Consider the following 55,664-nt stretch of genomic DNA (forward strand, 5'->3'; position numbering starts at 1 on the left):
CGCTGCCGATCGACAGCGTGCCGGGCCTGGCCCTGACCGCCGAATACCGCTTCATGGGCACCATCGGCCACGACATCAACGGCCGCGCCAATGGCGTGGTGCAGTATGGCGGCCAGCGCCTGGCGGACCGCACCGCCTACACGCTGGAAGCCGACAACCTGAACCACTCCATCATGTTCGGCGTGCGCTACAACTTCGGCCGCACCGGCACCGCGCCGGTCCCGGCCGCCGTGGCCCCGGCCCCGGCGCGCACCTTCCTGGTGTTCTTCGACTGGAACCGCGCCGACCTGACCGCGCGCGCGCGCCAGATCATCGCGGAAGCCGCGCAGGCCCGTACCCGCCAGGCGGTGACGCGCATCGAAGTGACGGGTCACACCGACACCTCGGGCTCGGCGCAGTACAACCAGGGCCTGTCGGTCCGCCGCGCCAACGCGGTCGCCGCCGAGCTGGTGCGCCTGGGCGTGCCGCGCGGCGAGATCACCGCCCGCGGCGTCGGCGAGAGCCAGCTGCTGGTCCCGACCCCGGACAACACCCGCGAGCCGCAGAACCGCCGCGTGGAGATCGTGCTCCGCTAATCGCGGGACACATCACCGGACATCACGGGAAGGGGCGCCGCAGGGCGCCCCTTTCTGCGTTCAGGGGGACGGCCGGCCCCTGGCTGAGCGGCACAGCTTCCCGCGGCGCATTGCAGCGCGGCGCGCCTGGCCTTGCCTTCCGCATTGCAGCACAAGGCTTCGTCCTGCACACTTTCCCAACGCCCCACCCCATATTCGAATCGCCATGCCCCCCGCCGCTCCGCTCCGCCGCCTGACACTCGCCGCCGCTGCCCTTGGCCTGTTCGCCGCGGCCGGCCCGGCGGCCGCGCAATTCGCCACCGGGCCCTACATCGCCGGCGGCTTCGGCTGGAACCTCGCGCCCGACACCGACCTCAACCTCGACCAGGCGGCCGCGCTGGGGCTCGGGCGCGCCGGCTATGGCAGCGGCGGGTCGGTGGGCTTCACGCCGGGCGTCGCTGGCGTGCTCAGCCTGGGCTGGGGCTTCGGCAACGGGCTGCGACTCGAACTCGAAGGCAATTACCGCAGCAACGAGGTCGACAGCGTCTCCGGCGCCGCCGGCTGGGCCAGCATGGGCGGCCCCTCCGGCCGGCAGGAAAGCTGGGGCGTGATGGGCAATGCCCTGCTCGACCTCGGCGTCTTCGGCCCCGTGGTGCCCTATGTCGGCATCGGCGCCGGCTATGTCGTGACCGACTGGGCCGGCGTGCGCGGCCTCGGGCAGAACGGCGCGCTGCGCATGCGCGTGGACGACAGCGACGGCCGCTTCGCCTACCAGGGCATCGCCGGCCTGGCCTTCCCGGTGGGCTTCGCGCCGGGGCTGTCGGTCACCGCCGAATACCGCTTCCTCGGCACGCTCCAGCCGCGCCTGCAGGCACGCTTCGACAACCCGCTGACCGGCGCCACCGTGGCATCGGGCGCGGCCGAACCCGATGTCTACAACCATTCCCTGATGCTGGGCTTCCGCTACACGCTCGGGCGCGGCGCCACGCCGCCCGCCCCGGCGCCCGCCGCGGTGCCGCAGGCCAGCCGCACCTTCCTGGTCTTCTTCGACTGGAACCGCGCCGACCTGACCGAGCGCGCCCGCCAGATCATCACCGAGGCCGTGCAGCACGCCCGCAGCCAGCGCAGCACGCGGATCGAGGTCGCCGGCCACGCCGACCGGTCGGGCACCGTGCAGTACAACCAGGCGCTGTCGCGCCGCCGCGCCGAGACGGTGGCGGCCGAACTCATCCGCCGCGGCATCGCGCGGGAGGACATTGCCATCACCGCCCTGGGCGAGACGCAGCCGCTGGTGCCGACCGCCGACGACGTGCGCGAACCGCAGAACCGGCGGGTGGAAATCCTGGTGCGCTGATGGCCGGCGGCCGTCGGCCGCCGGCCATCCGCTTGTTTTTTCGCCCTCAGACGGCGGGCGCCGGCCATCCGGCCGGCTGGCCTTCGCGCCACGCACTGGCGCGCCGGCGGCGGCGCGCAGGCCGGGCGCGCTCGCGCGCTGCGCTCCCGGATCGCGCCTCCGCGCAAACCGAGGTGGTGGCGTGAGCCTCGGACGGCGGGCGCAACGCAAAAGGGGCGGCGCCTGCGCGCCGCCCCTTCGAGATCGATCTCCTGCCGGTCAGCGACGGGGCGTGGATGTCGTCCGCGTGGCCGTGCGGGCCGCGGGGCGCGCTGCCGCCGCCGGCGTCGCGCCGCAATCATCGCCATAGGTCTGCGGGATGTTGCGCTCGGCCGCCAGCGCGGCCAGCTGCGGCGCCGGCGTGGCGAGCACGCGCTGGAACAGCGGGTCGGCGTCGCGGCAGAAGAACGACCCGCCGCGGATCGCATCCTCGGAATGCTCGTTCGCCATGGTGGTGTTGTAGCTGTCGAGGCGGGTGCGCCCCGCGCCGCCGAAGGCGCGCGTGAAATGCGCCTGCGCGGCGCGGTCGGCCGTGGTCAGGTCACCGCCGAAGCGGCGGATGAACTGGTTGTAGGGCTCGCTCTTCTGGCACTGCAGCGCGGTCACCATCAGGTAGGACCGCAGGGCGCGCAGCTCGAACACGTTGCGCTCCTCCGGCCGCAGGCAGGTATTCGCGAGCGCGGGTGCGGCGATGGCCACGCCGCAGAGCGCGGCGACGACGGTGCGGATCTTGTTCATGGGCGCCAGGCGCTCCCTTGCGGATGGGTGGGGCGCGCACCGCCCCCCGAATCGCCGGGGCGCGGTACACGACTCCTGGCTTCGCTGATACCCCGCAACCGGATACGGGGGAAACCCCAAAATGTCGTTACAATCGGCAAGCGGTCCAAGGCCTTGCGGGGTGCCGTGAAGACGCCCCCGCAAGGTCAGGCCGCGCGCGCCGTGCTGCAGCGCCGCCGCAGCTTCCCCACGCGCGCCAGCCCCGCCAGCCGGCGGTCCAGGAAGTCCAGCGTCGGGCCGATATCCTCGGATTCGTCACGCAGCCAGAAGGCCAGCGTTGCGCCATAGACCGCGCCCAGGCTGGCCCGCCGCGTGTACCAGGAGAAATCGGCCGAGCTGTCCCCCGCCGCATGCCACATGGCATTCGCCGTGCGCGCCACCGTGCGCAAGGCCGACCCCACATTCCACGGCAGCGACTGCACCGCCAGCGCCTGGCGCACCGCCTCCCGGTGCGGTCCCGCCTGGCGCAGCCGCGTCGCGATCAGCGCGCGGATGCGGTCGGGGGTTCGCAATTCCGACAGATCCCCCGCGGCCTCCGCCATCTCGCGGTCGGCCAGGTCGAGCCACGCCTCGATGGCGCCGACCGGGCCGCGCGGGAACAGGAAGGTTGCCTCCTCCTCGGGCAGCCCGGCATCGCGCAGCGCGGCGGCGATGCCCCGCGCGGTCCAGCCGGCCTGCGGCACCAGCGGCAGCAGCGCGCGGATCACCGCATCGCGGCTGGCGCGGTCGGCCTCGTTCAGCTCGGTCATGTCGCCTCCTTGGCCGCGCGCGCCTGCTCGGCGGCGCGGGCGAGTTCCTCGGTGAAGCCGAATTGCGACAGGTCCTCCATCCGCATCGGATAGAGCACGCCGTCCAGGTGGTCCGTCTCGTGCTGCATGACGCGCGCCACCAGCCCCGCCGCCTCCCCGTCCACCGGCTGCCCGGCGATATCCAGGCCGCGGAAGCGGATGCGCGCCGGCCGGCGCACCGCGCCGCGCAGGCCGGGGATCGACAGGCAGCCCTCGAAGGCGGCCTCGGTCTCCTCGCCGACCGGCTCCAGCACGGGGTTGATCAGCGCCGAGACACCCCCCGCCCCGGTCCGCCACACGAACAGCCGCAGCCCCACATGGACCTGCGGCGCCGCCAGCCCGATTCCCCCGGCATCCTCCATGGTGGCCGCCATGTCGGCGACCAGGCGGCGGATCTCGGGGTCGGTCGGGTCCGCGACCGCGGCGGCGCGCTCCAGCAGGATGGGGTGGCCCATGCGGGCGATCTTCAGGATGGCCATGGCGGTCCCGGCGCTGGTGGAAGGGTGGCGCCGCCTTCAATATAGGGCGTCGCGCCGCTGCGGGAGGGCTTCCGGCGCGGCGCGAATCCATGCTAAGGCTCCGCCCGATCGCGCGGACCGGGTGACCGGCCGTGCCATTTCGCCTTCGCCTATCCCACATCCAACGCGCAGGAGGTTGCGCCGCGTGCAAGTCGTCGTTCGTGACAACAATGTCGATCAGGCCCTGAAGGCCCTCAAGAAGAAGCTCCAGCGTGAGGGCGTCTTCCGCGAGATGAAGCTTCGCCGCCACTACGAGAAGCCCAGCGAGCGCCGCGCGCGCGAGGCCGCCGAGGCCGTCCGCCGCGCCCGCAAGGTCGAGCGCAAGCGCCTGGAGCGCGAAGGCTTCTGATCCGCCCGGCCCCTGCGCCGGAACTCTCCGCGCGCAGGATCGGCGTGGCAGATGCCCGCCAGGCCGGACGCCATTCCCCTTCGCGTCCGCGCGAAGCACGGCGCCAGATCGGCGCAAGACAGATGGCCGTGGCACGGGACACCGTGATCCGCGGCTTTTTGTTGTGCGCGGTCCTGGCCGCGCCTGCCCTCGCGCAATCGCCGCTCGAACCCTGGCTGGTGCAATCCGCCTGCCTCGATGCCGCCGGGCGCATGGTGCCGGGGCGCCTGCCGATTGACGCCGGCTGCGCGCGCCGCGTGGCGCAGCAGCAGGCCGACCCGATGCCCTATCGCCGCCACGACTGGCCGGCGGTCGAACACGCGGCCGCCCAGCCGCAGGGCTACCAGGCCTCGGACGCCGTGCTGGGCACGCTGATGGGCCGCCCCGCCGCCATCCACACCTTCGATTTCGGCGCCGGCGAGGGTCGCCGCTTCGGCGCCTTCGACAGCGGCCGCGGCGATGGCGGCCAGGTCGTGCCCCTCACCCCCGGCCCCGCCTATATCGCCATGACCGAGGATGGCGGCGGCGGCGTGCAGTGGTTCCTGTCGCCTGACTGCCGGCAGGGCGGCCTCGGCTGGCAGGGCTGGCTGGTGGCCGCGCCGCAGCCCGGGGCCGGCTGGAGCGAACGCGTGGTGCGCCTGCGCATCGCCCCCACGGCCGCCGCCTGCCCGACCCGCTTCGACGACAGCCTGACGCGCTGGCGCCGCACGCCGCTCGACCTGCCCTGGCGCGATGCCGCGACCGGCCGGCAGGGCAGCGCGCGCGTCGATGCCATCGTCTCGGAACATTATGGCGGCGGCGCCATCGCCACCGCCGACCACCTGGAACGCTTCGTGCTGGCGCGCGACCTCGGCATGGTGCGCTGGGAGCGGTGGGAGAACACCGCGCGGTCGCGCCGGCCGAACCTGGCGCGCGACGCCGCCACCTTCGCGCGCCAGCAGCGCTGCCCGCCGCTCGCGCTCAGCGAGGCGCCGGATGCCGGCTGGCTGATGACCGATTGCCGCACCTGGACCAATTTCGTGCGCGCCGCGCCCGGCCGCCCGCTGCGCGCCATGGCCTGGCCGCCGCCCGCGCTGCGCTGAACCGCGTCAGGACCCGCTGGCCGCCGGCGGCTGGGGCGGCGCCGCGGCCGGCTCGACCGGCGCGCCGCCCAGCCAATCGGCCTGGTGCGACAGCAGCAGCCGGCGCCCCGCCTCCATGCCCTGCGAGGCCTCCAGCGCGAAGCGTTCGGCATCGCGCCGGCGCTGCGTCGCGATCACCTCCTCCGCCTCGGCATCGGCGGTGCCCATGCGGATCAGCGCCGATCGCCCGATCGCCAGCGCGGATTCGAAGGTCTCGCGCACCACCTCGTCCGCGCCGGCGGCCAGCAGGCGCATCGCGTGCTCGCGGTCGAAGGCGCGCGCCAGCACGGGAATGCCGCGGAACTCCGCCTTCAGCAGGTGGATGATCCGCAGCGCGGCGTCGCGGTCGTCGACGCAGCACAGGATGACCTGGGCCCGCCCCGCCCCCGCCGCATGCAGGATATCGAGCCGCGTGCCGTCCCCGTAATGCACCTTGAAGCCATAGGCGTTGGCTTCGCGCACCATCTCGGGGTCGGTGTCGATGACCGAGATGCTGCACTGGCGCGTCAGCATCGACGACCCCGCGATCTGCCCGAACCGCCCGAAGCCGATGATCAGCACGCTCGCCTCGTTGCCGTCCGGCGCCTCGACGCCATCGAGCGAGGGTGCGGCGGGCGGCATCATCCGGTCGTGCAGGATGACCATCGCCGGCGTCAGCACCATCGACACGATGACGGTCGCGGTCAGCACCGCATTGGTCGGCTGGTCGATGATGCCCACCGCCGCCGCGGCGGCATACAGCACGAAGGCGAATTCGCCGCCCTGCGCCATCAGCACCGCGCGTTCCAGCGCCTCCCGGTGGTGGGCCCGCGCCGCACGCGCGACCGCATAGATCGCGCCCGCCTTCACCACCATGCAGGCCACCACCCCGCCCGCCACCAGCGCCCAGTTCGCCCCGATGATCGCGAGGTCGAGCGACATGCCCACGGCCAGGAAGAACAGCCCCAGCAGCAGCCCGCGGAACGGCTCCACATCGGCTTCGAGCTGGTGGCGGAAGGCGCTCTCGGACAGCAGCACGCCGGCCAGGAAGGCGCCCATCGCCATCGACAGCCCGCCCAGTTGCATGGCCAGTGCCGATCCCAGCACCACCAGCAGCGCGGCGGCCGTCATCACCTCCCGCGCGCGGGCCTCGGCCAGCAGGCGGCACATCGGGTTCAGCAGGTACAGCCCGGCCGCGACCAGGGCGGCGATCGACGCCAGGCCCAGGCCCACCGCCTGCCAGCGATCGAGCGCGCTGGTCTCCCCCGCCCCGGGTGCGAGGAACGCCACCAGCGCCAGCAGCGGCACGATCGCCAGGTCCTCGAGCAGCAGCACCGCGATGATGCGCTGCCCGGCCTTCGTGCCGACCATGCGCCGTTCCTCGAGCATCTGCATCACGATCGCGGTCGAGGTCAGCACGAAGCCCGTGCCCGCCACGAAGGCCACCACCGGCGGATAGCCCGCCAGCCACGCGACCCCGCCCAGCAGCGCCATGCACAGGCCCACCTGCGCGACACCCAGGCCGAAGATCTGCTGGCGCATGGCCCATAGGCGCGAGGGCTCCATCTCCAGCCCGATGATGAACAGGAACATCACCACGCCAAGTTCCGCGACATGCAGGATCGACTGCGCGTCCGTGAACAGCCCGACGCCGAAGGGACCGATGACCAGCCCCGCCACCAGGTAGCCCAGCACGGAGCCGAGCCCGAGCCGCTTGAACAGCGGCACCGCCACCACCGCGGCCCCCAGCAGCGCCACCACGCTGACCAGGTCAGGCCCGTGCGATTCCGCGCTCATGCGATGCGGCCCTTCGGCGACGCTGGCCTGCTCATGGAACTTCCCCGGCGATGATCGCGCTCATGCTGGCGTGCGGCGCCGGCGCAGGCAACGCCGCGCTGCGCGGCGCGTGACACGGCTCTCGTGACACGGCTCTACAGCACGTCCAGCGCCTGGTCGGGCGGCGGCAGATCCAGCGCGTCGAACAGCGCGCGCGGCGTCCGGGCGGCACGCAGCGCGGCCAGGGCGGCGGCCGGGTCGGTCCAGGCTTCGGCGGCGTGCAGGCCGGCGACCAGCCGGTCGCGCAGCGCATCGACATCCCATGCCACCGGCGCCGAGAGATCCACCGCGACGCGCCAGCCATTGGTCAGCCAGCTCAGCAGCCGGCGCGGTGCGGAAGCGCCCCAGGGGCCCAGCACGCGCACCGCGTCGAAGCGCCGCAGCGTGCCGTCGGCATCGAACAGCCAGGCCTCGCGATAGGCCTCGGCGAGCTCCCGGCGCGAGGCCTGCGCCTGGGTCAGGGCCACGGTGCTCATCGGCAGCACCGCGCCAGGCAGGATCAGCAGGACGGTGCGCGGCGCGGTCGTCTCCACCGCGCCGCTGCCGCCGCTACCGCTGCAGCGCCTGCACGATTTCCTGCGTGACCTTCTTCGCATCCCCGAACAGCATCATCGTGTTCGGGCGGAAGAACAGCTCGTTGTCCACGCCGGCGTAGCCCGATGCCATGCCGCGCTTGATGAAGAAGACCGTCTTGGCCTTCTCCACGTCCAGGATCGGCATGCCGTAGATGGCCGACGACTTGTCGGTCTTGGCGGCAGGGTTGGTCACATCGTTCGCCCCGATCACGAAGGCCACGTCGGCATCGGCGAATTCGGGGTTGATCTCCTCGAGCTCGTGCACCTCGTCATAGGGCACGTTCGCCTCGGCCAGCAGCACGTTCATGTGCCCGGGCATGCGGCCGGCCACCGGATGGATGGCGTAGGAAATCTCCACGCCCTCCTTCTTCAGCAGGTCGGCCATTTCGCGCAGCACCTGCTGCGCCTGCGCCACCGCCATGCCGTAGCCCGGCACCACGATGATCTTCTGCGCGTTCTTCATCATGTAGGCGGCGTCTTCCGGCGAACCCGCCTTCACCGGCGGCCGGTCGGCATTGTCGCCGCCCGGCCCCGCCACGCCGCCATCGGACCCGAACCCGCCCAGCAGCACGTTGATGATGCTGCGGTTCATCCCCTTGCACATGATGTAGGACAGGATGGCACCCGAGGCACCGACCAGCGCGCCCGTCACGATCAGCAGCAGGTTGCCGATGGTGAAGCCGATGCCCGCCGCCGCCCAGCCCGAATAGCTGTTCAGCATGGACACAACCACCGGCATGTCCGCCCCGCCGATCGGGATGATCAGCAGGAAGCCCAGCGCGAAGGACAGCAGCGCGATCGCCCAGAACAGGATGCCCCAGCCGGTGATCACGAACAGCAGCACCAGCAGCGCCAGCACGCCGCCCAGGATGGCGTTCAGCTTGTGCTGGTTCTCGAAGGTGATCGGCGCGCCCGACATGCGCCCATCCAGCTTCAGGAACGCGATGACCGAGCCCGAGAAGGTGATGGCGCCGATCGCGAGCCCCAGCGACATCTCGATCAGCGACACCGCCTTGATGTTGCCGCGGATGCCGATGCCGAAGCTCTCCGGCGAATAGAAGGCCGCCGCGGCGACGAACACCGCCGCCATGCCGACCAGGCTGTGGAAGGCCGCCACCAGCTGCGGCAGCGACGTCATCTGGATGCGCTGCGCCAGCACCGTGCCGGCGGTGCCGCCGATGGCCAGGCCGGCCACGATCAGCATGAAGCCGCCGAAGTCGATGCCGCCCTTGAAGATGGTCGCGAAGATCGCGATCCCCATCCCGATCATGCCATACAGGTTGCCCTTCTGGCTGGTCTCGGGGTGGCTCAGGCCGCGCAGGGCCAGGATGAACAGGACCGATGCCGCAAGGTAGGCAATGGTCGAGAGCGTCGTGCCCATGGCGTCAGCTCCCCTTCTTCTTGAACATCGCGAGCATGCGTCGCGTCACCATGAAGCCGCCGAAGATGTTCACCGCGGCCAGCGTCACGCCCAGGAAGCCGAAGGTGCGCGCCACGCCGCTTTCCGCGTGCCCAGCAGCCAGGATGGCACCCACCACGATCACCGAGGAGATCGCATTGGTCACGCCCATCAGCGGCGAATGCAGCGCGGGCGTGACGTTCCACACCACGTGGTAGCCCACGAAGCAGGCCAGCAGGAAAATGGTCAGCAGGTACAGGAAGGGCGAGATCGCCTCGGCCGCCGGCGCCGCGGCTTCCGCCATGCGGCGCGCGGTATCGGCCAGGGCCGCGGCGCGTTCGGCGATGGTCTGCGCCTCGTTCGCGATCTGGGTCGGGTTCATCTGGCTCAGCCCCCCTGCGCCTGCATCAGCGGATGGACCACGGCGCCGCCGCGGGTCAGCGTGACGCCCTTCACGATGTCGTCGTCCTCGGGCAGCTTCGGCGCGCGCGCTTCCTTGTCCCAGAAGGTGGTCAGGAAGGTCAGCAGGTTGCGCGCATACAGCGCGGACGCCGCCGCCGGCAAACGCCCGGGCCAGTTGGTGAAGCCCAGGATCTTCACGCCATTGGCCGTCACGAACAGCTCGCCCGGCTTGGTCAGCGCGCAGTTGCCGCCGGCATCGGCGGCGATGTCCACGATCACGCTGCCCGGCTTCATCGATTCGACCATGGCGGCGGTGACCAGCGTGGGCGCGCGGCGCCCCTGCACCAGCGCGGTGCAGACGACCACGTCCTGCTTGGCGATATGCGCGGCCACGACTTCGGCCTGCTTGGCGTAGAATTCCGCGCTCAACTGCTTCGCGTAGCCGCCGGCCGTCTGCGCCGCCTTGCTCTCCTCGTCCTCGTAGCCGACGAAGGACGCACCCAGCGACTTGATCTCTTCCTTCGCCGCCGGCCGCACGTCGGTGGCGGAGACGCGCCCGCCGAGCCGCCGCGCCGTCGCGATGGCCTGCAGCCCCGCGACACCCGCGCCCATGATGAAGGCATTCGCGGCGGGCACCGTGCCGGCCGCCGTCATCATCATCGGGAAGCCGCGGTCATACGCACCCGCGCCCTCGATCACCGCGCGATAGCCCGCCAGGTTGGCCTGGGAGGACAGCACGTCCATCGACTGCGCGCGAGTGATGCGCGGCAGCAATTCCATGGAGCACGCATCCACGCCCGCCGCCGCATAGGCCGCCGCGGCCGCCGCATCGGCGCCCAGCGTGCCGATCAGCAGCGCGCCGCGCGGCAGCGGCGCCTCGGGCGCGCGCACCACCAGCACGATGCCCGCCCCGTCCAGCGCGGCGGCGGCATCGGCGGCGATGGTCGCGCCCGCCTCGGCATAGGCGCTGTCGATGAAGCCGGATGCCAGGCCCGCGCCCGCCTCCACCGCCACATCCAGCCCGAGACCGATGTATTTCTTCACCGTCTCGGGTGTCGCGGCGACGCGGGTTTCCCCGCCGCGCCATTCCTTCAGGACCGCCACACGCATTCGGAGATACCCCCACGCGCCACTATGATGCAGCGCAACTACAAGCGGGACGGCGGGCTGTCCAGCGTCGATCCCGTGGCCGGCGCGGCGCGCCGGCCACGGCGCCAGCACGGGCCCGGGGCCGGGAATTTCAAGACCGGTGGCGAAGACGCAACCGCTTGTCCGGCGCGCGTGGCGCGCCGGACACGGTCAGCCGGGCGGATGCGGATCCGGCAACCCCGCCTCCGCCAGCGCCACGCGCTGCTTCTCCGCCAGCACCTGCACATCGAAGCCCTGGATCAGCTCCTGGAACAGCTCATGCCAGTTCAGCCTGGCGCCGAGCCGCAGGAACACCGACCCCAGCCCGATCGCCGCGCGGTCCATCAGCGGAAACTCCCGCGGCACCCGCACGCCCCCGGTGCGCTTCAGCCCCGCATGCACCTGCTCCGCGATCCGCCGCCCCACCTGCGGGTCGTCATCCAGCTGGATCGGCCGCACCGCGTCGTCCAGCAGCGGCTCGTACAAAAACTTCGCCCAGATATTCAGCACCTCGATCGTCTCGCGAGAGAGGTTCTTGAACCCCCAGATCCGATACGCCTCGGCCGCCTTGTCGAAGTCCCCGTCGCGGATCGCCTCGAACAGCATGATCACGCCGCCGATGAAGGATGGCGGGAAGATCCGCACCACCCCGAAATCGAGCAGGTTGATCCCCCAGCCGCCATTCTCCGGCATGTCCGACCGCACCTGGTAGTTGCCGAGGTGCGGGTCGCCATGGATCACGCCATAGCCGTACAGCGGCACATACCAGGCGCGGAACAGCGCGCGGGCATAGGCGTTGCGCTCCTCCAGCGGCGGGTCCTCGTCGATGCGCGCCTGGATGGCGCGGCCATCGAGCCAGGTCATGGTCAGCAGCCGCCGCGTCGACAGGTCATCGACCGGCGTGGGCACGCGCACGCCCGGCACGCCGGCCAGCATCTTCGCATAGAGCCGCTGCTGCGCCGCCTCGCGCTTGTAGTCGAGCTCCTCGCGCAACCGGTCGGACAGCTCGATGAAGGCCTCCTCGTTCTCCAGCGTGCTGTCCATGCGGCGGAAGACGGCGAGCGCCATCTTCAACTGGCGCAGGTCGGCTTCGACCACGCTCGCCATGTCCGGGTATTGCAGCTTGCACGCCACGCGCGTGCCGTCATGCAGCACGGCGCGATGCACCTGGCCCAGCGACGCCGCCGCAGCGGCCTCGTGCTCGAAGGACGCGAAGCGGGATTCCCAGGCCGGGCCAAGCTCCGTGCCCATGCGCCGCTTCACGAAGGGCCAGCCCATCGGCGGCGCATTCGCCTGCAGCGTCGCCAGTTCCTTGGCGTATTCCGGCGGCAGCGCGTCCGGCACGGTGGACAGGAACTGCGCCACCTTCATCATCGGGCCCTTGAGCCCGCCCAGGATGGCCTTCAGGTCCTCGGCATGCGCCGCCTTGTCGGACTTCATGCCCAGGAAGCGCTGCCCGGCATAGCGCGCGGCGATGCCGCCGACAGCGCCGGAGGTGCGCAGCATCCGCCGCGCCTCCCCGAAGATGGTGCTGCCCTCGCGGTCAGCCATCCGCGCGCTCCAGCTCGTCGTCGCGCGTCGCGCGCGCCAATTCATCGATAAAGCCCGAGATCACATCCAGCCCCTTCATCCAGAAGGCCGGGTCGGCCGCGTTCAGGCCGAAGGGTGCGAGCAGTTCCTGGTGCCGCTTGGTGCCGCCGGCGCGCAGCATGTCCAGGTACTTCGCCTCGAAATCCTGCACCCCGCCCTCGCCGAACACGCCATAGAGCGCATTCACCAGGCAATCCCCGAAGGCATAGGCGTAGACATAGAAGGGCGAGTGCACGAAGTGCGGGATATAGGCCCAGTAAACGCCGTAATCCGGGGTGAAGTCGAAGGCCGGGCCCAGGCTTTCCACCTGCACCTGCATCCACAATTCGGCGATGCGCTCGCTGCTGAGTTCGCCCTTGCGCCGTTCGTCGTGCAGCAGCGTCTCGAAGCGGTAGAAGGCGACCTGGCGGACCACCGTGTTCAGCATGTCCTCGACCTTGCCGGCCAGCATGGCGCGGCGGCGGCGGGGATCAGCCTCGGCATCCAGCACGGCGCGGAAGGTCAGCATCTCGCCGAACACGGACGCGGTTTCCGCCAGGGTCAGCGGCGTCGAGGACATCAGGTAGCCCTGCCCGGCCGCCAGCACCTGGTGCACGCCATGGCCCAGCTCATGCGCCAGCGTCATCACGTCGCGCGGCTTGCCGTGATAGTTCAGCAGCAGGTACGGGTGCGCGCTGGGCACGGTCGGGTGGGCGAAGGCGCCGGACGCCTTGCCCGGCCGAAGTGCGGCGTCGATCCACGGCTTGTCGAAGAAGCGCCGGCCGATCTGCGCCAGTTCCGGGCTGAAGGCGGCGTAGGAATTCAGCACGCGCTCCACCGCCTCGGGCCAGGGCACCAGGCGGTCATCCTCGTCCGGCAGCGGGGCGTTGCGGTCCCAGTGCTGCAGCTTCTCCAGCCCCAGCCACTTCGCCTTCATGCCGTAGTAGCGGTGCGACAGCCGCGGGAAGGACTGGCGGACGGCGCTGACCAGCGCATCCACCACCTCGTCCTCGACCATGTTCGACCGGTTCCGGTAGGACCCCGGGCGCGGGTAGTGGCGCCAGGTATCCTCGATCTCCTTGTCCTTCAGCAGCGTGTTCGTGATCAGCGTGAACAGCCGCGCGCGTTCGCCGAAGGCGGCCGAGACACCTTCGGCCGCCGCCGCCCGCACCGCGCGGTCGCGGTCCGACAGGCGGTTCAGCGCGGCGGAGACGGTCAGTTCCTCGCCCCCCACCGGCACCTTCATGGTGGCGATGGTCTCATCGAACAGCCGCACCCAGGCGGACCGCCCGGCCACTTCCTTCTCATGCAGCAGCTTCTCGGATTCGTCACTCAGCTGGTGCGGGCGGAACACCCGCAGGTCGCGCAGCCAGGGCCGCCAATGCGCCAGCGCCGCCGACCCGCCGACCTTCTTCTCCAGCGCGTGGTCCTCCAGCCGGTTCAACTCCAGCGTGAAGAACAGCAGGTGGGTGGAGATGGTCGTCACCCGCTCCTGGATGGTCTGGTAGAAGCGGCCATTCGCCGCGTCCTGCGCGTCGCCGGAAAACACCAGCCCGGCATAGGACGACACGCGCCCGAGGCCTTCCCACATCGCCTCGTATTCGCCGATCGCCTGCGCCAGCGCGTCGCCGCTCAGTGCCCCCAGCTTGCCCGCCAGCCGCGCCTCATAGGCGCGCGCCTCGCGCTCGATCCGGTCGAGGTCGGCGGCCAGGCGCGGGTCGTCCGGCGCGGCATAGAGGTCGGACAGGTCCCATACCGGCAGCGCGCCAGGCGCGGCTGCGGCATCGAGGGGGGCGCGGAGCGGGGTCGGCAGATGGGTTCTGGTCACGTTGCCCATATAGGCCAATCGAGGGCTTGGCCAAGCGTCGCCGCCACACCACCATGCGACCGGGACGCCGAACTGGGGAGAATCCATGCCGTACACGCCGGGCCGCTGGCCGACCTTGCCGGCCATGATGCTGTCCCGCGCGGCGGAATGGGCCGACCGGCCGCTGTTCCGCCATTGGCATGGCGGCGCCTGGCAGTCGCTGAAATGGGGCGACTTCGCGGTGCAAGTGGCGTCCGTCGCCGCCTTCCTGCGCGCCCGCGGCATCGCAGCGGGCGACCGCGTGCTGCTGGTCAGCGAAAACCGCCCCGAATTCCCGATCGCCGACACCGCCATCATGGCGATCGGCGCGGTGACGGTACCGACCTACACCACCAACCTGGCGGGCGACCACGCGCATATCCTGCGCGATTCCGGCGCGCGCGCGGCCATCGTCTCGACCCGCAGGCTGGCCGAGAAGGTGCTGGAGGGCGCCGCGCTCGCCAATGGCCTGGACCTGCTGGTGTGCTGCGAGGATCCGCCCAGCGCCGCGGGCCTGGCCGGCCACGCCTGGGCCGAGGCCATCGCCACCGCCGGCGACCCCGCCGCGCTGGCCGCCGAGGCCGAGCAGATCAGCCCCGAGGCGATCGCCTGCCTGATCTACACCTCCGGCACCGGCGGCCTGCCCAAGGGGGTCATGCTGCCGCACCGCGCGCTGCTGGCGAACCGCGACGGCGTCGCACCCCTGGCCGAACGGCTCGGCCTGTCGGGCAAGTGCTATTTGTCCTTCCTGCCGCTGTCGCATTCCTACGAGCACACGGTGGGCGGCTTCCTGCTCCCGTCGCTGGGCCTGGAAGTTGTCTACTCGCGCGGCGCCGACCGCCTCTCCCACGAGCTGGCCGAGATCCAGCCCGCCGTCATCACCGCCGTGCCCCGCCTGTTCGAGGTGCTGCGCGGGCGCATCCTGGCGGGGCTGGAGAAGGAAACACCGTTCAAGCGCCGGCTGTTCGACCGCGCGGTGGAACTCGGCTTGCGGCGGATGGACGGCCCGCCGCTCGGGATGCTGGAGCGCATCCAGGATGCCGTGCTCGACAGGCTGGTGCGCGAGAAGACCCGTGCGCGCTTCGGCGGGACGTTGCAGGCGATGGTCTCGGGCGGCGCGCGGCTCGATCCCGACCTGTCGGGCTTCTTCATCGCATTGGGCCTGCCGGTCATCCAGGGCTATGGGCAGACCGAGGCCGGCCCCGTGGTCAGCGTGAACCTGCCCTGGGACAACCACCGCACCACCGTCGGCCCGCCGCTCAAGGGCGTGGCGCTTCGCATCGCCGAGGATGGCGAGGTGCTGGTCCAGGGCGACCTGGTGATGACCGGCTATTGGGCCAATCCCGACGCCACCGCCGCGGCGCTGAAGCCCATCGCGGGCGCGCCCGGGGACTGGCTGCACACCGGCGATGTCGGCGTGCTGGAGGACGGCCGCCTGCGCATCACCGACCGCAAGCGGGACTTCATCAAGACGCTGGGCGGCGACATGGTCAGCCCCGCCAAGATCGAATCCCTACTGATGGCCGAACCCGAAATCCACCAGGCGCTGGTCGCCGGCGAGGGCAAGCCCGCGCTGGTCGCGCTGATCGTCCCCGCCGACGGCATGGCGGAGAAGATCGGCGACGCCGTGCGCCGCGTGAACGGCAAGCTGCCGACCATCGAGCGCGTGCGGCACTTCGCGGCGACCGAGCCCTTCACCATCGAGAACGGGCTGCTGACGCCGACGATGAAGGTGAAGCGAAGGGTTGTGATCGAGGAGCGGCGGGCGGCGATCGAGGCGCTGTCGGGCTGACCCGCGCCGACCACGCGCCCCGGATGGCCGGCAGCCCGCGCGGACTCTTCGCGCCGCCGAAAACGATGGCCCGGCCCGTCAACCCTTCGGAAGCCCGGACGCCTCCAGGATGGCGCCATCGGCCATCACGCCTGGCCGGCGCCACGACGCCGCGCAGGCGCGCCGGGAGACCGCCATGGGGCATCTGGAAACGCTCGCGCTGGCGATCGCCGGCGTCGCGGGCCTCTGGGCCGTCGCCCGCAGGCTGGGCGATGCGCTGGAGCGCCTGGCCGATGCGCTGGATCGCCTCGAAGACGGCGCCGCTTCGGAATCCTCCCGCACCGGACGGCGATAGACCGGCTGCGCCCGTCGGGGCCGGCACCCTGGACGGCGCGCCCCGTCAGCGCGACGCTGCCCACATGCGCCCCCATCCCGACACTGCCTTGCGCGACCTCTGGACCCTTGCCGGCTTGCGGGACATGCCGCCGGTCGGGCTGCACGGCACCGACCCCTGCCAGCCCTCGACCTACGCCATCGGCACAGCGGCACTGGCCTCCATCGGCGCGACCGGCGCCGCAGCGGCGGCCATCCATGCCGCGCGCGGCGGCCCCGCGCAACGCGTCACAATCGACATCGCCCACGCACTCACAGAGTTCCACTCCGAACGCCACATGCACGTCCCCGGCGTCGAGGCGCATGACTGGGACGCCATCGCTGGCCTCTACCGCGCGGGAGACGGGCGCTGGATCCGCCTGCACACCAACCACGAACACCACCGCGACGCGGTGCTGCGCGTGCTGGGCTGCGGCTACGACCGCGCCGAGGTCGCCGCCGCGCTGTCCACCTGGCACGCCGAAGCCGCCGAGACCGCGATCTACGACGCGGGCGGCGTCGCCACCATGACGCGCAGCCTGGCCGAATGGGCCGCCCACCCCGCCGGCATCGCCGCGGCGTCCCTGCCGCCGGTGCTGATCGAACGCATCGGCGACGCCCCGCCCACACCCCTGCCCCCGCTCGGCGCCCGGCCGCTCGAAGGCCTCCGCGTGCTCGACCTCACCAAGGTCATCGCCGGCCCGGTCGCCGGGCGGACGCTCGCGGCGCATGGCGCCGAGGTGCTGCACATCAGCGCCGCCCACCTGCCCGCGCTGCCGGTGCTGGCGATGGACACCGGCCGCGGCAAGCGCACCGCCTTCATCGACCTGCGCGGGCAGGACGGGCGCGCCACGCTGCGCGGCCTGGCCGCCGGTGCCGACGTGTTCCTGCAAGGCTACCGCCCCGGCGCGATCGCGTCGCGCGGCTTCGCGCCGGCCGACCTCGCGGCGCTGAAGCCCGGGATCGTCTGCGTCTCGCTCTCCGCCTGGGGGCATTTTGGTCCTTGGGCAGGAAGGCGTGGCTTCGATTCCCTGGTGCAGAACGCCAACGGCATCAATGACGAGGAACGCATCGCCGCCGGCGAGGACAAGCCCCGGCCGCTGCCCTGCCAGGCGCTGGACCATGCCTCGGGCTACCTGCTGGCGTTGGGCGCGATGGCGGCGTTGCTGCGGCGGGCGGAGGAAGGCGGGTCGTGGCTGGTGCGCGTCTCGCTGGCGGGCACGGGGGAATGGATCAAGCGGCTGGGGCGGGTCGAGGGCGGGTTGGCGGCGCCGGGCATCGGCGACGCGGCGAGGTTCCTGGAAGACAGCGACAGCGGCTTCGGGCGCATGACGGCGGTGCGGCACAGCGCGGGGATGTCGGGGACGCCGGCGCGGTGGGTGCTGCCGGCGGTGGGGTTGGGGAGCGATGCGGCCGAATGGTCGCGCTGAGCCGCCACGCGTCAGTCGCCACGGGCAAGGGCGGCTGCTTCGCCTTCAGTCATGTCCCCTGTAGAGCTTCAGCCGCCCGCCTGGACCGTTGCCCTTCTACGCCTTGAGGCGGGCCAGATTTGCCCTCGCCTTTGCGATGACGTCAGCATCAAACTCAGCCGGAAAATCGAGGATGATCCGTTCGTAAGCGCAGTCCAACCGACCGTGAAGAGCCAGCAGGTCAAGTCCGTCGGACCTGTCGAGCTTCGCAACTGTGCGGCGGACCGCTTCCTTCTCGCCCCAGCGATTGATCATATCATTCGTCCGCGCCGCCCGAATGCGCTTGCCACCATGCTTGTGGCGAAGGAACTCCTCGTAGACCCGTGCCGCTTCGCGAACGCGCTCGATCAGCGTCATGTCTGCAATCGGTTGCCCTATGCGCTCGCGCAGGACGTGGGCATCCAACTCACGGAACCTCTCATCGATCGCCGCGACGATGTCCGAAGCGCCGGCAACGACCATGTTTGCCCGGAACTGCCGTAACCACCCCTTGTCCGTCGACTTCATGATCGAAGCGATCGCTACAGCAGGATGGGTCGGCTTGATCGCCATGGAATCCTCCTCGGGACGTCGCCTCGTGGCTGGACCAAGCGGGCCGCGCTCGACCGGAAGGCGTCAGAGCTCCCCGGTGGCACTGGCGCTGCTTCGGTCGTTCCGAATTCGCGCACTTTCCCCCTCACGCCGCCACCGCACTCCTCCCCAGCACCGCGCCCCCGCGCAACGCCCCCTTCTCCACCGCCCCCCACTGCACCCTGTGCCCTTCCGGCAGCGCCCTGCTCCCCGCCACCGCCAGCCACACGCGCAGCAACACCCGGTGCGCCCCCGCCGCCGCATCATCCGCGTAGGCCGTGCGCCCGTGATACGTCACATGCTGGTTCAGCAACTGGATATCCCCCGGCGTGAACGGCGCCTCCGCGCACAGCTCGTCGGCCAGCGCCGCCAGCATATCCATCGCCTCCACCTGGTCCGCGCGCAACGGCGGCACCCCCGGCTCGGCATGCGCCATCTCGACATAGGTGCGCGAATACTGGCTGGTGAAATCCCCCTCCGGCCCGCGCGCGAACACCGGCATGCGGAACACGCGGTCGCTGTGCTGCGCGCCTTCCTCATCGGCCGGCCGCATCCGCCAGAAATCCTCGTAGAGCACCGCGAGCAAATCCGGCCGACGCCGCGCCATCTCGTCATGGATGGCAACCGTGGACACCACGCGCGAGACACCGCCGGCGATCCCGTTCGACGCGCACAGCAGGCACAGCAGGTCACACTTGTCGGTATGGAAGCGCAGCGGCCCGGTGGACCGCGACCGCGCCCGCGCCGAGGGCACCGGCCCCGCACCCCCGCCCGTCACCGCGATCCCCGCGCCGGTCTCGTCCTTCACCTCGCCGATGAACTCGCCCGTGGTGTTCTGGAACAGCGGCGTGCCGATATTCACGCACAGCCCCCAGAACAGGATGCGCAGGTCCTCGCGCGACAGCCGTTCCACCGGCAGCCCCGACAGGCGCAGCACGCCCGCGCCATCCTCCAGTTCGCGCGTCACCTCCGCCAGCAGCGGCGCCAGCGCCGGGGCGGAAAAATGCTCCCGCGCGATCGCCGGCGGCGCGCGCCCCGCGGCCTTCACGCCCGCGACGGCCGCCTCCAGCGCGGCGATCTCGGCTGCGTCCAGCCGCCGCGGCCAGAAGCCGCGCGCCGCGAGTTCCGCGCTGCCGCGCCAGGCGGAAGCCCCGCCGATCGGTGCCATCGCGTGGTCCATGCTGGCCTTCCCTTCCTCAATTCACGCTGATGCCGCGCTCGCGGATCAGCACCGCCCAGCGCGCTGATTCCGCGGCGATGCGCTCGGCGAAGCCGGCGCGGGTATTGGGCAGCCAGACCAGCCCCTGCTCGGCCAGGAAGCGCTGCATGTCGGGCGTCTGCGCCACCTGCGTATAGACATCGAACAGCCGGTCCAGGATCGGCGCCGGCGTGCGCGCCGGCGCGATCACGGCATACCAGGTCGAGACCTCGATCCCCGGCTGCCCGGCCTCGGCCAGCGTCGGCACATCCGGCAATTGCGGCACGCGCGTGGGCGTGGTGACGGCGAGTGCGCGCACCCGCCCGTCGCGGATGGCGGGCAGGATGGTGGGCAGGGTTTCGAACATCGCCTGCACGTCGCCGCCCAGCAGTGCCAACAGGCTGTCGGTGTTGCCGCGATAGGGCACGTGGACCATGTCGACGCCGTCGCGCTGCCTGAACATCTCGAAGATCAGATGCTGCGCCGTGCCGATGCCGACCGACCCGTAGTTGAGCCGCCCGGGCTGCGCCTTCGCGCGCGCGATCAGCTCGGCCACGGTCGTCGCCGGGAAATCCCCCTTGGTCACCAGCACCAGCGGCGATGCGGCGAACATCGTCACGGGCGCGAGGTCGCGGCCGACGTCGAAGGGCATGTCGCGATAGAGGTTCGGGAAGATGGTCAGCGGCCCGAGGTTGCCCATGCCGATCACATAGCCATCGGGTGCGGCGCGCGCGACCTCCGCCACCCCGATCCGCCCGCCCGCGCCGGGCTTGAAGTCATTGACGATGGTCTGGCCGAGCACGGCGCCGACGCGCTCGTTGAAGGCCCGCGCGATCAGGTCGTTGAGGCCACCGGGTGGCCAGGGGACGACGAAGCGGATGGGGCGGTTGGGCCAGGAGGGCTGGGCCAGAGCGGGTGTGGCAAGGGCGCCGAGCATGGCGGGCAAGGCACGGCGCGGCAGGGTCGGGAATGTCACGCTGGGCATCCTGGGGCTGGGGCCACCCAAGGTTCCGTCGCAGCGCTCGGCGGGTCAACACGCGGCGGTGCCGCGCCGCATCGCCCCTGGCGCGCGGGCCGATGGCGACGCACGCGGCCGGCACGTCATGCCATGGCGCGCTGCGCCGTCTATTCCGGCAACACGCTCGCATCCAGCGCCAGCACCGCCCCCATCCACATCGCGTGATGCAGGTGGTCCGCCTTCTGCCGCCCGGTCTCGGGATGCACCAGCACCGCCAGCCCCTCCCGGTTCAGCGCCAGGAACGGCACCAGCGTGGGGAACAGCGCGGGCGCGAAGGCCACCTGGTACATCGCCTGCGGGTGCGGGCCGACCGGCTTGTCGTGCCACCGGCCGAGCACGGCGTCGGGGAAGGCCTGCGCGATACCCTCGCGCAGCCGCGCCGCGGCGTCGCGCGAGCCCGCGTCGAAATACACATGCGCGTGCCAGCCCGTGATGGCATCGGGCGGCGCGAACATGCTCACATCCCCAGCGCGCGGCGATACAGGTCGAGCAGCGTCTCCTGCTCCTCCACATCCGCGGGTTCCTGCTTGCGGATGCGCAGGATCTGCCGGATCACCTTGACGTCGAAGCCGGCCGACTTCGCTTCCGCCATGATGTCCTTGATGTCGGACGACAGCGCCTTCTTCTCCTCCTCGAGGCGTTCCACGCGCTCGATGATGGACCGCAGCCGGTCGGCCGCGATGCCGCCGACCTCGGTGTCGTCGCTGGTCTTGGCTGCCTGTGACATCGCCCTGCCCGTGGTTTGAAGGGAGGCGGGCTTAGCCTTCGGGGTGCGCGCCATCAAGGCCCTCCTGCTCGGTCCGGCCGCGGTGCCGGCGTGGTTTCAATGGCCGGGATTGGCGGCGGCGAAGGCGGCCTTCTGTTCCGCGGACGCCTCCTTCTGATGGGCCGCCTGCCAGTCCTTGTAGGGCATGCCGTACAGCGCCTCGCGCGCCGCGGGGGTCTCCAGCGTCACGCCGCGGTCGCCGGCCGCCTCCTGGAACCAGCGCGACAGGCAGTTCCGGCAGAAGCCGGCCAGGTTCATCATGTCGATGTTCTGCACGTCGTTCCGCTCGCGCAGGTGCTGCACCAGCTTGCGGAAGGCGGCGGCCTCGATCGCGTCGCGCGTGGCGGGGTCGATCGCGGCGGCGGCGCCGAGGGCGAGGTCGGCTTCCTTCATGGGCGCGGGCATGGGCGTGGTTCCTGCGATGCGTCTGCCCAAGATGCGCCTGCGCGCGGCGCGATCAAGCGGCATGTCCTGTGCAGGCGGGACTGCCGTGCGCGTCGGCGGCCGGCGCACCGCCGGCAGCGCCAGCCCCGCGCGCCTGGCGATGCACAGGCCACCGACGCCCCGCCCCGGAGCGCGCGCGGCCCCCACCGCCGACGCCCCCCCGAGGCACGCAGGCCCCGACGCCGTCGCCCCATCGCCGCGCGCTTGCTGCCGCCGGGGCCTTGAAGCACCCTCCCGCGCGGGAGACCCGCCACAGCATGACCATGACCGACCCGGCCGCCCGCGCCGCCCTTCGCCGCCTGTTCGACGCCGCGGTGGCCGCCGCCGACCCGCGCACGGTGCTGGCCCGCCACCTGCCCGAGCGCCCCGCCGGCCGCGTGCTGGTGCTGGGCGCGGGAAAATCCGCCGCCGTCATGGCCGCCGCGGTCGAGGCCGCCTGGCCCGACGTGCCCCTGCATGGCCTGGTCGTCACCCGCTACGGCCACAACCATCCGACGCGCCACATCGAGGTCGCCGAGGCCGCCCACCCCGTCCCCGACGACCCCGGCGCCGATGCCGCCCGCCGGATGCTGGCGCTGGCGCAGGCCGCCGGCCCCGGCGACCTGGTGCTGTTCCTGGTCTCCGGCGGCGGGTCGTCGCTCACCACCCTGCCCGCCCCGGGCCTGTCCCTGCCCGACCTGATCGCCGTGAACCGCGCGCTGCTCGCCTCGGGCGCCACCATCCACGAGATGAACTGCATCCGCCGCCACCTGTCGGCCTTCTCCGGCGGGCGGCTGGCGGCGGCGGCATACCCGGCGCGGGTGGTGACGCTGGCGATCTCCGACGTGCCGGGCGACGACCCGACGGTCATCGCCTCCGGCCCCACCGTGCCCGACCCCTCGACCTTCGCCGACGCCCGCGCCCTGGTCGCGCATTACCGCATGGCCTTGCCGCCCGCCGTGACCGCGCACCTGGCCGCCGGCGCCGATGAATCCCCCAAGCCCGGCGACCCGCGCCTGCCCGCGCCCGACTACCGCTTCATCGCCACGCCCCTGATGGCGCTGGAGGCCGCCGCCACCCAGGCCCGCGCGCTGGGCCTCACGCCTCTCATCCTGGGCGATGCGCTGGAAGGCGAGGCGCGCGAGCTCGGCACCGCGCTCGCCGGCATCGCGCTGTCGGCCCGCATGCATGGCCACCCCTTGCCCGGCCCCTGCGTGCTGCTCTCCGGCGGCGAGACCACCGTCACCATCCGCGCGCAAAGCCCGGGCCGCGGCGGGCGCAACGGCGAATGCCTGCTCGGCTGCACGCTGGCCCTGGCGGGCGCGCCCGGCATCTGGGCGCTGATGGGCGACACCGACGGGATCGACGGGTCGGACGACAATGCCGGCGCCATCGCCACCCCCGACACCCTCGCCCGCGCCCGCGCCGCCGGCCTCGACCCGCGCGCGCTGCTGGCCGCCCATGACAGCCACCGCGTGTTCGCCACCCTGTCCGACCTGGTCACCACCGGCCCGACCCTGACCAACGTGAACGACTTCCGCGCACTGCTGGTGACTTAAATATCCTAAGATAACTTTGCGAATGCGCGCCCGGGCTTAGGCATGATAAGCCCACGCCATGCGCGACCCCACCCTGGAAGACATCTTCGCCCGCCGCGGCGCCATCACCCGCATTGCCACGGAGCTCGGCATCTCAACCGCCGCCGTCTCGCAATGGAAACGCGTGCCCGATGACCGGGTGATCGACGTCGCCCGCATCCTGGGCCTGGCCCCCACCGCCCTGCGCCCCGACCTGACGGCCCCGCCGCCGCCCAAGCCCGAAGGACTGCCCCGCATGGCCTCGCGCCCCCCGCTGCGCCGCCGCCGCCGCACGAAAATCATCGCAACGCTCGGCCCGGCCTCCGCCACCATCGAGGTGATCGAACGCCTGTATCGCGCCGGCGCCGACGTGTTCCGCATGAACTTCTCCCACGGCTCGCACGAAGACCACGCCGCCCGCATCACCATGATCCGCGAGGTCGAACGCAAGGTCGGCCGCCCCATCGGCATCCTGGCCGACGTGCAGGGCCCGAAGCTGCGCGTCGGCAAGTTCCAGGCCGGGCGCGTGCAACTGCAGACCGGCCAGCCCTTCCGGCTCGACCTCAACCCGTCCCCGGGCGATGTCCGCCGCGTCAACCTGCCCCACCCCGAGATCATCGCCGCCGCGCAGATCGGCACCTCCCTGCTGCTCGACGACGGCAAGCTGCGCCTGCGCGTCACCCGCGTGCGCCCCGACCACCTCGAGACCGAAGTCGTCGTCGGCGGCCCGCTGTCGGACCGCAAGGGCGTCAACGTCCCCGACGTCGCCCTGCCCATCCCGGCCCTGACCGAGAAGGACCGCGCCGACCTCGACTTCGTCCTGCCGCTCGGGATCGAATACATCGGCCTGTCCTTCGTGCAGCGCCCCGAGGACGTGGCCGAGACCCAACGCATCGCCGCCGGCCGCGCCTGGGTGATGGTGAAGATGGAAAAGCCCCAGGCGGTCGAGAACCTCGACGGCATCCTGGCATTGGCCGACTGCGTCATGGTCGCGCGCGGGGACCTCGGCGTGGAACTCCCGCCCGAGGAAGTGCCCCTGGTGCAGAAGCGCATCGTCCGCGCCGCCCGCGCGCTGGGCAAGCCGGTGGTGGTCGCCACCCAGATGCTGGAGAGCATGATCACCGCCCCATCCCCCACCCGCGCCGAGGTGAGCGACGTGGGCACCGCGGTCTTCGACGGTGCGGATTGCGTGATGCTCAGTGCCGAGACGGCGGCCGGCCAATACCCCTATGAAGCGGTCAACATGATGGACCGCATCGTGGCCCGGGTGGAGCAGGACCCGGACTGGCGGCGGCTGACCGATGCCTCCCGCCCCGCGCCCGAGCGCAGCAGCGCGGGGGCCATCAGCACCGCCGCGCGCCAGGTGGCCGAGACGATCGACGCCGAGGTGATCGCGACCTTCTCCCAGACCGGATCAACCACGCTGCGGGTGGCGCGGGAACGGCCGGGCTGCCCGATCCTGGGGCTGACGGCATCGGCTGTGACGGCGCGGCGGATGGCGGTGATCTGGGGGGTGCATCCGCTGGAGGTCTCGGAAATCCACTCGATGACCGAGATGGTGGCGCGCGCGGTGCGCGCTGCGCAGCACGAGGGGTTCGCGAAGACGGGGGATGAGGTGGTGGTGACGGCGGGGGTGCCGTTCGGGACGCCGGGGACGACGAATGCGTTGCGGGTGGCGGTGGTTCGTTAGGGGGGTGGGCAGCAGCAGGGGCGCTGCCCCTGCACCCCGGCAGGAAACTTAGTTTCCTGCACCTTCCTCCTTTGGGCCGCGCATCGGCTTTTCGACGGCGTCAAGTCTGACGGCACGGCCGAGGATTTGCGAGAAGCTAGCCCCCGCACTGTCGGTGCAGCCACAGCACCAAAAGGCTCTATTCTCTTACTGTCCACTTCATTAAAACCTAGGCATGTCTGACAGCCTGAACGGTGTGACTCCATCGGAAAGATTGCTCTCCGAGCTGTGCCAGCGATCTTTTCTACGGCTTTGGAGCTATGCGAATCCTCACAAGGATGACGGGCACGAATTTTGTGACGTCATTGCAGTATTTGAGAATCATGTATTCATATTTTTTGATAGAGAAAAGGTCCTTCCGGAAATACTAGTAACCGACGATCCTATGATTCGTTGGAATCGCTGGAAGCGGGACGCGATCGATAGGCAGATTACAACTGCCAACGGCGCAGAACGATATATCAAGTCGGGACGAAGAATTTATCTTGATGCGAAAAAAACTAAACTACTCCCAGTTAAAATTGATTTGACAAAAGTTATTGTTCACAAAATCGTTGTTGCGCATGGCGCAGCCGAGGCTTGCAAGAATTTTTCTGACACTAACGTATATGGAAGCCTCGCCATTAGCTATCATGACATGACGCACGGCACGCCTCCTCCATTTCCTTTTATGGTAGCTTTAGATAAAGAAAGGCCCATCCATATCTTTGATACTCACAACCTACCGATAATTTTTCGAGAACTAGATACAGTTAAGGATTTCTCAGATTATTTGGATGCTAAAATTGAGGCGATACGAAAATACGATATGCTTACTTACTGTGGAGAGGAAGATCTTCTTGCTAATTATTGGATGAATTTGGATAAGAAAACAGGAAAGCATTTCGTGGGCGTGCCGGACGGTACCGTAAACGTTGTGATGATCGGCGAAGGAGAGTGGAAAGATCTGATCGATTTAGAGCAATACAAATCCACCAAAACAGCAAATCAAATATCGTATTTTTGGGATGACATCATTCAGAGGACTTGTGACAATTGGCTGAATGGCAGATTGCTCGGTGACGCCGATCTCTTGAGGCGGCCCAGTGCGATATTTGAAATGGCGAAAGAGCCCCGCTTTATGCGGAGAATCCTCGTAGAACACATTAAGGAGGCGATAGAGAATTTTCCCAAAACTGAACAACTCACAAGACATATGCGTTTCTTCAGGTCATTTTACAGCAAGACCGGCTATGTGTTCATTCAGGTGTGGATTCCACCGGAACTAAGAAAAGGTGAAATCGACGACCGCTCAATTCGTCGGGAGATGCTACGCATTGCGTGTGGTGCAGCCAAAAACAAATTCCCAGACTTGGAAATTGTTGTTGGAATTGCTATTGAGCCACCTCGAATGACAACTAGTATTGGTGAAGATTTTATTTGGATGGATTGCCGCGGTTGGACTGACAAAGATCGTGAAGAAATCTTGGACAGCAACCGTGCCTGGGGTTTCTTCGATACGGGTAAACTCCGGGAAGGGACACATACCGAGTTTGTGGCGCCCCAAACAAAGAGTGTCGCGCGAGCACGGCCCCGAAAGCCAGGCCGAAACGACCCATGTCCGTGCCGCTCAGGACTGAAGTTCAAGCGTTGCCATGGACGCTGAGAACGTCAGCGGTGAACTACTCGCTTTTCAGGAGCGACAGCCGCCTGAAGTAGCCCAGCGTCAGCGCAAAATGCGCGGGCGTTTCGAAAGCCCAAATCTATCGGGAACGGTTAGCTGCTACGCCCACGGATCCACCACCCCCACCCCCGCCGCCCTGAACGCGCTCCCATCCCGCGTTGCCACCGCAAACCCCCGAGCCACCGCAATCGCCGCGATATACCCATCCGGCGTCGGAAACCCCTCCCCCGCCGCCCTGGCCCGCACCGCACACGCCGCATAACACCGCGCCGCCGCCTCATCGAAGGGCAGGATGCGGCCGGCAAAATCCCCCACCACGCCCTCCACCGCCGCCGTCAGCATCTCCCGCCGCCGCCCCTCCGGCAGCGCGCCCACGCCGAACAGCAGCTCCGCCACCGTCACGCTCGCGATGAACAGCGTCTCCGCCGCCTGCGCGTCCAGCCAGGCCATCACCCGCGCATCCGGCGCCGGCTTCATCCCTTCCGACACCACATTGGTATCCAGCAGGATCATCCGAACCGCATCGGCTCCGCCGGCTGCCGCGCCCGAGCCTCCTCCAGCGCCTCGACATCCTCGTTGGTCAGCCCGATCCGCCGGCTCCGCTCCGCCATGGCCGACCCCAGCCGCACCCGATCCTTCGGCCGCACCGCCTCATCCAGGATCGCCCGCATCTCCGCCTCCGTGCTGCGCCCATGCCGCGCCGCGCGCAGCTTCAGCGCCCGATGCGTCTCCTCAGACAGGTTGCGGATGGTCACCGCAGACATGATGGCATCTCAGCAGAAATGATAGCGACGCCATCAACCTAGGCAAACCGCCATCACCCTTCAAGCACGGATCACACTTGAAAATCCGCTATTTTTCCTATTCAATACGCCGCATGACCCCACGCCCCCTCACCCCCCTCCAATTCTCCGCCCTCCTCCCCTACCTCCTCCCCCGCTCCCCCGCCGGCCGCCAGATCGGCGACCTCCGCGCCCGCATGGACGCCATATTCGCCCTCGCCTGCACCACCGCCCCCTGGCGCGCCATCCCGCCCGAACACGGCAACCCCAACACCATCGCCCGCTACTTCCGCCGCCTCACCCACGCCGGCCTGTGGGAAAAGCTGCTCGAGGCCCTCAAGGACAACGAACCTACCCACCCCCTCAACACCCTCGCCCCCCTCATCTTCCGCGCCTGCCGCCGCGCCGTCCGCCTGCGCGGCCTGAAGTTCATCGCCCTGATCCGCCGCCTCGGCTTCCTCCAGGCCCTGAACGGCCCCCCGTCCAAGCTCCCCGACCCCGATTTGTCCGAAATCATCCGCACGACCACGACATTGCCGCCGGTCCCCGCAACGAGGCCGCAATTCGACGCCTACCTGGCCCTCACCAGGGCACTCCGGCAGCTCCACCGCTGCGCCAGCGGGGTCAAGCACATCCCCCGCGTCATCCGCCTGGGCTGGTCATGACCCCCGCGCGCGCCGCTACGCCGGCTGCACCCCCGCCGCCCGCAGCACGCCCACCGACTGGTCCACCTCGCGCCGCAGGAACGCCCGCACCGCCTCGGGCGTATCGAAGCCCGGCCGCAGCTCCTCGCCCAGGGCCGCCAACCGCTCCCGGTTCTGCGCCAGCCCCGCCTGGAACGCCGCCGACAGCGCCGCCAGGATCGGCGCCGGGGTGCCCGCGGGGGCCAGGCACACCCGCCAGTTCTGGAACAGGAACCCCGGCAGCCCCGCCTCGGCCGAGGTCGGAACCTCCGGCATCAGCGCGCTGCGGTTGCCCACCGTCAGCGCCAGCGGCCGCATCGTCCCGGCCCGGATGTGCTCCAGGCTGGCGGAGGCCGACACGATCGTCATCTGCGCCTCCCCGCTCACCACCGCGAGTGCGGCCGGCGCTCCACCGCGGTAGTGCACCATCTCCATCTGCACCCCCGCCGTGGTGCGCAGGATCTCGGCGGCGATGTGCACCGGCCCCCCCACCCCGGTGGTCGCCATGTTCAGCCGCCCCGGCTGCGCCTTCATCAGCGCGATCAGCTCGGCCAGGCTGGTCGCCGGCACGCGGGGATTCACCAGCAGGATCAGGGAGGCAAACACCAGCACGCCAATGCCGGCAAAATCCGTCACCGGGTCATAGGGCAGCCGCGCCACCAGCGCGGGGCCGACAGCATGCCCGCTGTCATTGACCAGGATGGTGTGCCCGTCGGGTGCCGCCTTGGCCACCATGTCGGCGCCGATCGACCCGCCGGCGCCGGTGCGGTTCTCGACCACCAGCGGCTGGCCCAGAATGGCCTGGATGGGGTCGGACATCATGCGCGTGAGCACATCGGTCGGCCCACCGGCGCTGAACGGGACGATGGCGCGGATGGGTCGGCTCGGCCGCCAGCCGGCCTGCGCCCGGGCAACCCCCGGCAGTGCGAACATGGCGGTGGCGGCGGCAAGCGCCCGGCGGCGGACCAACATCGGCGTATCTCCCTGCGGCGGGTGCTCATCGGCGGCGCCCTGCCCGGCTTCGCCTATACGCAACCCGCCCGGGGAAGGCGAGGCCTGACCGACCCTTGCCCGTGCCTGCGGCGGCGCGGCACGGGGCCAGGCGGCGCGACGCGACGCGGGTGCCCGGCCCGTGGGGATGCGGCAGGTGGCCGGTCGCCCGCCGGTGGGCGGCCTGGGCCGGCCTTCAGCCGCCGCGCGCCTTGGCCTCGCCGGCCAGCAGCGCGCGCTTGCGCGGCACGCCCCAGCGGTAGCCGGTCAGGTCGCCATCCTTGCCGACCACGCGGTGGCAGGGCACCGCGATGGACACCTTGTTCTGCGCGCAGGCCCGCGCCACCGCCCGTGTCGCGCGCGGCTGCCCCATCGCCGCGGCCAGGCCAGAGTAGGTGCGCGTCTCGCCCAGCGGGATGGCGCGCAGGGCCTCCCACACCCGACGTTGGAACGCCGTGCCGCGCAGGTCGAGCGGCAGGTCCAGCGCCGCGCGGGGCTCGGCGACATAGGCCACCACCTGGCGCACCGCATCGGCCAGCGCGTCGGGCGCGTCCTCGATGGTGGCGCGGGGGAAGCGGGCCATGACGTCGCCGCGCAGCGCCGGTTCGTCCTCGCCGAAGCCGATGAAGCAGATGCCCGCGGCGGTCGCGCCGACCATCAGGGGGCCGAGCGCGGACGGCGCCAGCGCCACGCGGATCACCTCCCCCGCACCGCCGCGGCGGGCCGCCCCCGGTGTCATGCCCAGCACGCGGCCGGGTGCCTCGTACACCCGGCTTTCGGAGCCGAAGCCGGCCTCGGCCACCGCATCGGCCACGCGCGCGCCGTCGGCCAGCGCGGCGGACAGGCGGCGGGCGCGGACGCTCTCGGCATACGACCGCGGCGTGACGCCGGTGACATCGCGGAACAGCCGCAGGAAGTGGTGGCGGGCATACCCCGCGCGATCGGCCAGCGCAGCGAGGGACGGAATGGCCTCCGCTGCCTCGATCATCGCGCAGGCGGCGCGGATGGCGGCGGCATGGATGGCGGCGCGCTCGCCCTTCGGGTCGCACCGCTTGCAGGCCCGGAAGCCCGCCGCCTCGGCCGCCGCGGCATCGCAGAAGAAGCGCGTGTTGCGCCTGAGCGGCGGGCGCGACGGGCAGCCCGGCCGGCAGAACACCCCCTGCGTCGCCACCGCGTACAGGAAGGCGTCGGACGGCGTGCGGGCCAGCACCGCGGCCCAGCGTTCGGCGTCAGGATCGGCATGGGTGTCGGGCATGGCGGGTGTGTCGCATGGGTCGCGGCCGGGGTGCCATCCGCGCGTTGCGCCGGCGCAAGGGCAGTTTTCTCGCGCCCGCAATGCTTTCCAGAATATGAATTTCCCTCCCAATATGTATATGGGTTGCGGAACGATGCATTGGCTGGGCCCTTGGTCGGCCGGCGAACCGCAGGGGTGCTGCTCATGTCCTGGTCCCAGTCTGGAACGCCGACCGATGGCCCCACGCCGGCCGCCGATACCTTCACCGGCAGCAGCGAGGACGATTTCGGCGCCGATGGCGGGCTCGGCGATGACAGCCTGGTCGGCAATGAGGGCCGCGACGAACTGATCGGCGGGCTCGGCTCGGATACCATCGAGGGCGGCGGCGGCCTCGACTTCATCTATGGCGGCGAGACCGGCGACACCGGCGAACTCGACCCCGGCAACCTGCTGACCGACACGCTCGACGGCGCCTGGATCTTCGGCGCCGCGGGCAACGACACCATCGAGATGACGCTCGCCGGCACCTTCGTGCCGGAACTCGACGTGCCCAACGCCCGCATCTTCGCCTATGCCGGCAACGACCTGGTGCAACTCAGCGGCAACGCCGCCGGCTTCGACCCCGACGTCTATGGCGGCACCAACGACGACACGCTGGTCGGCACCGATGCCTTCTCCTCGCTGTACGGGGAGAGCGAGAATGACAGCCTGGTCGGCGGCTCCGCCGGGGAAGTGCTGTCGGGCGGCGAGAACGACGACATCGTCGATGGCGGCGGCGGCAACGACACCATCTACGGCGACGATGTCCTCGGCACCGGGGACGGCAATGACAGCCTGAGCGGCGGTGCCGGCAACGACATCATCGACGGCGGCGCCGGCGACGACACCATCAACGGCGCCGGCCTCGGCTGGGATTCGATGATCGGCGGCGAGGGCATCAACACCCTCGATTTCTCCACCGCGACCGCCGGGGTCGCCTTCCACCTGGCGCAGCGGGAAGTCTACGAGGACGGCAACCCGACCACCGACTGGCCCGACACGGTCGATGGCCTCGGCAATCCGATCAAGGACCCCGAATACATCGAGGGCTTCACCGTCGCCTACGGCTCCCAGCTCAGCGACGGCTTCATGGCCGGCTCCGAGGACGGCGACAGCATCTTCGGCCAGGGCGGCGACGACCGGATCTTCGGCAATACCGGCGACGACACGCTCGATGGCGGCAACGACGACGACTACCTGGTCGGCGAGGAAGGCAACGACCTGGCCCTTGGCGGCGATGGCGACGACACGCTGGTGGGCGGGCGCGGCGACCTCAACACCACCAACCCCGAGCCCGAGGGCGGCGACCCGGACGGCTTCGACACCCTCTCGGGCGGCACCGGGGAAGACCTGCTGTTCGGCCAGGAAGGCGACGACAGCCTGGATGGCGGCCTCGGGCTCGACACGCTGGACGCCGGCACCGGCAACGACATCATCGAGGGCGGCGATTCGATCGAATTCGGCGAGGAGGGCAACGTCGTCGCGATCCTGCGCGAATCCGACCTGGTGACCTACCAGGGCGCCAGCGAGGCGATCTCCTTCAGCCTCACCGACGGCAATGGCCTGGTGCAGGTCGGCGGCAGCGAGACCGACGAGCTGCGCAACATCGAGCAGGTGGTCGGAACCGACCTCGGCGACACCATGGAGATGTTCTGGGGCGCGCCCGAGACCATCGACATCCTGATGGAAGGCGGCGCCGGCGACGATGCCATCAACCTGGTCGGCGATGCCGCCGCGGTGCTGGACGGCGGCACCGGCGACGACACCATCAACGGCGGCAACGGCAACGACACCATCCTGGGTGGCGAGGGCAATGATTCCGTCTATGGCGGCGCCGGCAACGACAGCATCCTGGCGACGCCGGGCCGCGACACCATCGAGGCCGGCACCGGCAACGACGTCATCGACACGGGCGACGAGGACGACCTCGTCATCTGGCGCAGCGGCGACGGCTCGGACGTCGTCCAGATGGGCGGCGGCAGCGACACGCTGCAGCTCCAGGGCTGGCAGGACGACTGGACCATCGACAGTGCCGACACGGTCGGCGGCAACTACATCCTCACCTACAATGGTCTGGGCGGCGGCACGCTGACGGTGGCGGGCGTCGAGCACATCACCTGCTTCGCCGAGGGCACCCGCATCCTGACACCGCGCGGCGAGGTGCCGGTCGAGACGCTGCGCGCCGGCGACCTGGTGGTGGCGGGCGCCGGCTTCAGGCCGCTGCGCTGGGTCGGGCGCACGCGCGTCGATCTCGCGCGGCACCGTGCGAAGGAGAAGGTCGCGCCGATCCTGCTGCGGGCCGGCGCGCTGGGGGCCGGCGTGCCGCATCGCGACCTGCGCGTCAGCCCCGAGCACGCCTTCCTGCTGGGCGGCCGCTTGGTGCCGGCGCATCTGCTGGTGAACGGCACCACCATCGTGCAGGAGGCCTGGCAGCGCGCGCTGACCTACTGGCACCTGGAGCTGGATGTGCATGGCGTGGTGGTGGCGGAGGGGACGCTCGCGGAATCCTACTTCGACGACGGCAATCGCCACCTGTTCGACAATGCCGTGGTCGCGCTGCACGCCGATTTCGGCGCCGGCCGGCCGGGCGGGCGGTATGCGACGCAGGCCTGCGCGCCGCCGGTGTTCTCGCGGGACGACCCGGCGCTGCCGGCGATCCTGGCGGCGCTGCCGGCGCCGGGGGCCGTGGCCAGGCGCGCCTGACGGGCGCGCTCAGGTCGCGTCGCGCGTGACGGGCGCGCTCAGGTCGCGTCGCCCTCCGCCTTGCGGCGCAGCTCGCGCAGCCGCGCCGCGCCGCCGCGCAGGCGGGGGTGCAGGGCCAGCGCCGCCTCCATGCTGCGCAGCGCGGCGCGCGGGTCGTTCGCTTCCTCCTGCAGCATCGACAGCGTCATCAGCGCGCCGAAGTGCCGCGGCTCCAGGCGCAGGGCCTCCTGCAGGTCGCGCGCGGCCGAGGCCGGGTCGCCCAGCGCGGCGAAGGCCTGCGCGCGTTGGTGCCAGGCCTCGGCGCTGCCGGGGCTGAGCACGATGGCGGCGTCGAAATCCTCCAGCGCCTCGTCATGCGTGCGCGCGGCCAGGTTGCGCGCGCCACGGCGCAGCAGCAGCACGGTGGCGGGCGAGGCCTGCTCCACCCACAGCGCGCGGATGCGCCCTTCCATCATGGTCGCGACGGCGTCGTCGGGCGCGGTCTTCAGCCCGTCGAACAGGCTGTCGAGCTCGGCGCGCCGGCCTTCCTGCGCGCGGTTGGGCGCCGGGGCGGATTGGGCGAGGGCCGGCGCGGGAGCCAGCAGCAGCAGGGCAAGGAATGCGGCGCGCATGGCGCCATGTTCCGCCCTCCGGGGGGCGCGGGGCAAGCATGGCGTTGTCATGTCAGGCTGAGGATGGTCATGCCGAGCACGACCGCAAGCCTGGCGGGCCCCGCCCAGCGCGGATCGGCCCCGGGCCGGCCCGCCGCGCGCCAGACGCCCACCGCCGCCACCAGGTTGTAGGGCACCGACAGCGCATAGCCGATGATGAAGGCCGCCAGCGTCTGCCCCGCCATCAGCAGCCAGAGGAAGCCGATGGTGGTCGACACGTTCACCAGCAGCCCGCCCAGCACCGCCCAGCTCCAGAAGGCCGCGGGCAGCGGCAGGTCGCCGCGCCACAGGCGGGCGATCGGCGCGTCCCGCCAGCGGTGCGCGGCAGTATCCCGCCCGCGGCGCGCGGCACGATCGCGCCCGCGGCGCGCGGCGGTCATCCCACGGCGCGGGCGCGCGCCACGGCCGGGGGCTCCGGCCCGCCGGCCATCCAGTCGAGCAGTTCGACCGTATGCACCGCGGGCATGGCGCCGTCGCCGAGCTGCGTCAGGCAGCCGATGTTCCCGGCCGCGATCAGCGCCGCCCCGGTGCGCGCGATGGCCGCCTGCTTGCGCGCCTTCAACTGCCCGGCGATCCCGGGCTGCAGGATGTTGTAGGTGCCGGCCGACCCGCAGCAGATATGGCCCTCGGCCGGTTCGCGCACGACGAAGCCGGCGGCCTTGAGCAGCGCCTTGGGCTCGGCGGTGATCTTCTGCCCATGCTGGAGCGAGCAGGCGGCGTGGTAGGCGACCGTGATCCCCGGCGCGGCGCGCGTGGGGGCGTAGCCGAAGCGGGTCAGCACCTCGGTGATGTCGGCCGACAGCGCGGCGATGCGTGCGGCGGCGTCGCGTTCCGGCGCGTCGCGGAACATGTGGCCGTAGTCCTTCAGCGTGGTGCCGCAGCCCGAGGCATTCACCACGATCGCGTCCAGCCCCTCGCCCTGCACCTCGGCCATCCAGGCGGCGATATTGGCGCGCGCGGCGCGCATCGCCGGATCATGGTTGCCCATGTGATGGTCGAGCGCGCCGCAGCAGCCCTGGCCCTTCGTGACCACCACCTCGATGCCCATGCGGGTCAGCAGGCGGATGGTGGCCTCGTTGATGGATGGTGCCAGCACCTGCTGCGCGCAGCCCATCAGGATGCCCACGCGCGCGCGGCGTTCGCCCTGCGCCGGATGCACCCGCGGGCGTTCGATGGCCGATGGCGAGGGCACCGCTGCCGGGGCCAGGCGCAGCATGGCGCGCAGGCGCTGCGCGGTCATCGACGCCCCCGGCACCAGCCGCGCGAAGGGCCGCGCCAGCGTGGCCCCCACCAGCGCCAGGCGGAAGCGCCCCGGATGCGGCAGCACCATCGACAGCACGCGGCGCAGCGCGCGCTCGGGCCAGGGGCGCCGATAGGTCTGTTCGATATACGCCCGCGCATGGTCGACCAGGTGCATGTAGTGCACGCCCGAGGGGCAGGTGGTCATGCAGGACAGGCAGGACAGGCAGCGGTCGACATGGCGCACCACCTGCTCGGTGGCGGGCTTGCCGCCTTCCAGCATGTCCTTGATCAGGTAGATGCGCCCGCGCGGGCTGTCGAGCTCGTCGCCCAGCAGCAGGAAGGTCGGGCAGGTCGCGGTGCACATGCCGCAATGCACGCAGGTGCGCAGGATGCGGTTGCTCTCGGCGGTGTCGGGGTCGGCCAGTTGCGCGGCCGAGAAGCTGGTCTGCATCCGGCAAATCTAGGCGAGCCCGCCGCTTCCCGCCAGCGACGGGTGGCTTGTCCGCCCCGCCCGCCGGTTCCTATGCTTGGCGCCCGAGGGGATTGCACCATGACCACCATGCTTGTCGAACTTGCCGCGGCCAGCATGGCGGGCTTCACGCTGGTGGTCTTCGCCGTGCAGTTCGCCGCGCGGGAGCTGGGCTGCTGGCTGGCGGCGCGGCGCCTCGCGCGCGGGGATGCGCCCAGCGAGGGCGTGGGCGTGGTGGTGGCGGGGATGCTCGGGCTGCTCGGCTTCGTGCTGGCGCTGACGCTGTCCTTCGCCAATACGCGCTACCAGGAACGCCGCGACGCGACGCTGGCGGAAGCGAACGCCATCGGCACCGCCTGGCTGCGCGCCGAGGCGATCGACCACCCGCGCAGCGCCGAGATCGCCCGGCTGCTGGTGGACTATACGAAGCTGCGCGCCGACTTCGTGCGCGTCGGGCTGGACGCCGCCGCGATCGAGGAGCTGAACCGCCGCAGCAATGCCGCGCAGTCGGTCATCTGGGGGCACATGGCCGGGCTGGTGCGCGAACGACCGGACCCGATCATCGCGGCGCTGCAGGCCTCCCTGAACGACACCTTCGACAGCGCGACCTCGCAGCGATTCGCCTTCGCGGCGCGCCTGCCGCCGCAGCTGGCGTGGCTGCTGCTGGGGATGGCGACGCTGGGGATGGCGGGGCTCGGCTACCAGCTCGGCCAGCGCGGCCGCCCGCTGCGCGTGCTGTCGACCCTGCTGGTGGCGATGTGGACGGCGATCCTGGTGGTGATCCTGGACCTGGGGTCGGCGCGGATCGGCAATATCCGCACCAGTACCGCCGTGTATGACTGGACCGTCCAGGGGTTCGAGGGCGGCGTCAGCGTGCCGGCCCTGCCCGCATCGCGCTGACGCACCCTCGCCGCGCGGGGCGGCGCATGCTAACCGCTGACTGAGAATGGCTCGCAGCGTCACCCTGGACGCGGCGCCAGCTCCGACCCCGCCGGCGTGCCGGCGCCGCGCGCCCGCCTGGGCCTGGGGATCGCTGCTGGCGGCCGCGCTGATCACCGCCCCACTGGTCGCGGTGCTGGTCACGGCGGCGGTACGCCCTGGCGCGGGCTTCGTCCATATCGCCACCACCACCCTGCCCGGGATGCTGGGCAACTCCGCGCTGCTGGTGCTGCTGGTGGCGCTGATGGCGGGGTCGGCCGGGGCGGTCTCGGCCTGGATCGTGGCGACCTGCGACTTCCGCGGCCGGCGCGTGCTGGAGGTGGCGCTGCTGCTGCCGCTGGCGATGCCGGCCTACCTCAATGGCTATGTCTACACCTGGCTGCTGGACGTGGCGGGGCCGCTGCAGCAGGCGCTGCGCGATGCCACCGGGCTGCGCTATGGCGAGTACTGGGCGCCCGAAATCCGGTCCCTGCCCGGGGCCGCGCTGATGCTGTCGATGGTGCTGTATCCCTACGTTTACCTGATGTGCCGCGCCGCCTTCCTGCAACAGAGCGTGTGCCTGCTGGAGGCGTCGCGCACGCTGGGGCACGGCTTGCCGCGCACCTTCCTGCATGTCGCGCTGCCGCTGGCGCGCCCGGCACTGGCGGGCGGCATCGCGCTGGCGCTGATGGAGACGCTGGCGGATTTCGGCACGGTGCAGCATTTCGGCGTCCGCACCTTCACCACCGGCATCTATGAAGCCTGGTTCGGCATGGATGACCGGGGGGCTGCGGCGCAGCTGGCGGTCGGGCTGCTGGGATGCGTGTTCCTGCTGCTGGGGCTCGAACGCATCTCGCGCGGCGGGCGGCGCTTCCACCCGACCACGACGCGCCACCCGCCGCTGCGCCCGGTGATGCTGCGCGGCTGGAAGCAGGCGGGCGCGCAACTGGCCTGCGCGATGCCGGTGGTGCTGGGCTTCGCCATCCCCGCCGGGGCGCTGGCCTGGCTGGCCGCCACCGCGGGCGACCCGCTGGATCCGCGCCGCTTCCTGCCCTTCGCGCTGAACTCCCTGACGCTGTCGGCCATCACGGCGGCGATCGCGGTGGCCATGGCGGCGGCCATGGCCTGGGCGGCGCGGCTGCATCCTTCGCCCGCGCGCGCCTTCGCCAACCGGGTGGCGGCGCTGGGCTACGCGCTGCCGGGGTCGGTGATCGCGGTGGGCACGCTGGTGCCCTTCGGGATCTTCGACAATGCGCTGGATGCCTGGATGCGCGAGCACTTCGGCGTGTCCACCGGGTTGCTGCTGTCGGGCACCATGGTGGCGCTGGTGTTTGCGTATCTCGTGCGGTTCCTGGCGGTCGCACTGTCGGCGGTGGAATCGGGGCTGGCGCGGCTGAAGCCGTCCTTCTTCGCCGCCGCGCGGGTGCTCGGGCGCACGCCCGGCCAGGCGGTGCGGGAGGTGGAGCTGCCGCTGGCGCGCGGGGCGCTGCTGACCGCCGGCGTGCTGGTGTTTGTCGACACCATGAAGGAATTGCCGGCGACGCTGATCGTGCGGCCCTTCGACCTCGATACGCTGGCCGTGCGCATCTACAACCTGGCGTCGGATGAGCGGCTGGCTGAGGCATCGACCGCCGCGCTGCTGATCGTGCTGGCGGGGCTGCTGCCGGTGGCGGCACTCACGCGGGCGATGCGCCGGGCGGAGTGACGCGGCGCGGCGCGAGTTCCGCGGCCAGCAGGTCGAACACGGTGCGCACGCGCCGGCTGGTGTGCAGGTCACGATGCGTGGCGAGCCACATCGGGAAGGTGATCGGCGGCGCGTCCGGCAGCACGCGGCGCACCAGGGGCTCGGCGTCGCCCACCGCCTCGGTGATCAGGCCGATGCCAGCCCCGCGCTTGACGAATTCCCACTGCACCAGGTGGCTGTCGGTCACCACCGGGAAGTTCTGGCGCGTCACCGGCGCGCCCATCGCGCGCAGCCCATCCATCAGCATGTCGTTGTCGGCGAAGCCGAGGAAGGTGGCGCCCGCCAGGTCGGCCATGCTGCGCGGCCGGCCGAGCGCCGCGATCACCGCCGGCGTGGCATAGGGCCGCGCCGCATCGTCGCGCAGGTGCCGCGCGATCACCTCGGGCTGGGTCGAGGCGAAGTTCCGGATGGCGATGTCGGCCTCGCGCCGCAGCAGGTCGGTGGGGTGGTTGGTGGCGACGACCTCCACCGCGATCCCCGGATGCGCCGCGCGCAGCGTCGCGATGACCGGCGGCAGCAGGAAGGCGGAATAGACCTCGCTCGCGGTGATGCGGATCAGCCCCTCGATCACCTGCGACCGGCCGGCCGCGGCCAGCGCGACACGCTCCGCCGCCGCCCCCATGGCGCGCAGGTGATCGACCAGGTCGGCCCCGCCCGGCGTCAGCACCAGCCCGCGCCCGGCGCGTTCGACCAGCGCCAGGCCCAACTGCGCCTCCAGCGCCGCGACCTGGCGGCCGATGGTGGGCTGGGTCAGCCCCAGCACGCGCGCGGCGGCCGAGAGCGAGCCTTCCTCGGCCAGCGCCAGGAAGGCGCGCGCGCAGGTCCAGTCGAAGGTCACGGAGCGCCAATCCATGCATAATCGTATGCCTGAACGACAAGTTTCCGCAATTACGCCTTCGAATCCGCATGGATAGGAAGGGCGCCGAACCCGCTGGAGACCCCCATGAAAGCCGCCATCCGCCGCCGCTACGGCCCGCCCGAGGTGCTCGAACTGGCCGAGGTCGCGACCCCGGCACCCGGGCCCCACGAGGTCCGCGTGCGGGTCGCCGCCAGCAGCGTCACCTCCGGCGATGCGCGGCTGCGCGGCTGCACCGATGCCGGAATCTTCTGGCTGCCGATCCGCCTGATCTTCGGCCTGCGCCGCCCGCGCCGGCCGATCGCGGGGATGGAATTCGCCGGGCGCGTGGATGCCATCGGCCCGGGCGTGACCAGGCTGCGCCCTGGCGACGCGGTCTTCGGCATGACATCGGGCAGCGGCGCCAATGCCGAATACCTGACGATCCGCGAGGATGCCGCCATCGCCGCCATGCCCGCGCGCCTGAGCGCGGCCGAGGCCGCCGCGGTGCCTTTCGGTGCGCTCTCGGCGCTGGAATTCCTGCGTGACGTGGCGCGGCTGCGCGAAGGCGAGCGCATCCTGGTGCATGGCGCGAGTGGCGGCGTGGGCGTCTTCGCCGTGCAACTCGCCCGGCATTTCGGCGCGCATGTCACCGCCGTGTGCAGCGCGGCCAATGCCGCCCTGGTGCGCGGGCTGGGCGCGCATGACGTGATCGACTACGCCGCCGCCGACTTCACGGCGGGGAATGCAACCTACGACGTCATCCTCGACGTGGTCGGCGGCACCGATCCGGCGCGCTGCCGGCGCGTGCTGGCGCCGGGCGGGCGGCATGTCTTCGTCGCCTTCGGGCTGCGCGAGATGCTGTGGATGCTCGGCACCTGGCTGGGCGGCGGGCGGCGCGTGGTCTGCGGCACCTCGGGCGCGCGGCGGCAGGACCTCGACTGGATCGCCGAGCGGCTCGGCTCGGGCGCGCTGCGTCCGGTGATCGACCGGCGCTTCGGCCTTGCCGACATCATCGCCGCGCATCGCCATGTCGAGACCGGGCGCAAGCGCGGCAGCGTGGTGATCGAGGTGGCGGCGCCGGGCTGATGCCATCGGTCGAATTCGTCGACCGATGGTATCAGTCTTTTGGTGCCCTCAGTCGCGTCGTGCCGAAGGCACGCCTTTGGCGTGACGCGCAAACCTGCGGTTTGCTTGGCTTCGCCGGACTGCCCGGCGGGCCGCATCCGCGGCCTCGGCACGGGTCAAACGCGCGTGCCGTTGGCATGAGGCGCGCGCCGATACGTTTCGGCACAGGCCCTGCCCTTGTGGGCTGGTCGCGCGGACCCAAAAGCATGGCACCCTGCCGCCGAGGTTCCTGCCCGATGCCCCTTCGCACAGCCTGCCCGCCGCGCGCCGGCCACGCCCTTTCGCTTCTGCTGGCCCTGCTGCTGGGCGGCTGCGCGGCGCTGTCGCCGCGCGCGGTGACGACCGAGGCGCGCATCGCCGCCGTGCCCGCCGCCGGCGCCGCGGTGGAACGCCCGGTCACCATCCGCTGGAACGACCACATGGTGCCCTGGGTGGAGGCCGAGACCGACCGCGACCTGTTCTATGCGCTGGGCCTGGTGCACGGCCATCTGCGCGGGGCGCAGATCGCGCTGCTGCGCCTGGCCGCGCGCGGGCGGTTGTCGGAAGTGGCCGGGCCCTTCGCGACCGACATCGACCACGCGCTGCGCATCCTCGATTTCGGGCGCGCGGCGCCGGCCATCCGCGCGGCCTGGCCGGAGGAGACGCGGGTGCTGATGGCGTCCTTCACCGCCGGGCTGAACCACGCGGTGTTGAACGGGCGCGCGCCACCGGAATTCGGCCTGCTGGGCCTGTCGCGCGAGGCCTTCACCGAGGACGACCTGCTGGCGATCGGGCGGCTCGCGGGCACGGATGTGAACTGGCTGGGCTACTTCGCGCTGCTGCCCGCGCGGGGCACGCCGGGCTTCGACCGGCTGTGGGCGCGCACCGTCGCGGCGGGGTCCTCGGCGCCGGAGGCCGCGCTGCCGGAAGGCCGGCGCCTCGCGGTGATCCGCGACATCCTGGCCGGCAGCGGGCGCGTGGGATCGAACACCGTGGCGGTGGCGGCGCGGCGGTCGGCGACCGGCGGCGCGCTGATCGGATCCGACCCGCACCTTGGCTTGATCCAGCCGAATGTCTGGCTGGCGGCGGGGATGCGCTCGCCGTCCTTCCACGCGGTCGGGCTGATGGTGCCGGGGCTGCCCTTCCTGGCGATCGGGCGCAATGCCGACATTGCCTGGGGCGGGACCAACATGCGCGCGGCGTCGTCGGATCTGTTCGATGTCTCGGCGCTGCCGGCGGAGGATTTCCGCACGCACACGGTCAGCATCCGCCAGCGCCTGTGGTTCAGCGCGGAACGCCAGGTGCGCGTCACGCCGCATGGCCCGGTGGTGACCGACGCCACCGTGCTGCCGCGCCGCCCCGGGGACGTGATCGCGCTGCGCTGGGTGGGCCACGAGCCGACCGACGAGATCACCGCCCTGCTGGGGGCCGCGCGCGCGCGCAATGGCGAGCAGTTCCGCGCCGCCTTCGCGAGTTTCGGCGTCTCGGCGCAGAACATGATCTGGGCGGGCCGGGATGGGCGGATCGGGCAGTTCTACGCGACCACCATTCCCGATCGCCGCGGCATTCCCGCCGACCCGGTGCTGGATGCGCGCGACCCTTCCGCGACCACGCCATGGCAGCGCCTGCTGCGCACGCCCGACCTGCCCTTCGTGGTCAACCCGCGCGAGGGCGTGCTGGCCAGCGCCAACAACCGCCCGGAACCGCTCGGCGGGCGGGCGCCGCCGGTGCTGGGCTTCTTCTTCTCCGACAGCGACCGGGTGGAGCGGCTGCGGGAATTGCTGGCATCGCGCGCGCGCCACACGCCGGCCGACATCATGGCGATCCAGGCGGATACGCGGTCACCGCGCGCAGGGCGGCTGGCGGCGGCGCTGGCCGCGCGCATGGCGGGCATCACGGAGGCCGCGCCGCTGGTGGATGCCCTGCGCGGCTGGGATGGCGACTACCGCGCCGATGCGCGCGCGCCGGTCGCCTTCGAGGTGCTGCTCGCGCGACTTGTGCCGCTGCTGGCCGCGGCCGAACGGCAGGACAGCGCAGGCACGCGCCGCGCGCCCGAGAGCCAGTGGAATTTCATCACCGCCTTCCTGCTGCGCGACCTGGATGCGCTGGAGCCCGCGCGACGCGATGCGGTATTGCGCGCGGCGGCGGGTGCTGCGGCGGCCGACTTCGCGCGGCTGCCGCCATGGGGCGAGATGCACCGCCTGCCGCATGCCCATGCGCTGGTGAACCTGCCGGTGATCGGCGAGGCCTTCTTCCGCTACGGAGACTACCCGGTGGGGGGTTCGCGCGAGACGCCGATGAAGACCAGCCATGGCCTGGTGACCGACCGGCACAACGCCACCTTCGGGTCGATGGCGCGCCATGTCAGCGACATGGCGGACCCGGATGCGAACTGGTTCACGCTGTGGGGCGGACAGGATGGGTGGCTCGGCTCCGCGGCCTTTGCCGACCAGGTGCCGCTGTGGCTGGAGCGGCGGTCGATCCGCGTGCCGCTGCGGCCGGAGACGGTGGCGGTGGAATTTCCGCGCGTGACGCGCCTCGCGCCCGCGCGATGACCGCGCCCTTCGACGCCACGCCGATCCTGCGCGCCGTCGCGGCCCGGCGCCGCGCGCGGCTGCTGGCGATGGACCCGGCGGCGACGCAGCAGGCGCTGCTGATGGGCCTGCTGGAGCGCGCCGCCGGCACGCGCTTCGGGCGCGACCACGGCTTCGATGCGCTGCGCTCGGTCGCCGACTTCCAGCGCGCCGTGCCGCTGCGCCGCTACGAGGCACTGCACGAGGACTACCTCGCCGCCGCGCTGCCGGTGCTGGACGACGTGCTGTGGCCGGGGCGCACGCCCTACCTGGCGCTGTCCTCCGGCACGACATCCGGACGCACCAAGCACATCCCGGTCACGCGGGAGATGATGCGCGCGAACCGCGGCGCCGCCTTCGACGTGCTGGTGTGGCACCTGACACAGCACCCGCGCGCGCGGCCCTTCGGCGGGCTGTCCTTCATCCTGGGCGGATCGACCGACCTGACACCGGTCGCGCCCGGCGTGCGGGCCGGCGACCTGTCGGGCATCGCGGCGGTCGAGGTGCCCTGGTTCCTGCGTCGCTGGGCCTGGCCGCCCGAACGCCTGGCGCTGATGCCGGACTGGGATGCGAAGCTCGCGGCGCTGGCCGCGGAGGCGCCGGTGGCGGCCATCCGCACGCTGACCGGCACGCCGTCCTGGCTGCTGGTGCTGCTGGAACGGCTGGCGCATCGGCACGGGATGCCGCCGCTGCCGGCACTGGAATTGCTGATCCATGGCGGCGTCGCCTGGGCGCCGTATCGCGACCGCATCGCCCCCTTCCTGCCGCCAGGCTGCACGACGCGGGAGGTCTATCCGGCCAGCGAGGGCTTCGTCGCCATCGCCGATCGCGGCGAGGGCGAGGGGATGCGCCTCACCCTCGACCGCGGCTGCTTCTTCGAATTCGTCCCGGTGGACGAACTGGACGCGGCGAACCCGACGCGCCACTGGGCGGCGACGATCGAGACCGGCATCGACTACGCCGTGGTCGTGTCATCCTGCGCCGGGCTGTTCGGCTATGTGCTGGGCGATATCGTGCGCTTCGTCGATCGCGCGCCGCCTCGGCTGCTCATCACCGGGCGGACATCCTGGACGCTGTCGGCCTTCGGCGAGCATCTGGCGGGCGAGGAGATCGAATCGGCGCTGCGCCATGCCGCCGCGCAGGCCGGCATCGACGTGCTGGAATACGTGGTCGGCCCGGAATTCATCGGCAGCGCGGGGCGGCACCGCTGGTGCATCGAGGCCGCCGGCCCCTGCGATCCGGCACAGTTCGCGGCGCTGCTGGATGCCGCGCTGCGCGCCCAGAACGACGACTACGCCGCGCATCGGGACGGCGCGCAGCTGGCGCCGCCCGAGATCGTGCTGCTCGCGCCCGGCGCGGTCGCGGCGTGGATGCGCGCGCAGGGCAAGCTCGGCGGCCAGCACAAGGTGCCGCGCGTGATCGCCGATCCAGCGCGGTTCGCCGCCGCCGCCGCCGCGCTCAGTGATCCTGGTCGGGGGCCGCGTCCGAGTTGAGCAGCGTGTAGCGCTCGATGCCGATCCGCCCGATCAGGTCGAACTGCGTATCGACGAAGTCGGCGTGCTTCTCCTCATCCTTCAGGATGGTCGCGAAGAGATCGCGCGAGACGTAGTCGCGCACCGATTCGCAATAGGCGATGGCTTCGCGCAGGTCGGCGATCGCCTTTTCCTCGAGCTTCTGGTCGCATTCCAGGACCTCGCGCACGCCCTCGCCGATCAGCACGGGGTTGAGGCGCTGCACATTGGGATGGCCGCCAAGGAACAGGATGCGGTCGATCAGCGCATCGGCGTGGCGCATTTCCTCGATCGATTCCTCGTATTCGTGCTTGCCGAGCTTGGTGACGCCCCAGTGGCGCAGCATGCGGGCGTGCAGGAAGTACTGGTTGATCGCGGTCAGCTCATTGGTGAGCTGGATGTTCAGGTGTTCGACAACCTTGGGGTCGCGCAGCATCGGGTGGTTCTCCGGAGATGCGGCGCGAACCGGCGCGCCGCCTGCCGCAAGATGGCCGGCAGGCGGGCATGAATGTCAAGCAAGTGATTGTTTTCGTTCGATGATGCTGGTGCGGCGCATTCGCAGGCGCGCCGCCGGCGGCGTCATTTGCCGCAGCCACCGCCGCCGGCGCGCAGCAGGTCCACGATGGTCCGGCAGCAGCAGCCGCACTGCGCGCCGCAGCCGCAGCCGGCATAGACCTCGGCCGGGCGGGAGGCGCCGGCGGCGATCGCCGCCGTCACCTGCGCTTCCGTCAGCCGGTTGCAGTGGCAGATGACCATGGCGGCGCGTGCCTCAGCGCCAGCCGGCGCGCTGCATGATCTGCAGCGCCTGCGGCGCGAGGGCACCGAAACGCTGCGCGTTCATCTGGTCGGCGCGGAAGGTGCCGAGCGCGGCCAGGGCCGGATGCGGCGCGACATCGGCGACCACCGGGTATTCGAAATTGCCGTTGGCGAACAATTCCTGCGCGCGCGGGCCGGTCAGGTATTCGATGAACTTCAGCGCCATCTCCTTGTTCGAGGAGGAGCGCACCACGCCGGCGCCGGAGACATTCACATGCGCGCCGCGGTCGCCCGGCGCCTGGTTCGGGAAGATCACGCCGATCTTGTCATAGACCGCCTTCTCGGCCGGATTGGACGAGGCACCGAAGCGCGCGAGGTAGTAGGTATTCGCGATGGCGAGGCTGCCGACGCCCGCCGCGACGCCCTGGAACTGCGGCGTGTCGCCGCCCTGCGGCGGGCGGGCCAGGTTCTCGGCGACGCCGCGCGCCCAGGCCTCGGCGGCCTGTTCGCCATCGGCGACCATGATGCTGGCCATCAAAGACGTGTTGTACGGATGCGCGGCGGCGCGCACCAGGATCTGCCCGCGGAAGGCCGGCTTGGCGAGGTCCTCGTAGCGATCGAGGCCGGCGGGGCGCCCCTTCTCCTTGCTGAACATCACCACGCGCGCGCGGGTCGAGACGCCGTACCACTGGCCCTCCGGATCACGCAGGCTGGCGGGAACCCGGCGGTTCAGCACCTCCGACGTGGTCGGCGCCATGATGCCGGCGGCGACGGCGCGGGCGAGGCGCGCACCATCCACCGTGATCAGCACGTCGGCGGGGGTATTCGCCCCCTCGGACTGGATGCGGGCGATCAGCTGGTCGGCATCGCCCTCGATGAGGCGGATGCGCGTGCCGGTCTCGGCGGTGAAGCCGTCATACAGCGCGCGGTCGGTGTCGTAGTGGCGCGAGGAATAGAGCGCCAGGGTGCGTTCCTGCGCCAGCGCCGGGCGCGCGAGGCCACCAGCGGCGAGCGCGGCAGGAAGCGAGAGGATGTGACGGCGCAGCATGGCGTGACCCCGGGAGTGCATGGCGGAGTTGCTACTGCAAATGAGAACCTGTCGCAAGAATTTTTGCGAACGCGTCGCACCCGCCGGCGGGACAGGCAGGCCCCGCCGGCCGGCGGATCAGGGCTGCAGGCCGCGCAGGAATTTCTGGCGCGCCGCACCCGCCGCCATCAGGAAGGCGTGGTCGGACCCGCTCAGCAGGAAGCGCGCGCCCAGGCCGATGTAGTCGGTGGCCACCTTCTCGTCATAGACGCCGCCCATGCCGAGGTGCTTGCCATGCGCCTTGCAGGCCGCCGCGACCTTCGCATAGGCCGCGCGCACATCCGGGTGGCCGATCTGCCCGGCAATGCCCATCGAGGCCGTAAGGTCCGAGGTGCCGATCATCAGGCTGTCGACGCCCGCGACGGCGGCGATGGCGTCGGCATTGGCGACGGCATCGGGCGTCTCGATCATCACGCAGATCAGGATCTCGCGGTTCAGCTCGACCTGCGCCTCGGCGGTATTGGCGACGACGAAGCCGTATTGCGCGGGCGGGCCGCCCCAGGACCGGCTGCCGACCGGCGGGTAGCGGAAGGCCTGCACGACCGCCTCGGCCTCGGCGGCGGTGTCCACATGCGGCACCACGATGCCCATGGCGCCGTTGTCCAGGCAGCGCGTGCCTTCGAACAGCGCGTCCTTGCACACGCGCACGATGGGCGTGACACCCTGGCTCAGCGCGGCCATGCACATGCGCGTGGCGTCGTCGACGCTCATGGCACCATGCTCCATGTCGACGAACAGCCAGTCGAAGCCGCAGCCCGCGGCGATCATGCCGACGGCGGGCGTGCGCAGGTGATGCACGCCGAAACCAAGGGCGAGTTCGCCCTTCTCGAGCCGGCGGCGGGCGAGGTTGGGTGCGAGCGGCATGGTGCGGTTCCCCTTGGTGCGATGGCGGGGGAACGGCACCACGCGACCTCGCGCCGGTCAATCAGCGGCGCGCATGGCCACGGCCCGCGCGCAGGCGCGCCGTCGCGATGCGGCGCCGCGGCCCGTCAGCGCGCCGCGATGGCGGCGATCTCGACCTTCACGTCGCGCGGCAGGCGCGCCGCCTGCACGGTCGCGCGCGCGGGCGGGCTGGTCGGGAAGTAGGTGGCGTAGACCGCGTTCATGCGCGCGAATTCGTTCAGGTCCGCCATGAACACGGTGGTCGAGACGATGTCCGCCATGGTGAAGCCCGCGGCCTCGACCACGGCGCGGAGGTTGTCGAGCACCTGGCGCGTCTCGGCCTCGATGCTGCGGTCGGCGATCATCTGGTTGGTGCGCGGGTCGAGCGCGATCTGGCCGGCCAGGTAGAGCGTGTTGCCGACGCGGATGGCCTGGCTGTAGGGGCCGATGGCTTCCGGCGCGTTGCGGGTGGCCACCACGCGGTCCTGCGCGGTCGCGGCAAGCGGCAGCATCAGGGCGAGGGCAGCGAGGGTCGGCAGGCGGATCATGGCGGGGGCTCCCGGGTTGGCAGCGGAGGTTCACCCGGCGCTGTCGCGTTCCGCAAGCGTGGTGTCGATCAGCGCCTCGACGGTTTCCAGGCGATCGGCCTCCTCCGCCGGCTTGTCGCGCCGGATGCGGGCGATGCGCGGGAAGCGCAGGGCCACGCCGGATTTGTGGCGGGTGGAGCGCTGCGCCGCGTCGAAGGCCACTTCGAAGACGATGCCGCGCGCGACCTCGCGCACGGGTCCGAAGCGGTTGGTGGTATTGGCCCTGATCCATTTGTCGAGCCACGCCAGTTCGTCATCCGTGTAGCCCGAATACGCCTTGCCGATCGGCACCAGTTCGCCATCCGCGCGCCAGACGCCGAAGGTGTAGTCGGAATAGAAGGACGACCGCTTGCCGTGGCCGCGCTGGGCGTACATCAGCACGGCATCGACGCTGAGCGGGTCGCGCTTCCACTTCCACCACAGGCCCTTGGTGCGCCCCGCGACGTACGGGGCGTCGGCGCGCTTGAGCATCAGCCCCTCGATGGAGGCGGCGCGCGCGCCGTCGCGGATGCGGCCCAGCGTGTCGATGCTGTCGAAGGGGATCAGGGCGGAGAGATCCATGCGCGCCGGGGCCGCCTTCGCGTGCCAGGCTTCCAGCCGCGCGCGGCGGGTGTCGAAGGGAGCCGCACGCAGGTCCTCGCCGGCGTCGAACAACAGGTCGTACAGGCGCACGGCGGCGGGGAAGTCGCGCTGCATCTTGCCCGTCGGCGCCTTGCGGTTGAGGCGCTGCTGCAGGTCGGCGAAGGGCGCGACCTCGCTCGCCCGCACCACCAGCAATTCGCCGTCGAGCACGGCGTGGAAGTCCATGGCCGCGATGATTTCCGGGAAGGCGGCGGAGATGTCCTCGCCCCCACGCGAGAAGATGCGCTGGCCTCCCGGACCGCCGGTGAGCTGCACGCGGATGCCGTCCCACTTCCATTCCGCACGCCAGTCAGGCGCGTGCAGGGCGGCGAGGTCCGGTGCTTCCAGAGGGTGCGCCAGCATCAGTGGGCGAAAGATCGGCTGGTCGCGCGGGTCGGGGCGCTCGCCGTGGCCTTCCAGCCAGCGGAACAAGGGGGCGTAGGGCCAGGCGACGCCGTGCCAGACCTCCTCGATGGCTTCGACGGGCTGGCCGGACCATTCGGCCAGCGCGACGCGCGCCAGCCGCGCGGACACCCCCACGCGCAGCCCGCCGGTGACCAGCTTGATGAGCGCCAAGCGACCGCCGGCATCGAGCGTATCGAGCCAGCCGGCGATCAGCGCGGGGATCTCGGGCTTCGACGTGTCCTGCAACGCCTGCACCACATCCGACAGCGCCGGCGGCGGCGCGTTCACCCCCGCGCGCGGCTGCCAGACCAGCGCCAGCGTCTCCGCCAGGTCGCCGACATAGTCGTAGGACAGGCGCCACAGCTCCGGGTCGATGCGCGTGGCACCCAGTTCACGGATGACACCGGGCTTGGCCGCGCTGAACACCAGTTCGTCGGTCAGCGCGGCCAGGCCGATGCCGCGCTCGGGGTCGGGTTGCGTCGCGAACCATTGCGCCAGCAGCGCCAGCTTGGCGTTGCGGCCGGGCGTGAAGACCAGGCGTTCCAGCAATTCGGCGAAGGCGGGCAGGCTCATGGCGCGGGGGCCTCGGTGGGTGGCTCGCCCTCATCCTCCTCGCCGCGGCCGACCAGGTGCAGGGCGCGGCCGCGGACGCCCTTGCCGGCCAGCGCATGGATCAACGCGTCCTCGCGCCCATGCGTGACCCAGATCTCGGGCGCCTGCACGTCGTCGGCCGTCGCCAGCAACTCATCCCAGTCGGCGTGGTCGGAGATCACCAGCGGCAATTCCACGCCGCCCTGCTTCGCGCGCTGGCGCACGCGCATCCAGCCGGAGGCGACGGCGGGCACCGGTTCGTTCAGCCGCCGCGCCCAGCGATCCGCGATGGCGGAGGGCGGGGCCAGCACGATGGCACCCTTCAGCTCCTCCTTTTTCGCGACGGTGGCGGCACGCAATTCGCCCAGCGGCACGCCAAGCGATTCATACACGCGACACAGCGCGACATGCGCGCCGTGCAGATGGATGGGCCGGTCCCAGCCGGCCTCGCGCAGCAGCGCGATCAGCCGCTGGCATTTGCCGAGCGAATAGCAGCCGACGACATGCGTGCGCGCCGGGAACAGCGCCACGGAGGCCAGCAGCTTGCCGATCTCGGCCTCGGCCGGCGGGTGGCGGAAGACCGGCAGCGCGAAGGTCGCTTCCGTCACGAAGACGTCGCAGGGTTCCGGTTCGAAGGGCGTCGCGGTCGGGTCGCGGCGGCGCTTGTAGTCGCCCGAGACCACGGCGCGCGACCCCTGCCATTCCATGCAGACCTGCGCCGAGCCCAGCACATGCCCCGCCGGGCGCAGCCAGACGCGCACGCCGTTGACCGACAGCGGTTCGCCCAGGGCGAGCGCCTGCTGCGTCGCGCCCGCCCTGCCCTCGCCCATGCGCTGGGTCATGATGGCGAGCGTCTCGCGCGTGGCCAGCACCTGCGCGTGGCCTGGCCGAGCATGGTCCGAATGGCCGTGGCTGATGATGGCGCGGTCCACCGCGCGGGTCGGGTCGATGAAGAAGCCGCCCGGTTCGCACCACAGGCCGGACGGGGTGACCTTCAACCAGGTCTCGGGATGGGGGGCGCTCACGGGACGCATATGGGTGGCTTCCCGGCGCGATGAACCGCCGCCATATTGCCCGGCGAATGAGAACATTGCCAGAACCCTTCGCCGGCTGGTTTGCCGCACGCGGCTGGACGCCGCGTCCGCACCAGCTGGCATTGCTGGACGCCGCCACGCGCGGCGAGCACGTCCTGCTGCTGGCGCCGACCGGCGGCGGCAAGACTCTGGCCGGGTTCCTGCCGTCCCTGCTGGACCTGGCGCGCACCCCGCGCGAGGGGCTGCACACGCTGTACGTCTCGCCGCTCAAGGCGCTGGCGGTCGATATCGCGCGCAACCTGACCGCGCCCGTGGCCGACATGGCGCTGCCCATCCGCATCGAGACGCGCACCGGCGACACCCCCGCCAACCGCCGCGCCCGCCAGCGCGAAACCCCGCCGCAGATGCTGCTGACCACGCCGGAGAGCCTGACGCTGCTGCTCTCCCTGCCCGATGCGCCGGCCTTCTTCGGCGGGCTGCGCGCGATCATCGTGGACGAGGCGCATGCGCTTGCCGGCACCAAGCGCGGCGACCAGTTGGCGCTGTGCATGTCGCGGCTGGCGGCGCTGGCACCGGGCGCACGGCGCGTGGGGCTGTCGGCGACCGTCGCGCATCCGCAGGCCCTGCGCGCCTGGCTCTCGCCGACCGCGCGCCCCGATGACGTGCGGCTGGTGGAGACGAAGGGCGGCGCCGCGCCGGTCTTCGACCTGCAACTGCCGGAAGGCCGCCTGCCCTGGGGCGGCCACATGGGGTTGGCATCCGCGCCGGAAATCTATCGGCGCGTGGCCGATGCACGCCTGACCATCGTCTTCGTCAACACCCGCGCCCAGGCGGAACTGGTCTTCGCCGCGTTGTGGCGGTTGAACGAGGACGCGCTGCCGATCGGCATGCATCACGGCAGCCTGGAGATCGGCCTGCGCCGCAAGGTGGAAGCCGCCATGGCGGAAGGCCGGCTGCGCGCGGTGGTGGCGACGGCATCGCTCGACCTCGGCATCGACTGGGGCGATGTGGACCAGGTGATCCAGGTCGGTGCGCCCAAGGGCGTGTCGCGGCTGCTGCAGCGCGTGGGGCGCGCGAACCATCGCATGGACGAACCCTCGCGCGCCGTGCTGGTGCCGGCCAATCGGTTCGAGGTGGTGGAATGCGTGGCCGCCACCGAAGCCGTGCAGGCCGGCGAACTGGACGGCGAGGCGCCGCGCCCCGGTGGCCTCGATGTGCTGGCGCAGCATGTGCTGGCCATGGCGTGCTGCGCGCCCTTCCACCCCGACGCGCTGTTCGCCGAGGTCACGCGCGCCGGCGCCTATGCCGCGCTGACGCGCCGCGACTTCGACGACGTGGTGCGCTTCGTCGAGGATGGCGGCTACGCCCTGCAGGCGTACGACCGCTTCCGCAAGTTGTTCCGCGACGCCGAGGGGATGGTGCATGTGCGCGGCACGGCCGTGGCGCGGCAGTTGCGCATGAACCTCGGCACCATCGTGGAAACGCCGTTGCTGAAGGTCCGCCTGCGCGGCGGCGGCGTGGTGGGCGAGGTCGAGGAATGGTTCGTCTCCACCCTGGAACCCGGCGACTGCTTCCTGTTCGGCGGCCAGGTGCTGAAATACGAACGCATCGAACCCGCCGCCGTGATCGTGAGCCGCGGCGGTGATGGCGAACCGCGCGTGCCGGTCTATGCGGGCGCGCGGATGCCGCTGACCACGCATCTTGCCGCACGCGTGCGCGCCATCCTGTCCGACCCGCGGCGCTGGAAGCATTTGCCCGAACCCGTACAGGAATGGCTGCGGCTGCAACGCCTGAAATCCGAACTCCCGCCACGCGACGGGCTGCTGGTGGAAACCTTCCCGCGCGGCGGCAAGTGGTTCCTGGTGGCCTATACGTTTGAAGGGCGGCTCGCGCACCAGACGCTGGGCATGCTGGTGACCAAGCGGATGGACCGCATGGGCCTCGGCCCGCTCGGCTATGTCGGCACCGACTATGTGCTGTGCATCTGGTCGGCCTTCGAACCGCGCGACATCGACACGCTCTTCGCCGAGGACATATTGGGCGACGAGATGGAGGAATGGCTGGCGGACTCCTCGATGCTGCGGCGGACCTTCCGCAACATCGCTACCATCGCCGGTCTGCTCGAGAAGAACCACCCCGGCGCGGAGAAATCGGGCCGCCAGATGACGATGAATTCCGACCTGATCTACGACGTGCTGCGCCGCCACCAACCCGACCATATCCTGCTGCGCGCGACCCGCGCCGAAGCCGCGCAGGGCCTGACCGACGTCGCGCGCATCGCCGCGCTGCTGGCGCGCGTGAAGGGCCGCATCCGGCACCGCGTGCTCGACCGCGTCTCGCCCCTCGCGGTGCCGGCGCTGATCGAGGAAGGCCGCGAATGGGTCGCCGGCGGCGCGCAGGACGCGCTGCTGGCCGAAGCCGCCGCGCTGGTGGCCGATGCGACCGATGGCGCCGAGCATTTCGCCGAGACGCTGGCCGAGGTGACCGACACGCTGCCGGTCCGCGGCACCTCCGTCGCGCGCGACAGGCGGCGTTCGAAATGGCGCCGCGCGGCGCCGAAGATGGTGACCGGCTGATGGCCGCCGCGCCCATCCACATCGCCGGCGAGCGGCTGATGCTTGACCCCTCCGGCGTGCTGCATTGGCCGGCGCGGCGGCTGCTGTGCGTGGCGGACCTGCATCTGGAAAAAGGCAGCGCCTTCGCCGCGCGCGGCCAGTTGCTGCCGCCCTACGACACGCGCGAGACGCTGGCGCGGCTGCTGCCGGTGCTGCGGCTCTATGCGCCGCGCCGCATCGTGTTCCTGGGCGATTCCTTCCACGACGCGGCGGGCTGCACGCGCCTGGCGGCGGCCGACCGCGCCGCGCTGGTGCAGGCGCTGGCGGGCATCGAGGTCACCTGGATCGCCGGCAACCACGACCCCGCGCCGCCCATCGGGCTGCCCGGCACGGCGGTGGACGACCTGTGCGACGGCCCCCTCACCTTCCGTCACATCCCGGTGCCGCGCGCGGTGGGCGAGGTGGCGGGTCACCTGCACCCGCGTGCGACCGCGCCGACGCGCGCCGGGGCCGTCGCGCGCCCCTGCTTCGTCAGCGACGGGCGGCGCGTGCTGCTGCCGGCTTTCGGCGCCTATACCGGCGGGCTCGACACCGCCGACCCGGCCATCGCCGGGCTGTTCCCGCGTGGCGGGCGCGCCTTCCTGCTGGGCGGGCAGCGGCTGTATTCCTTCCCGCTGGCACCCAGGCGGAGCAGTGTCGCGATGAAGGTCGAAAGCCACGGCGGCGCAGGGGCGCTACCCTTGCTCGCCGGGATCAAGCTGCGGAACGGATGACGGGTTCGCCGGCGCGGAGAGGAAGCGACATGGCCTATGACGGCAACTGCCATCGCGGTGCGGTCGCCTTCTCGGTCGACGGGGATGCGCCCGGACAGGCGCTGTCCTGCAACTGCTCGATCTGCCGCCGCACGGGGGCGCTGCTCGGCTTCGTGCCGCGCAGCAGCCTGGCGATCCGCAGCGGCGAGGCGTCGCTGCAGGGCCAAAGCTTCAACACGCACAAGATCGCGCATTGGTTCTGCGCGACCTGCGGCATCGAGACCTTCGCCAATGCCGACGCGCCCGACGGCACGCCGAGTGCGGCGATCAACCTGCGCTGCGTGCCGGCGATCGGCCTCGATGCGCTGGAGATCCAGCGCGACGACGGCGCCAGCCGGTAGGCCGCGCCATCGCGGCGGGTCAGGCCGCCAGGACCTTCGCCGCCGCGCTGGCCAGCACCTGGCAGCACAGCGCCAGGTCTTCCTCCTTCGTATCCTCCGCCCAATGGTGGCTGATGCCGCCGATCGAGGGCGTGAACAGCATCGCGACCGGCATGCGCCTGGCCATGTACTGCGCGTCGTGGCCGGCGCCGGAGGGCATGCGCGTCCAGGCGCCGGGGGCCTCCTCCTGCGCCGCGGCGTCCAGCGCGGCCATCATCGCGGGGTCGCAGATCGCCGGCGTGGCGCGGGATTTCGCCAGCAGCGTCGCGGTGCATTTCTCGCGGCGGTTGCTCTCGGCCACCAGCGCGCGCAGCGTCGCCTCCATGCGTTCCAGCACGGGCACGCTGACATCGCGGAACTGGAACAGCACCTCCGCGCTGCCCGGGATGATGGACGGCGCGCCGGGTTCCAGCGCGATGCGCCCCGTCGTCCAGGTCGACCGCGCGCCGCAGACGCGCGGGAATTCCGCGTCGATCGCCGCCAGCAGCCGCACCGCCGACAACCCCGCATCGCGCCGTTCGGCCATGGTGGTGCCGCCGGCATGGTCCTGCTGGCCCTCGAAGCGGATCAGCCACTGCCAGATCGCGACGATGCCGGTGACCACGCCCGCGCGCAGGCCGCCGCTTTCCAACTGCGTGCCCTGTTCGATGTGCATCTCGAAGAAGCCCTTGTGGCGGCCGGGTTCGAGCTGCATGCGCGGCTTGCCCGCGAGGCCGGCGGCGGCCAGCGCCTCGCGCAGGGGCTGGCCGTCGTTGCGGGAACGCGAGCGGTCGATCTCCTCCTCGCTGAGTTCGCCGATGATCGAGCGGCTGCCCAGGAAGCCGCCCTCGAAATGGCCTTCCTCGTCGGCGAAGGCCACGACATCGACCGGCAGCCCGGCGCGGGCCAGCGCGACCCCCGCCATGACGCCCAGCGCACCGTCCAGCCAGCCGGCCTGGTTCTGGCTTTCGATATGGCTGCCGACCAGCAGATGCGGGCCATTGCCCTTGTGCCGCCCATAGACGTTGCCGATGCCGTCGATGCTGGCCTCCAGCCCGCATTCCGTCAGGCGGTCCATCAGCCAGCGGCGGCTTTCCATGTCCTGCGGCGAATAGGTCGGGCGGTGGACGCCGGTGCGGTAGGCGCCGATCTTCCGCAACTCGTTGAGGTCGCGCAGGAAGCGTTCGGCATCGATCCTGGGCATGGCGCGGGTCCTTCGTGCTGCGGGCGGGCCGCCGCGGGGGCCGGTGCGGCGCGCGGTGTCCATGGTGCGGTGCGAAATTCGTCACGGCAAGCCGTCGCGTTAACCGGGTGGCAAGGGGTTGCGCGGCTTGATGCCCCCCGTCGCAAACCGCGGCGTTCCTGTCGGAGAGGCCGAAAATGACCGACCTGGCGTCCCCCACCCGTTCCCCCGAAGACCTGAGCTCGGTCGCGCTGCTGCAATCGCCCACGGGGGCGGAATTGCACCTGCGTGGCCGTGGCGGCGCGCTGCTGCGCGTGCCGCTGGCCGATGCCGGCCACCTGCGCGACCTCGCGGCCCTGGCGATGATGGCGGGGGCGCTGGGCGGGCCGGCCGGGCGCATCGCCTGACGGCGCGTCGCTGTTTCGCCGCCATCACCCGATCGGATGGTTCGATCCGATCGGGCGCGGCCCTACCCGCCGCTCA

The 55,664-nt window shown here is 71.2% G+C and carries 54 protein-coding genes (1 of these 54 running past the window's edge); 21 read left to right on the forward strand and 33 right to left on the reverse strand.

The window, feature by feature from the left end; genetic code table 11:
- Positions 1-575, forward strand: a 575-nt coding sequence (locus tag LQ222_RS15405; protein WP_230167717.1) for an OmpA family protein, incomplete at its 5' end; no start/stop codon positions are given.
- 205 nt (positions 576-780) lie between these two features.
- Positions 781-1,908: an OmpA family protein gene (locus LQ222_RS15410; RefSeq protein ID WP_230167718.1), complete on the forward strand. Its 1,128-nt coding sequence runs from the start codon at positions 781-783 to the stop codon at positions 1,906-1,908.
- 258 nt (positions 1,909-2,166) lie between these two features.
- Here the strand turns inward: LQ222_RS15410 and LQ222_RS15415 are convergent, their stop codons facing one another.
- From LQ222_RS15415 to def, 3 genes are all read right to left on the reverse strand, one after another.
- Positions 2,167-2,685, reverse strand: a complete 519-nt coding sequence (locus LQ222_RS15415) for a hypothetical protein (protein ID WP_230167719.1) — start codon at positions 2,683-2,685, stop codon at positions 2,167-2,169.
- 185 nt (positions 2,686-2,870) lie between these two features.
- A complete protein-coding gene (locus LQ222_RS15420; RefSeq protein ID WP_230167720.1) occupies positions 2,871-3,473 on the reverse strand; it encodes a COQ9 family protein in 603 nt (200 codons plus the stop codon).
- A complete protein-coding gene (gene def, locus LQ222_RS15425; RefSeq protein WP_230167721.1) occupies positions 3,470-3,991 on the reverse strand; it encodes a peptide deformylase in 522 nt (173 codons plus the stop codon). Before def ends, LQ222_RS15420 begins: the two co-directional genes overlap by 4 nt.
- A 184-nt stretch (positions 3,992-4,175) precedes the next feature.
- On the opposite strand from def, the gene rpsU reads away from it, so the two are divergent.
- Both rpsU and LQ222_RS15435 read left to right on the forward strand, forming a co-directional pair.
- A complete protein-coding gene (rpsU, locus tag LQ222_RS15430; protein WP_019459559.1) occupies positions 4,176-4,379 on the forward strand; it encodes a 30S ribosomal protein S21 in 204 nt (67 codons plus the stop codon).
- 128 nt (positions 4,380-4,507) lie between these two features.
- Positions 4,508-5,500 carry a hypothetical protein gene (locus tag LQ222_RS15435; protein WP_230167722.1) on the forward strand — a complete coding sequence of 331 codons (993 nt, stop codon included), beginning with the start codon at positions 4,508-4,510 and terminating at the stop codon, positions 5,498-5,500.
- Positions 5,501-5,506: 6 nt separating this feature from the next.
- On the opposite strand, the gene LQ222_RS15440 is transcribed toward LQ222_RS15435, so the two are convergent.
- The 7 genes from LQ222_RS15440 to LQ222_RS15470 all read right to left on the reverse strand — a co-directional run bounded on the left by LQ222_RS15440 (position 5,507) and on the right by LQ222_RS15470 (position 14,264).
- Positions 5,507-7,315 carry a monovalent cation:proton antiporter-2 (CPA2) family protein gene (locus LQ222_RS15440; RefSeq protein WP_230167723.1) on the reverse strand — a complete coding sequence of 603 codons (1,809 nt, stop codon included), beginning with the start codon at positions 7,313-7,315 and terminating at the stop codon, positions 5,507-5,509.
- Positions 7,316-7,449: 134 nt separating this feature from the next.
- Positions 7,450-7,887 carry a hypothetical protein gene (locus tag LQ222_RS15445; RefSeq protein ID WP_230167724.1) on the reverse strand — a complete coding sequence of 146 codons (438 nt, stop codon included), beginning with the start codon at positions 7,885-7,887 and terminating at the stop codon, positions 7,450-7,452.
- Between the two features lie 16 nt (positions 7,888-7,903).
- The gene (locus LQ222_RS15450; protein ID WP_230167725.1) at positions 7,904-9,310 is read right to left on the reverse strand and encodes an NAD(P)(+) transhydrogenase (Re/Si-specific) subunit beta; all 1,407 of its coding nucleotides are present in this window, start codon (positions 9,308-9,310) and stop codon (positions 7,904-7,906) included.
- A 4-nt stretch (positions 9,311-9,314) separates the two neighbouring features.
- Positions 9,315-9,710 carry an NAD(P) transhydrogenase subunit alpha gene (locus tag LQ222_RS15455; RefSeq protein WP_230167726.1) on the reverse strand — a complete coding sequence of 132 codons (396 nt, stop codon included), beginning with the start codon at positions 9,708-9,710 and terminating at the stop codon, positions 9,315-9,317.
- A gap of 5 nt (positions 9,711-9,715) precedes the next feature.
- Positions 9,716-10,840, reverse strand: coding sequence for an NAD(P) transhydrogenase subunit alpha (locus tag LQ222_RS15460; protein WP_230167727.1), 1,125 nt, complete (start codon positions 10,838-10,840; stop codon positions 9,716-9,718).
- Between the two features lie 189 nt (positions 10,841-11,029).
- On the reverse strand, positions 11,030-12,409 hold the full coding sequence (locus tag LQ222_RS15465; RefSeq protein ID WP_230167728.1) for an AarF/ABC1/UbiB kinase family protein: 1,380 nt from the start codon (positions 12,407-12,409) through the stop codon (positions 11,030-11,032).
- Complete coding sequence (locus tag LQ222_RS15470) at positions 12,402-14,264, reverse strand: M3 family oligoendopeptidase (protein WP_374202171.1); 1,863 nt, start codon at positions 14,262-14,264, stop codon at positions 12,402-12,404. The genes LQ222_RS15465 and LQ222_RS15470 overlap by 8 nt, the downstream gene beginning before the upstream one ends.
- Positions 14,265-14,340: 76 nt before the next feature.
- Between LQ222_RS15470 and LQ222_RS15475 the strand changes: the two genes are divergently transcribed.
- The 3 genes from LQ222_RS15475 to LQ222_RS15485 all read left to right on the forward strand — a co-directional run bounded on the left by LQ222_RS15475 (position 14,341) and on the right by LQ222_RS15485 (position 17,846).
- Positions 14,341-16,065 carry a long-chain fatty acid--CoA ligase gene (locus tag LQ222_RS15475; RefSeq protein ID WP_230167730.1) on the forward strand — a complete coding sequence of 575 codons (1,725 nt, stop codon included), beginning with the start codon at positions 14,341-14,343 and terminating at the stop codon, positions 16,063-16,065.
- 175 nt (positions 16,066-16,240) lie between these two features.
- Positions 16,241-16,399, forward strand: a complete 159-nt coding sequence (locus LQ222_RS15480) for a hypothetical protein (RefSeq protein ID WP_230167731.1) — start codon at positions 16,241-16,243, stop codon at positions 16,397-16,399.
- A gap of 64 nt (positions 16,400-16,463) precedes the next feature.
- The gene (locus LQ222_RS15485) at positions 16,464-17,846 is read left to right on the forward strand and encodes a CoA transferase (protein WP_230167732.1); all 1,383 of its coding nucleotides are present in this window, start codon (positions 16,464-16,466) and stop codon (positions 17,844-17,846) included.
- A 96-nt stretch (positions 17,847-17,942) separates the two neighbouring features.
- On the opposite strand, the gene LQ222_RS15490 is transcribed toward LQ222_RS15485, so the two are convergent.
- From LQ222_RS15490 to LQ222_RS15515, 6 genes are all read right to left on the reverse strand, one after another.
- On the reverse strand, positions 17,943-18,437 hold the full coding sequence (locus LQ222_RS15490) for a hypothetical protein (protein WP_230167733.1): 495 nt from the start codon (positions 18,435-18,437) through the stop codon (positions 17,943-17,945).
- Positions 18,438-18,561: 124 nt separating this feature from the next.
- Positions 18,562-19,635: a TauD/TfdA family dioxygenase gene (locus tag LQ222_RS15495; protein ID WP_230167734.1), complete on the reverse strand. Its 1,074-nt coding sequence runs from the start codon at positions 19,633-19,635 to the stop codon at positions 18,562-18,564.
- A 16-nt stretch (positions 19,636-19,651) separates the two neighbouring features.
- On the reverse strand, positions 19,652-20,629 hold the full coding sequence (locus LQ222_RS15500) for a tripartite tricarboxylate transporter substrate binding protein (RefSeq protein ID WP_230167735.1): 978 nt from the start codon (positions 20,627-20,629) through the stop codon (positions 19,652-19,654).
- 149 nt (positions 20,630-20,778) lie between these two features.
- Complete coding sequence (locus LQ222_RS15505) at positions 20,779-21,126, reverse strand: DOPA 4,5-dioxygenase family protein (protein WP_230167736.1); 348 nt, start codon at positions 21,124-21,126, stop codon at positions 20,779-20,781.
- 2 nt (positions 21,127-21,128) lie between these two features.
- On the reverse strand, positions 21,129-21,398 hold the full coding sequence (locus tag LQ222_RS15510) for a DUF2312 domain-containing protein (RefSeq protein WP_230167737.1): 270 nt from the start codon (positions 21,396-21,398) through the stop codon (positions 21,129-21,131).
- 96 nt (positions 21,399-21,494) lie between these two features.
- The gene (locus LQ222_RS15515; RefSeq protein ID WP_230167738.1) at positions 21,495-21,842 is read right to left on the reverse strand and encodes a DUF1244 domain-containing protein; all 348 of its coding nucleotides are present in this window, start codon (positions 21,840-21,842) and stop codon (positions 21,495-21,497) included.
- Positions 21,843-22,138: 296 nt separating this feature from the next.
- On the opposite strand from LQ222_RS15515, the gene LQ222_RS15520 reads away from it, so the two are divergent.
- From LQ222_RS15520 to LQ222_RS26305, 3 genes are all read left to right on the forward strand, one after another.
- Entirely contained in the window at positions 22,139-23,419 is a 1,281-nt protein-coding gene (locus tag LQ222_RS15520) for a glycerate kinase (RefSeq protein ID WP_230167739.1), read from the forward strand.
- A 274-nt stretch (positions 23,420-23,693) separates the two neighbouring features.
- On the forward strand, positions 23,694-25,127 hold the full coding sequence (gene pyk / locus LQ222_RS15525) for a pyruvate kinase (RefSeq protein ID WP_230167784.1): 1,434 nt from the start codon (positions 23,694-23,696) through the stop codon (positions 25,125-25,127).
- A gap of 214 nt (positions 25,128-25,341) precedes the next feature.
- Positions 25,342-26,811 (forward strand): SEC-C domain-containing protein, encoded by a 1,470-nt coding sequence (locus LQ222_RS26305; RefSeq protein WP_305800019.1) that lies wholly within the window; start codon positions 25,342-25,344, stop codon positions 26,809-26,811.
- Between the two features lie 117 nt (positions 26,812-26,928).
- Here the strand turns inward: LQ222_RS26305 and LQ222_RS15535 are convergent, their stop codons facing one another.
- On the reverse strand, positions 26,929-27,342 hold the full coding sequence (locus LQ222_RS15535) for a type II toxin-antitoxin system VapC family toxin (RefSeq protein ID WP_230167740.1): 414 nt from the start codon (positions 27,340-27,342) through the stop codon (positions 26,929-26,931).
- Complete coding sequence (locus LQ222_RS15540; protein WP_230167741.1) at positions 27,339-27,593, reverse strand: FitA-like ribbon-helix-helix domain-containing protein; 255 nt, start codon at positions 27,591-27,593, stop codon at positions 27,339-27,341. Before LQ222_RS15540 ends, LQ222_RS15535 begins: the two co-directional genes overlap by 4 nt.
- Before the next feature lie 113 nt (positions 27,594-27,706).
- Between LQ222_RS15540 and LQ222_RS15545 the strand changes: the two genes are divergently transcribed.
- Positions 27,707-28,276, forward strand: a complete 570-nt coding sequence (locus LQ222_RS15545; protein ID WP_230167785.1) for a transposase — start codon at positions 27,707-27,709, stop codon at positions 28,274-28,276.
- A gap of 15 nt (positions 28,277-28,291) precedes the next feature.
- On the opposite strand, the gene LQ222_RS15550 is transcribed toward LQ222_RS15545, so the two are convergent.
- The gene (locus tag LQ222_RS15550) at positions 28,292-29,266 is read right to left on the reverse strand and encodes a tripartite tricarboxylate transporter substrate binding protein (RefSeq protein ID WP_230167742.1); all 975 of its coding nucleotides are present in this window, start codon (positions 29,264-29,266) and stop codon (positions 28,292-28,294) included.
- Positions 29,267-29,480: 214 nt separating this feature from the next.
- Positions 29,481-30,539, reverse strand: a complete 1,059-nt coding sequence (gene ada / locus LQ222_RS15555) for a bifunctional DNA-binding transcriptional regulator/O6-methylguanine-DNA methyltransferase Ada (RefSeq protein ID WP_256444036.1) — start codon at positions 30,537-30,539, stop codon at positions 29,481-29,483.
- Between the two features lie 183 nt (positions 30,540-30,722).
- Here ada and LQ222_RS15560 point away from each other — a divergent pair, with 183 nt between their 5' ends.
- The gene (locus LQ222_RS15560; RefSeq protein ID WP_230167743.1) at positions 30,723-33,260 is read left to right on the forward strand and encodes a Hint domain-containing protein; all 2,538 of its coding nucleotides are present in this window, start codon (positions 30,723-30,725) and stop codon (positions 33,258-33,260) included.
- A gap of 38 nt (positions 33,261-33,298) precedes the next feature.
- Here the strand turns inward: LQ222_RS15560 and LQ222_RS15565 are convergent, their stop codons facing one another.
- From LQ222_RS15565 to glcF, 3 genes are read right to left on the reverse strand one after another with little or no spacing between them, the layout of a single operon-like run.
- Positions 33,299-33,871 (reverse strand): tetratricopeptide repeat protein, encoded by a 573-nt coding sequence (locus tag LQ222_RS15565; protein WP_230167744.1) that lies wholly within the window; start codon positions 33,869-33,871, stop codon positions 33,299-33,301.
- Between the two features lie 47 nt (positions 33,872-33,918).
- Complete coding sequence (locus tag LQ222_RS15570; RefSeq protein ID WP_230167745.1) at positions 33,919-34,290, reverse strand: hypothetical protein; 372 nt, start codon at positions 34,288-34,290, stop codon at positions 33,919-33,921.
- Complete coding sequence (gene glcF / locus LQ222_RS15575) at positions 34,287-35,603, reverse strand: glycolate oxidase subunit GlcF (protein ID WP_230167746.1); 1,317 nt, start codon at positions 35,601-35,603, stop codon at positions 34,287-34,289. The genes LQ222_RS15570 and glcF overlap by 4 nt, the downstream gene beginning before the upstream one ends.
- A gap of 99 nt (positions 35,604-35,702) precedes the next feature.
- On the opposite strand from glcF, the gene LQ222_RS15580 reads away from it, so the two are divergent.
- Both LQ222_RS15580 and LQ222_RS15585 read left to right on the forward strand, forming a co-directional pair.
- Positions 35,703-36,521 (forward strand): hypothetical protein, encoded by an 819-nt coding sequence (locus LQ222_RS15580; protein WP_230167747.1) that lies wholly within the window; start codon positions 35,703-35,705, stop codon positions 36,519-36,521.
- A 46-nt stretch (positions 36,522-36,567) separates the two neighbouring features.
- Complete coding sequence (locus tag LQ222_RS15585) at positions 36,568-38,244, forward strand: iron ABC transporter permease (protein WP_230167748.1); 1,677 nt, start codon at positions 36,568-36,570, stop codon at positions 38,242-38,244.
- On the opposite strand, the gene LQ222_RS15590 is transcribed toward LQ222_RS15585, so the two are convergent.
- Positions 38,216-39,136: a LysR family transcriptional regulator gene (locus LQ222_RS15590; RefSeq protein ID WP_230167749.1), complete on the reverse strand. Its 921-nt coding sequence runs from the start codon at positions 39,134-39,136 to the stop codon at positions 38,216-38,218. The genes LQ222_RS15585 and LQ222_RS15590 overlap by 29 nt on opposite strands.
- A 90-nt stretch (positions 39,137-39,226) precedes the next feature.
- On the opposite strand from LQ222_RS15590, the gene LQ222_RS15595 reads away from it, so the two are divergent.
- The 3 genes from LQ222_RS15595 (at position 39,227) to LQ222_RS15605 (ending at position 44,291) form a co-directional block, all read left to right on the forward strand.
- Positions 39,227-40,207: an NAD(P)-dependent alcohol dehydrogenase gene (locus LQ222_RS15595; RefSeq protein ID WP_230167750.1), complete on the forward strand. Its 981-nt coding sequence runs from the start codon at positions 39,227-39,229 to the stop codon at positions 40,205-40,207.
- A gap of 275 nt (positions 40,208-40,482) precedes the next feature.
- The gene (locus LQ222_RS15600; protein WP_230167751.1) at positions 40,483-42,780 is read left to right on the forward strand and encodes a penicillin acylase family protein; all 2,298 of its coding nucleotides are present in this window, start codon (positions 40,483-40,485) and stop codon (positions 42,778-42,780) included.
- A complete protein-coding gene (locus LQ222_RS15605; RefSeq protein ID WP_230167752.1) occupies positions 42,777-44,291 on the forward strand; it encodes a GH3 auxin-responsive promoter family protein in 1,515 nt (504 codons plus the stop codon). Before LQ222_RS15600 ends, LQ222_RS15605 begins: the two co-directional genes overlap by 4 nt.
- Here the strand turns inward: LQ222_RS15605 and bfr are convergent.
- The 7 genes from bfr to LQ222_RS15640 all read right to left on the reverse strand — a co-directional run bounded on the left by bfr (position 44,257) and on the right by LQ222_RS15640 (position 50,272).
- Positions 44,257-44,745 carry a bacterioferritin gene (gene bfr, locus LQ222_RS15610; RefSeq protein WP_230167753.1) on the reverse strand — a complete coding sequence of 163 codons (489 nt, stop codon included), beginning with the start codon at positions 44,743-44,745 and terminating at the stop codon, positions 44,257-44,259. The two genes, LQ222_RS15605 and bfr, sit on opposite strands and share 35 nt — an antisense overlap.
- A 143-nt stretch (positions 44,746-44,888) precedes the next feature.
- The gene (locus LQ222_RS15615) at positions 44,889-45,065 is read right to left on the reverse strand and encodes a bacterioferritin-associated ferredoxin (RefSeq protein WP_230167754.1); all 177 of its coding nucleotides are present in this window, start codon (positions 45,063-45,065) and stop codon (positions 44,889-44,891) included.
- A 13-nt stretch (positions 45,066-45,078) separates the two neighbouring features.
- On the reverse strand, positions 45,079-46,113 hold the full coding sequence (locus LQ222_RS15620) for an extracellular solute-binding protein (protein ID WP_230167755.1): 1,035 nt from the start codon (positions 46,111-46,113) through the stop codon (positions 45,079-45,081).
- A 117-nt stretch (positions 46,114-46,230) separates the two neighbouring features.
- Positions 46,231-47,016 (reverse strand): HpcH/HpaI aldolase/citrate lyase family protein, encoded by a 786-nt coding sequence (locus tag LQ222_RS15625; RefSeq protein ID WP_230167756.1) that lies wholly within the window; start codon positions 47,014-47,016, stop codon positions 46,231-46,233.
- A 125-nt stretch (positions 47,017-47,141) separates the two neighbouring features.
- Entirely contained in the window at positions 47,142-47,582 is a 441-nt protein-coding gene (locus tag LQ222_RS15630) for a RidA family protein (protein ID WP_305800020.1), read from the reverse strand.
- Positions 47,583-47,612: 30 nt separating this feature from the next.
- The gene (locus LQ222_RS15635; protein ID WP_230167757.1) at positions 47,613-49,220 is read right to left on the reverse strand and encodes a cisplatin damage response ATP-dependent DNA ligase; all 1,608 of its coding nucleotides are present in this window, start codon (positions 49,218-49,220) and stop codon (positions 47,613-47,615) included.
- On the reverse strand, positions 49,217-50,272 hold the full coding sequence (locus LQ222_RS15640; protein ID WP_230167758.1) for a ligase-associated DNA damage response exonuclease: 1,056 nt from the start codon (positions 50,270-50,272) through the stop codon (positions 49,217-49,219). The genes LQ222_RS15635 and LQ222_RS15640 overlap by 4 nt, the downstream gene beginning before the upstream one ends.
- A gap of 47 nt (positions 50,273-50,319) precedes the next feature.
- On the opposite strand from LQ222_RS15640, the gene LQ222_RS15645 reads away from it, so the two are divergent.
- From LQ222_RS15645 to LQ222_RS15655, 3 genes are read left to right on the forward strand one after another with little or no spacing between them, the layout of a single operon-like run.
- On the forward strand, positions 50,320-52,848 hold the full coding sequence (locus tag LQ222_RS15645; RefSeq protein WP_230167759.1) for a ligase-associated DNA damage response DEXH box helicase: 2,529 nt from the start codon (positions 50,320-50,322) through the stop codon (positions 52,846-52,848).
- Positions 52,848-53,600, forward strand: a complete 753-nt coding sequence (gene pdeM / locus LQ222_RS15650; RefSeq protein ID WP_230167760.1) for a ligase-associated DNA damage response endonuclease PdeM — start codon at positions 52,848-52,850, stop codon at positions 53,598-53,600. Before LQ222_RS15645 ends, pdeM begins: the two co-directional genes overlap by 1 nt.
- A 29-nt stretch (positions 53,601-53,629) precedes the next feature.
- A complete protein-coding gene (locus tag LQ222_RS15655) occupies positions 53,630-53,980 on the forward strand; it encodes a GFA family protein (RefSeq protein WP_230167761.1) in 351 nt (116 codons plus the stop codon).
- Positions 53,981-53,999: 19 nt separating this feature from the next.
- On the opposite strand, the gene LQ222_RS15660 is transcribed toward LQ222_RS15655, so the two are convergent.
- Positions 54,000-55,202, reverse strand: coding sequence for a Zn-dependent hydrolase (locus LQ222_RS15660; RefSeq protein WP_230167762.1), 1,203 nt, complete (start codon positions 55,200-55,202; stop codon positions 54,000-54,002).
- Between the two features lie 176 nt (positions 55,203-55,378).
- Here LQ222_RS15660 and LQ222_RS15665 point away from each other — a divergent pair, with 176 nt between their 5' ends.
- Positions 55,379-55,588 (forward strand): hypothetical protein, encoded by a 210-nt coding sequence (locus tag LQ222_RS15665; RefSeq protein ID WP_230167763.1) that lies wholly within the window; start codon positions 55,379-55,381, stop codon positions 55,586-55,588.
- A gap of 62 nt (positions 55,589-55,650) precedes the next feature.
- Here the strand turns inward: LQ222_RS15665 and LQ222_RS15670 are convergent, their stop codons facing one another.
- Positions 55,651-55,664, reverse strand: the 3' portion of a protein-coding gene (locus LQ222_RS15670; protein ID WP_230167764.1) for a MoaD/ThiS family protein. 250 nt of this gene lie beyond the right edge of the window; only the last 14 of its 264 coding nucleotides appear in the window; its start codon lies beyond the right edge, outside the window — the gene reads right to left on this strand; it ends in the stop codon at positions 55,651-55,653.

The organism is Roseomonas sp. CECT 9278, assembly GCF_918698155.1.
Lineage (GTDB): Bacteria > Pseudomonadota > Alphaproteobacteria > Acetobacterales > Acetobacteraceae > Neoroseomonas.

Coding starts and splice junctions, on each gene's coding strand:
- LQ222_RS15410 (WP_230167718.1), top strand. CDS start 781: ATGCCCCCCGCCGCTCCGCTCCGCCGCCTGACACTCGCCGCCGCTGCC.
- LQ222_RS15415 (WP_230167719.1), bottom strand. CDS start 2,685: ATGAACAAGATCCGCACCGTCGTCGCCGCGCTCTGCGGCGTGGCCATC.
- LQ222_RS15420 (WP_230167720.1), bottom strand. CDS start 3,473: ATGACCGAGCTGAACGAGGCCGACCGCGCCAGCCGCGATGCGGTGATC.
- def (WP_230167721.1), bottom strand. CDS start 3,991: ATGGCCATCCTGAAGATCGCCCGCATGGGCCACCCCATCCTGCTGGAG.
- LQ222_RS15440 (WP_230167723.1), bottom strand. CDS start 7,315: ATGAGCGCGGAATCGCACGGGCCTGACCTGGTCAGCGTGGTGGCGCTG.
- LQ222_RS15450 (WP_230167725.1), bottom strand. CDS start 9,310: ATGGGCACGACGCTCTCGACCATTGCCTACCTTGCGGCATCGGTCCTG.
- LQ222_RS15455 (WP_230167726.1), bottom strand. CDS start 9,710: ATGAACCCGACCCAGATCGCGAACGAGGCGCAGACCATCGCCGAACGC.
- LQ222_RS15460 (WP_230167727.1), bottom strand. CDS start 10,840: ATGCGTGTGGCGGTCCTGAAGGAATGGCGCGGCGGGGAAACCCGCGTC.
- LQ222_RS15465 (WP_230167728.1), bottom strand. CDS start 12,409: ATGGCTGACCGCGAGGGCAGCACCATCTTCGGGGAGGCGCGGCGGATG.
- LQ222_RS15470 (WP_374202171.1), bottom strand. CDS start 14,264: ATGGGCAACGTGACCAGAACCCATCTGCCGACCCCGCTCCGCGCCCCC.
- LQ222_RS15475 (WP_230167730.1), top strand. CDS start 14,341: ATGCCGTACACGCCGGGCCGCTGGCCGACCTTGCCGGCCATGATGCTG.
- LQ222_RS15480 (WP_230167731.1), top strand. CDS start 16,241: ATGGGGCATCTGGAAACGCTCGCGCTGGCGATCGCCGGCGTCGCGGGC.
- LQ222_RS15485 (WP_230167732.1), top strand. CDS start 16,464: ATGCGCCCCCATCCCGACACTGCCTTGCGCGACCTCTGGACCCTTGCC.
- LQ222_RS15490 (WP_230167733.1), bottom strand. CDS start 18,437: ATGGCGATCAAGCCGACCCATCCTGCTGTAGCGATCGCTTCGATCATG.
- LQ222_RS15495 (WP_230167734.1), bottom strand. CDS start 19,635: ATGGACCACGCGATGGCACCGATCGGCGGGGCTTCCGCCTGGCGCGGC.
- LQ222_RS15505 (WP_230167736.1), bottom strand. CDS start 21,126: ATGTTCGCGCCGCCCGATGCCATCACGGGCTGGCACGCGCATGTGTAT.
- LQ222_RS15510 (WP_230167737.1), bottom strand. CDS start 21,398: ATGTCACAGGCAGCCAAGACCAGCGACGACACCGAGGTCGGCGGCATC.
- LQ222_RS15515 (WP_230167738.1), bottom strand. CDS start 21,842: ATGCCCGCGCCCATGAAGGAAGCCGACCTCGCCCTCGGCGCCGCCGCC.
- LQ222_RS15520 (WP_230167739.1), top strand. CDS start 22,139: ATGACCATGACCGACCCGGCCGCCCGCGCCGCCCTTCGCCGCCTGTTC.
- pyk (WP_230167784.1), top strand. CDS start 23,694: ATGGCCTCGCGCCCCCCGCTGCGCCGCCGCCGCCGCACGAAAATCATC.
- LQ222_RS26305 (WP_305800019.1), top strand. CDS start 25,342: ATGTCTGACAGCCTGAACGGTGTGACTCCATCGGAAAGATTGCTCTCC.
- LQ222_RS15535 (WP_230167740.1), bottom strand. CDS start 27,342: ATGATCCTGCTGGATACCAATGTGGTGTCGGAAGGGATGAAGCCGGCG.
- LQ222_RS15540 (WP_230167741.1), bottom strand. CDS start 27,593: ATGTCTGCGGTGACCATCCGCAACCTGTCTGAGGAGACGCATCGGGCG.
- LQ222_RS15545 (WP_230167785.1), top strand. CDS start 27,707: ATGACCCCACGCCCCCTCACCCCCCTCCAATTCTCCGCCCTCCTCCCC.
- LQ222_RS15550 (WP_230167742.1), bottom strand. CDS start 29,266: ATGTTGGTCCGCCGCCGGGCGCTTGCCGCCGCCACCGCCATGTTCGCA.
- ada (WP_256444036.1), bottom strand. CDS start 30,539: ATGCCCGACACCCATGCCGATCCTGACGCCGAACGCTGGGCCGCGGTG.
- LQ222_RS15560 (WP_230167743.1), top strand. CDS start 30,723: ATGTCCTGGTCCCAGTCTGGAACGCCGACCGATGGCCCCACGCCGGCC.
- LQ222_RS15565 (WP_230167744.1), bottom strand. CDS start 33,871: ATGCGCGCCGCATTCCTTGCCCTGCTGCTGCTGGCTCCCGCGCCGGCC.
- LQ222_RS15570 (WP_230167745.1), bottom strand. CDS start 34,290: ATGACCGCCGCGCGCCGCGGGCGCGATCGTGCCGCGCGCCGCGGGCGG.
- glcF (WP_230167746.1), bottom strand. CDS start 35,603: ATGCAGACCAGCTTCTCGGCCGCGCAACTGGCCGACCCCGACACCGCC.
- LQ222_RS15580 (WP_230167747.1), top strand. CDS start 35,703: ATGACCACCATGCTTGTCGAACTTGCCGCGGCCAGCATGGCGGGCTTC.
- LQ222_RS15585 (WP_230167748.1), top strand. CDS start 36,568: ATGGCTCGCAGCGTCACCCTGGACGCGGCGCCAGCTCCGACCCCGCCG.
- LQ222_RS15590 (WP_230167749.1), bottom strand. CDS start 39,136: ATGGATTGGCGCTCCGTGACCTTCGACTGGACCTGCGCGCGCGCCTTC.
- LQ222_RS15595 (WP_230167750.1), top strand. CDS start 39,227: ATGAAAGCCGCCATCCGCCGCCGCTACGGCCCGCCCGAGGTGCTCGAA.
- LQ222_RS15600 (WP_230167751.1), top strand. CDS start 40,483: ATGCCCCTTCGCACAGCCTGCCCGCCGCGCGCCGGCCACGCCCTTTCG.
- LQ222_RS15605 (WP_230167752.1), top strand. CDS start 42,777: ATGACCGCGCCCTTCGACGCCACGCCGATCCTGCGCGCCGTCGCGGCC.
- bfr (WP_230167753.1), bottom strand. CDS start 44,745: ATGCTGCGCGACCCCAAGGTTGTCGAACACCTGAACATCCAGCTCACC.
- LQ222_RS15615 (WP_230167754.1), bottom strand. CDS start 45,065: ATGGTCATCTGCCACTGCAACCGGCTGACGGAAGCGCAGGTGACGGCG.
- LQ222_RS15620 (WP_230167755.1), bottom strand. CDS start 46,113: ATGCTGCGCCGTCACATCCTCTCGCTTCCTGCCGCGCTCGCCGCTGGT.
- LQ222_RS15625 (WP_230167756.1), bottom strand. CDS start 47,016: ATGCCGCTCGCACCCAACCTCGCCCGCCGCCGGCTCGAGAAGGGCGAA.
- LQ222_RS15630 (WP_305800020.1), bottom strand. CDS start 47,582: ATGATCCGCCTGCCGACCCTCGCTGCCCTCGCCCTGATGCTGCCGCTT.
- LQ222_RS15635 (WP_230167757.1), bottom strand. CDS start 49,220: ATGAGCCTGCCCGCCTTCGCCGAATTGCTGGAACGCCTGGTCTTCACG.
- LQ222_RS15640 (WP_230167758.1), bottom strand. CDS start 50,272: ATGCGTCCCGTGAGCGCCCCCCATCCCGAGACCTGGTTGAAGGTCACC.
- LQ222_RS15645 (WP_230167759.1), top strand. CDS start 50,320: ATGAGAACATTGCCAGAACCCTTCGCCGGCTGGTTTGCCGCACGCGGC.
- pdeM (WP_230167760.1), top strand. CDS start 52,848: ATGGCCGCCGCGCCCATCCACATCGCCGGCGAGCGGCTGATGCTTGAC.
- LQ222_RS15655 (WP_230167761.1), top strand. CDS start 53,630: ATGGCCTATGACGGCAACTGCCATCGCGGTGCGGTCGCCTTCTCGGTC.
- LQ222_RS15660 (WP_230167762.1), bottom strand. CDS start 55,202: ATGCCCAGGATCGATGCCGAACGCTTCCTGCGCGACCTCAACGAGTTG.
- LQ222_RS15665 (WP_230167763.1), top strand. CDS start 55,379: ATGACCGACCTGGCGTCCCCCACCCGTTCCCCCGAAGACCTGAGCTCG.